Below are 57,671 nucleotides of genomic sequence, written 5' to 3'. Positions count from 1 at the left end.
GACCATCCTGTATGTAGACCTGCATAAGTATCACCACTACCGAGAACAATGCACCGACCGCCGCCAATCGTTTCATCGTATCCCCGCCTCCGCCGTAGTCTATTTGCCTCTTCGTCGGTTTGCTTGGTTAATACCCGTCAGGACAGGGCATAAAACGGAAAAACCCGCATTCGGCGCATGCCAAATTGCGGGTTTTTGTTGGGGTGATTAGAGTTATGCAATGTTGCTGAGCAGCCCATCCTTTGCTCTGTTAGTAAGCATTCTTGAAGCCGTTACGGATCGTGCGCAGAATAATCTTGATATCAAACAGAATGGACCAGTTTTCAATGTAAAAAATATCATGCTTGATCCGTTCCTCAATCGACGTGTCGCCGCGCAGCCCATTGCTCTGCGCCCAACCGGTAATGCCAGGCCGAACATGATGCTTCACCATGTATTTCGGAATTTCCTCTTTGAACTGCTCCACATAGTACGGACGCTCCGGTCTTGGACCGACGACGCTCATATGGCCAAACAGCACGTTAAAAAACTGCGGCAATTCGTCGAGACTGGTCTTGCGCAAGAACGAACCGAATTTGGTACGACGCGGATCATTTTCCACGGTCCATCCGGTGTCGACTACGCCTGGCGGCAGCGGCTTCATGGAACGGAATTTATACATGTTAAACGTGCGGCGGTTAAGCCCTACCCGCTCCTGCTTGAAGATCGCCGGCCCGGGCGAGGTCAGCTTGATGCCAATGAAAATACCGACCATGACCGGCAGCGTCAGGATAATCGCCACCAGCGAGAAAATGATATCGAACGCCCGCTTGAATAACCGGTTCGCCGCCAGATCCAGGGGAATATCCCGCACATTGATCATCGGCATGCCCGCAAAGTTGTCGAATACCGGCCGGGCCGGAAGATAATCGAAAAAGTCCGGGATGATGAGCGTACGCACGCCCGCCTTCTCGCAAGCTGCGATGATCTCGGGATATTTGTGATGGGCATTGAGCGGCAAAGCCAGCACAACTTCATCAATAAGCTTTTCGTTCAACACGTTGTCCAGGTCGCTGACCGATCCAAGGATCGGCTTGAAGCGCCTTTCCTCCAGCTCGCTCCATTGCTGGTAATCGTCCAGAAATCCGATCACCTCGTAACCGAGTTCAGGGTACTGCTGCAGATTTTTATAAAACCGCTTGCCTAGCGTTCCAGCACCCACGATGAGGACGAACTGGCGATTGTAGCCTTTTTCCCGGAAATGCTTCAGCGTCTTCTTCAGAAAATAGCGGTACAAGATGATCGACGCTACGTTCAGGATCATGTAGATGGCGAGATACCAGCGGGAGATATTGACCTCCTTCACGAAGAACATCAAGCTGAGCAGGATGAACATCCCAATAAAATGCATTTGGAAGATCTTCATGAACTCGTCGGCAAAACGCTTCTTTCGCTTAGGTGAGTACAACGAAATCATGATGCCCACGGCAACAGCAACCCCGCCGTACACCATACTCCACATCCCGTACGATTCGATGGGAAGCGGCTTTTCATATGGGAACCAGCCGCTTTCGAATTTGATCCACCATGCGAGCAGGAACGACATCTGGATGAACGCAAAGTCGGTCAGCATATAGACTCGGGTCAAGAAGCCCTGATTCTTGCGGATCATGATTTCACCTCCACTCCGCCGGAAGATGAGGGCATCGATGCCGGCCGAATCGGCTTCAGCCGGTTCGTGAGAAGGGCCAGGAGCATTTTCAAACCGACGCCTGCATATACCGCTCCGTTAACCAATATGTTGTACTTCTTCCGGTAATGCTTCCGATGGAACAAAATCATCGCCCGATGGAATTCGTAAATAATTTTGAATGGACGGCGCCGGGCGCTTCCGCCTTTGTAATGCACAATCGTCGTTCGAGGATAGTAGTGGATCCCCCACCCGGCCTGCTTGATCCGGTAGCACCAATCGATATCTTCTCCATACATGAAAAATGTCTCGTCCAACCCGCCTACCTGCTCAATCGTCTCCCGTCGTACCAGCATGAACGCGCCGACCAGGCAATCCACGGGATACTCCTGATCGGGATCGAGATACCCTAGCTGATACTGGTTGAAACGCGGCTCATTAGGAAACAGCTTGCTCAGGCCGAAGGCATAGTAAAAGGAGGCGGAAGGCGTTGGAAAGCCTCTCTTGCACGCCTTGTCCAGGGAACCGTCCGGCAGAATGATTTTGCAGCCCGAGGCGCCCGTTATCGGATTACGGTCCATAAAGGCCACCATCGTTTGTAGCGTATCCCGCTGGATCACGGTGTCGGAATTTAAAAGCAGCACATAACGTCCCTGTGCCGCTGCCATCCCCTGGTTGTTGGCTATGGCAAAGCCGGTGTTTTCTGTATTTTCAATCAACCTAACGAGTGGGAATTCCTGACGAATCGCCTGCACGGAATCGTCCTTCGAATCGTTATCAATGACGATGACTTCATATGTAAATTCGGTCTCCGATGCGTATACCGATTGCAAGCAATCCAACGTCAGCTGACGGGTATTATAGTTCACGATTAAAATGCTAACATCCATTGCTGCATGGCTCCTGACAAATATAGTAATCTATCGACATTATAGCATAGAGTTTGTTGGGAATGTCGGAATTACAAGGAAATCCTGCATGCTTCATATAAAACCTATCAGGATAAAAAATTTAAACAGAAGGCTTTCGGCACGGGATTGACGGTGCAGCTTGCTGCGTCTGATATATCGGATTCGCTCGGCCATACTGCGGCGTGGCGAGAGAAACAGGTCCAGCTGCTCTTTTTGTTCATTGTTTAACCGAGCACCGTAAATTTCCCGAAACTCCTCTGCCTGCCTCCGGAGCAATTCCCTTCCGGTATGTCTCTTAAAGCTCGCCCACTTGCTCTTCAATTTACCAAACCATGTATTGCTTCCGCCTACTACATTATGGTTGTGCTGGCGGTATAGCATTGAAGGCGAGTGGTCATATATCACCGTTCCAAACGCGGATACCAGTAGATAGAACCACCAATCATGCATGAGGATGCTGCCACTGTCAGCCTTCCTACTGTTCACAAACAAATTCCGAGCCGATGCATTCATCGTAATGGTCGCGCCAATCGCGATGTTCTCATATAAGGCATTATAGAAGGATGGTTCCCTAGCCGGAGGCTTGGGCCATACGCCTTGACGATTCAAATGTTCATCCGTTAGATAAGCAGGCGTAAAGATCATCGCAGGCACTTCCGTATGGATCGCTGAATGTAAACGAGCTACAGCCGACTCTACTTTATGCTCCAGCCACACATCATCTTGGTCACAGAAGCAAAAGTAATCCGCAGTCGGATCCGAGCTCCGCAGCAATTCGAAAAAGCTTGCCACGACGCCGATATTATTGCCATGCATTACGGTAATCCGATCGGGATATTCTGCCTCCATTCTCTTCAGAAGGTCGGGCGTTTCATCCGAAGAACCATCATCCCGTATGAGCAATGAAATGGAAGGATATCGCTGCTGAAGAATACTATGAATCTGTTCCTCGACATAAGCGGCTCCATTATATGTAGATAGTAATACTTGTACTTTTTCCATATCCCCCCGTACCTCCGATAAAACACCTGTACTGGCTAAACGAAAGACCCGATCTACAGATCAGGTCTTGTCAGTCGCTGTATTTATCTTAAGTATAAATCAGGGTCCTTCTTCATATCTACCATAAACTGCTTCAGCCCATCTCTCCAATGCGGTAAATCCTGCAGTTGGTTGATCCGAATCGCAAGATGATCCATCACCGAAAAGGCTGGCCGGGGAGCAGGTCGTGGAAATTGTGCTGTGGTGCATGGTTCCAGTTTCGCGGTTATGGTCAGTCCTATTTGCTCACGTGCTGCTTCAAAAATAGCCTCCGTAAACTCATACCATGTGCAAGATCCGCTATTGGAAGCATGGTAGATGCCGTATTTCTCAGTTGGTAGTAGTTGCAACAGGAAGCGGGCTAAATCCACCGTATAGGTTGGAGATCCCTTCTGGTCATGGACAACCTGCAGCACAGGTTTTTCCTGTCCGAGCCGCAGCATCGTTTTAACGAAATTGCTACCATTCAGGCCAAAAACCCAGGAAGTTCTCACGATAAACCATTTGGAGCAGAAATCGCGCACCATCTGTTCGCCGGCAAGCTTGGATTGACCATATACCGTCTTCGGATCCGTCGGATCATATTCCGAGTACGGCCGGTCGCCATTACCGTTGAATACATAATCCGTGCTAATATAAATCAGTTTGGCGCCTACCTTCTCTGCGGCAAGCGCAATATTTCGTGTTCCGATCGCATTCACGAGATAAGCACCTTCGGCATCCGATTCAGCAGCATCCACAGCTGTATAAGCAGCACAGTGGATAACAGCCTCGGGGCGACACTTCGACATGACATCGAAGCATTGATCCAAATCCGTGATATCCAGCTTGGCACGGCCAAGCCCCTCTACCTCATGTCCCGATCCACGAAAACACTGCACAACGTCCTGCCCGAGCTGACCGTTTGCTCCGGTTACCAGGACTCTCATGCTTTATCACCTAACCGACCACTGTACTGCTTCGTCATATAATCCCGATAGGCTCCAGACTGGATCCGGGTCCACCATTCCTTATGGTTTAAGTACCATTGGATCGTTTCCTTAATACCTGTCTCAAAATTATGCTTCGGCTTCCAGCCAAGCTCCTCCGTAATCTTCGTCGGGTCTATGCCATAGCGCCGGTCGTGACCAGGTCTGTCCTCCACATAGCGGATAAGGGATTCCGGCTTCCCAAGCTCCTTCAAAATGGTTTGGACGATATGAATGTTCGTCCGCTCGTTGTTGCCGCCGATGTTATAAACCTCGCCGATGCGTCCTTGTCGAATGACCAGATCAATGGCACTGCAATGGTCCTCGACATACAGCCAGTCCCGAATATTCAACCCGTCGCCATAGATCGGCAGCGACTCATCATGTAATGCGCGGGATATCATGAGCGGAATGAGCTTTTCGGGGAATTGATACGGCCCGTAGTTGTTGGAGCAACGGGTAATATTTACCGGCAATCCGAACGTCTCGTGATAAGCTCTTACGAGCAGATCGCCCCCCGCCTTGCTGGCCGAATACGGACTGTTTGGAGCCAGCGGCGTCGTCTCGCTGAATAGTCCTGTCTCCCCCAGAGATCCGTAAACTTCGTCCGTAGAAACCTGCACAAACTTCGTTACCCCGTATTTCTTCGCGGCATCAAGCAGAACTTGCGTACCCAGGACATTGGCATTAACAAATGCCTCCGGCTCCAAGATGCTGCGATCCACGTGGGATTCAGCCGCAAAGTTTACGACAACATCGATACCACTCTTGAAGACTTCATCCACTTTCCCTTTATCAGCGATATCTCCGTGAACAAAGGTATAGTTCGGTTCATTCTCCACCGATTTCAGATTTTCTAAATTTCCTGCATACGTAAGAGCATCCAGATTAATGATCTCATCCTGTGGATGCTGCCGCATCAAATATAAAATGAAATTACTGCCGATAAAACCGGCACCGCCGGTAACCAAGATTTTCATAAGTATCTCCCTTACTCAAAGTTCATCTCTGCGTCTTTCAACAGCGGATGCCGCTGGTCCTTATCCGATAAAATCGGCTGGGATGTCGGCCAATCGATGCCAAGTGCCGGATCATTCCATAATATGCCGCGGTCATGTTCAGGGGAATAATATTCGTCCACTTTATAGAGGACTTGGGTATTGGGAACGAGCGTGCAAAAGCCGTGCGCGAACCCCTTCGGCACAAGCAGCTGCCGCTTGTTGTGCTCGCTCAATATCACTCCACCCCATTGACCAAAGGTAGGGGAGTTCTTCCGAATATCTACGATTACATCATATATTGCTCCGGTCAGCACTCGAACAAGTTTCGTCTGGGCTTTCGGGTTTAATTGGTAATGCAGCCCCCGAAGAACACCAGGTTCTGCAGACAAAGAATGATTATCTTGAATAAAGTTGTAGTTGATGCCATTTTGCTTAAAAAGGGAATCGCTGTAGCTTTCCATAAAAAAACCCCGGTGATCGCCGTGGACCACCGGTTCAATGATAAGAGCATCTGTGAGTTTTAAAGGAGTGACGTTCATGGGTATTCCTCCCTAACTACAGTTTAAGTTTACCAAAGTCGTCTCCAAACTGAACGTCTTTGGCCAATTCATTGGCACGGGCGAGCGAGGCGTGGGTCCCTGCGTCGGTCCACCAGCCTTGGAGTATATCAAAAGTAAGCTCTCCTCGTTCAATATATGCATTATTTACATCGGTGATCTCCAATTCACCTCGAGGGGAGGGTTTCAATGTCTTAATGATATCAAAAACGGAGGAATCATACATATAAATTCCCGTAACTGCATACTGCGACTTCGGGTACGATGGCTTCTCTTCAATGGAGACGATCCGATCACCCTCAAGCTCCGGTACTCCAAAACGCTGGGGATCTGAAACTTCTTTAATCAGGATCTTGGCACCTGACTTCTGTTGCTTGAATTTGGACACATAGGAAGAAATATCGTCTTCAAAAACGTTATCGCCGAGAATGACAGCAATCTGCTCTTCTCCGGCAAATTGTTTTGCGAGATATAGAGCCTGTGCAATGCCCCCAGCTTCGTCCTGCACTTTGTAGGTAAAGGAGACACCCATATCACGACCACTACCGAGAAGATTTACGACATCCCCCATATGATCCTTACCTGTGACAATGAGGATATCCGTCAGGCCAGCCTGACGGAGCTTATATACCGGATAGAATATCATTGGGTACTTTCCAACCGGGAGTAAGTGTTTGTTTGTAACTTTAGTTAAGGGATGCAGGCGTGAACCAGTGCCTCCGGATAGGATGATGGCTTTCATTTCAATCTCCTTTTTTGTGTAGAAGTCACAATACCATAACAACTGTACCACAAATAATTAGAGCTATCCCTATCAATTGATAAGTAGTTGTTTTTTCCTTGAGGTAATACTTTGAAATTAAAAATGTCCATATGTAAGTAATGGAAGTTAACGGGTATACCAATGTGTATGGAGCAAACTTTAATACTACTATATTTATAATAGCCCCAATAAAATACAAAGAGGCTCCGAAAGTCAACAATCCTAAAAATAATTTGATCTTTTTTGAACCTAGGTGGTTTGTTGATTTCTTAAAAAACAATCCACCTAGTGAACCCATTATTGTCATAAGCAAAATTAATAAAATAGTCTTAATCATGTTGATTGACACCTATTGTAATGGCACCTAATGAGATTATGAGTATTCCCAAGCATTTTTGTAAGGTAATTTCTTCATTCAAGAAAAAAAATCCAATAAATACTGAAAAAATATAGCCCACACATAATAGTGGCTGTAAAACAGATAAATTTCCATATTTATAAGCTATTATCATAAATGCAGCGCCGAAGATATACAGTATCAATCCTAACAAGACTAACAGCAGATTTGTTCCTTCTGATACTTTCCATAGAGCTTGCCCTATAGAAGTGATCAACGCTGAACAAAGAATAAATCCTATTCCAATCTTGTGGTTTATAAATAGAATTTGATCATCGCTTCGTTTACTAATTAGTGCCACCTCTTAAATTAGAGTTTTTACCTACAAAGACAGTTAAGAAAGCTAAGAACATCACCAACACATTCCCGTACGAGTAACGAAAATCCTGGGCAGGAATTGCTGCTAACAACATCCCTGTATTCAGCATCACAGGTAACGAAATTAATGAATACTTCCAATTCCCCCTCAAAATATTAACAAAAGAAAAGAGAATGATTAAAAAAGTATAGATTGCAGGTCTCCAGATTATATTTAGAGGATACAACCATGTGGAGTTTAATATTTGATTTATAACACTTGTTAATTTTTCATTTATTACTATGCTTGTCAAACCCATTTTTTCCCCAATCTCTTTTGGGTAAATATCCGTTAAATATAGTGTCGAGACCCCATCATTAAATTGCTTTATCTGCCATACTACAGAGACTTGCTTAAGATATGCCTTAATAACTAGCTTAGGGTTATTAAATGAAACAACTAACCATTGCTTGAGGAACTCATTTTTATTTTCCAATAAGAAGCTTCTATTGAATTGTTCATTAAATTTTATAGGATCAACCGAGTAGGGATTATATAATTTCCTCCACATATCAAGAGGTAAAACCTCATTAAAAAAATCTTTCTGCTCCTGGGCCAAATTTCCATCTTGTGCAATAACGCTTGCAATAAGTTGCGTAGGAATTGCAAGTGCTTCATTCGGATCTGAAGATTTTACATTGAAAAAATTATAGAGCGGACCAGTGATTATTAATTGAACAACTACCACAATAATTGAAATAAAATAGACTTTTTTTAGATCTGATTTAAATATTATAGCTAATATAACCAATGTAACAACGAATACTAACAGACCATTATGCCTGAACATAATAAAGCCAAGACTAGAAATAAAGTATAAAAAGATATTTAAATTAGAATCTAGCCAATTGCCTCTAGTTTTTATTAAGTTAAAGATAAAAATGGAGAACAATAACATACATGCACTATACAAGATATCTTTCCACATAGTTATTGAATATATTCCGTTTATAGGGATTAAAGACATGCATAGCACGATCATCCATATCAGAAATTTCCTTACTCCATACTTCTCAAAGGTATATCCCAAATATCCAATTATAAATGCGAGAATAAGAATTTGAACTACAGAATAGGCCGCAGGGCTTTTCCATATTATTGTGGTTAGCATAATAAACCATGTATGTGCTACAGGATGCCAATCATTAAACTCATGACTAATTGTTTGAGACCATTGATCTAAGGAATCTGGTGACATTGCTCCAGGAAAATATGATATAAGATAAAAACTATAAATGACTATACTCGGTAGAGAATAAATAAGTATTCTATATTTACCTATCAGAGATGTCCCAGTAGCATTTGAATCATAACTCAATAAATTATAAGTAGTGTACAATACTAAGCACATCAAAGAAATTACTGCAAGGACACTTATTATTAAATTACCTAATAGTGATTTAGACGCATCAAATCTTGAACCTATAAGACTCAAAAATAGCAAAAAAGAAAAAATGAAGTAGAAAATATAAATCCATATTTTGGTTTTATAATTGAATGACTTATACGGTTTAAATACTTCCCCCTTTATACTAGCCTGAATTGATTTCACACAAAAAATTAGTAGAAATGAGAATAACAACAATATTACAAACATTTGATTTGGTATAAGAACATAAATAAGGCAGGTGGAAAAAATCACTGCAACAATCCACATTAATGCTGTTTTTTCTTTTAGTTCAATATTCATTTCCTGCCTTCACCAACTTCATTGTTTTATGTAGTTCAAGTTCATACTGCTTCCGAGAATTTGAAACTACTGTATCAAGAATAAGTCCACACGATAGGGAAATAATCGCCAATAACATAAATCCTGTCGCAAGAACTGCTGATGGTAATCTCGGTACCAAACTTGTTTTAAGATACTCAAAAATCACGGGAAGTCCAATTATTAAACCTATCAATACAAAGATGGTAGACCAACAAACAAAAAAGATTAACGGTTTATAGTCTTTGAATAAAGTGAATATTGTCTTCAATACCTTGAACCCGTCAGTTAGAGTACTGAGTTTTGAAAAACTCCCTTCCGGACGATCTCGATAATTAATAGGTACTTCCTTAATTAAAAACCTCTTATCCAAAGTATGAATTGTCAGTTCAGTTTCTATTTCAAATCCAGGACTCATAGCTGGAAACGACTTCACATAGAGTTTATTAAATGAACGATAACCTGTCATAATATCATTTATGTTACTTTTATAAAGCTTATTAATTAAATTTTTGACTAAATTGTTACCTAAATCATGTAATGGTCTTTTGTTTTCATTAAAATATGAACCATTTGATAATCTATCCCCTATCACCATATCTGCTTCTTGGTTAATTAGTGGCTCCAATAGTTGGTGAACGTACTCAGCAGGATATGTATCATCTCCATCAACCATAACATAATAATCTGCATCAATATTTAAAAACATAGATCGTACAACATTACCTTTCCCTTGCCTAAATTCCTTCTTCACGATAGCTCCATGCTCAGTTGCAATTTTCGCGGTATTGTCACTTGAGTTATTATCATACACATATATTTTTGCATTAGGTAGCTCTTTTTTAAAGTCATCTATGACTTTACCAATCGTTTGTTCCTCATTGTAACAAGGTATAAGAATCGCTACTTCCATAAACAAATATCTCCCTTATTATGTGTTTTCCTTTTCTTTATTAGGCTAATGATGAAGTTGCGTGTCCAAAGCTCTTTTTTTCGCAAATTTTCGTTTATAGCTTCATCCACTTAATTTTTTAGAGACTGGTTATGGCAACAACCTCATAGTCTCCCCTTTATTGTTAAAGTAGCTGTACCAATCATTCAGATTTTGATTTGTTAATTTTCTTCAATTGGATCACATTTAAAACTAGAAAAGAAAGACTAGAAATAAAGATTAAAGAAAATAAGCAACTAATCCACCGTTGAATGTTAGTTGTAGGTACTAAATTGGTTTTTACTGTATAGCTGTAATCACCACTATCAGGAGAATACAAATCATGTGTCTCTTTGTGATTACCTTCGTTTATAGAGATATTCCCAGACCAAGCATGTTTTAAAAATTTGATCCTTATATCCTGGGCTTTTGGTAAATCAAAAACAATTTTGTCAGGTTGGCTGCCAGAATTCACTATTGCTCCTTCTTTTTCAGTCCAAACATTTTTGTTTCTTATCATAGGAACGTCTTTCAGTTCTACTTTTCTATCATCTATATATATACCTGTAATCCATACCTCAGAGCCATTTGATTTTGGATTCTTAGTTATACTGGGTACTATCTCCACTGAAGTCGGCTTATAGTTTTTCACAATCAAACTATCGTTAAACACCAGAACACATATTATTGAAACACACAAAGAAACTAAAACCAGGCCTATTCTTCCCCCTACATTTTTAGAAATAACGTATTTATTTATTAAGTAAAACACCAAAGTATTCAATATAAATAGGTAGCAAAAAACAAATATGAGCTGTAAAACTGTCTGAATTGTATACTGACTTATTACTTCTGTTAAATATATCGAATTTATCACAATAACAATTAAAACCGGGATGATTTTTTTCATAGATTAATTCTTCCTTTTAGTTATTGCTCGAATCTTCCTTAGAGGTGCAGTTATCCTCCATGAAATAGTGTTTTCGTAAGTTCTGATTAGCTCCTGATAAAATGCCATATCGGACGAAGTTATCTGCGATTCGTTGCTTATAAAAAAATCTCTAAGGACTACATTTTTATAGGATACTTCATCCTTCACATCCCACCAAGAAGCATCATAGTGATGTACAGCCAAATTTTTTCCATCGTACACATCAATCGTTAGCACATTCGGCGGATAAATTCTAATGTTTTCTTTTAATATTTGATATCTTCCATTCATGTCAATCTCATATTTTTCTTCTAAGATATCAGTTAGCCGTTTTACAATCGTATGGGCTGTATTATAAGAACCATTACTTTGTTTAAAACGATCCTCCCTGTATGTATCCAACCATTGTTTTATTAGAGGATGACCTGCTACCGCCCCAAATATTCCCGCGTGTACTGCATCTCTTGTTTCAAATGCAAAAAAAGCATCACTAATCCGCAAAGAATCAATTCGATTCATTAATTCCATATCGGTATCCATGTAAATTCCACCTTGTTCATAGATAACCTTGATTCTGAAGTAGTCCGCTACAAATGCCCATTTCTTTGCTTCATAGGCTTCCTTCACATACTCATTTTCTTCAATATTGCAATTAGTTTCATTCCACTCTATGATCTCATAGTCCCCTGCGAAAGTTTCCCACGATTTAATGCATTTTTTTACTAACTCACTCTTCTCTCCCTTGCCAAACCAAAAATAATGTATCTTTTTGGGAATGAGCTTTGCTCTTAAAATGTCTATAATGGATTTGTTCTTTACTGCTTCCTGGTAAAAAGAATTTGTGCTTATGATATCGCGTCTTGAATTTGCATATTCAAGAAACTCGTCGGCAAAATCAGGTTTGAATTCTAAAAATGAAGCTATACTTTTGCTTACTGCCATAATTGCTTCAGCTTGATACTCGCTATTGACATTTGTAATAACCCTTTCCCATGAGTTAATTACTCCTAATGTCCTTCTGTCTGAACTATAAGTTATCGAACCTCCTCGTTGCCTGTAATAATACATTGGAAAATCCAAGTAGCCGATACTATTGGCATAGGATAGCAATATTGGTGTTGTTCCAATATCCTCGTACCAGTCTTTTGTAAATCTTGTTAGATCAAAAAACTTTCGATGATATAATTTATTACAGGCTGTCGCCGGATCAATAGAGTTAATGACACACTCTCTATGAGTAAAATTGCTTCCTCTAAAGCCTTTTGACCTGTATCCTGTTGTCCATCCATCCTTAACAATCATAAAGTCACATATTACAATGTCATGACCATACTTTGTCATATTATGCATAGCCTCGAACATCTTAATGTCTACCCAATCATCTGAATCTACGAAGCCTATATATTCTCCCCGAGCATATTCCAGCCCAAAGTTCCTGGCTTCTCCCAGTCCCCCATTCTCCTTACTGAGGGAGATTATTTTATATGGATGTTTTTCTGCGTACTCATCTATTATTTTCTGTGATCCATCCGTGGAACCATCATTCACGACTATTATTTCTATATCGCTTAATGTTTGATCTACCAATGAATCCAAGCACTTTCTTATATACTTTTCGACATTATATACAGGAACAATCACCGAGACTGCTATCTTCTTCTCCATTCGATCCTTCCATTCTTCAAAGTAAATTTTTATGTTTGAAAATATAAAAATCAGATGTGGATGTAGTCATTTCTCGCCCTAATTGAAAAGGATACTTGTTGGGTATAAAATCGATTAAAACCCATTCAGCACAATTTTCTTGTACATATCTCATAAATTTTCGATGTCTGAATTCAGGCCAAACAGTAAATTCTTCATGATTACTTGAGTATACAATGATATATTTTTTTGAGGATGAAAATAAATCGTGCATATATTGTTCATAGACATCTTCTTCAGTTAAATGAAAAATAACATCTAATGATAAAGCTAAATCATAATCTTGACTAATATACTTGTCTTTTTCCTCAGTAGTATAAAACAATTTATTTTTATCACCACAGTATTTTTCTTTGTTTTTATTGATAACCGACTGGGAAACATCTACCCCCACATATTTTTTATATTTCATAAATGATAATTGATTGCCATCTCCGCATCCAAATTCAATAACAGTATTTATCTTTTTTTGATCTAAAAAAGAATTTATAATCATTGCCTTGAATTCTGCTAAGTGAGCATAAGAACCCGTGCCTGAGCTATTCCCGTTTATATAATGAGTCTCCCAAAAGTCTTTAGAATCTATAGGGTTGCCTAAGCCTTTAAAATTAGAAAGCTCCTTCTTCAACTGTTGTATTTCTTGATTCAATAATTTTAACTCACTATCTTTGTGAATTAACTGTGCCTTATGTTTACTATTGATACTTTCAATAGTGTTATTTAAATGCTCTATAGCTTCTCGTTTTTTTGCAATCTCATTTTCATATTGTTTTTTCAATCTTTTGTAATTTTCTTCAAGTTGTTGATTAACCTCTTTCAAACCATTTAGTAGTTCTTTTATTTCAATTTCATTCTGTTCTCTTTCCTTCAGTATTTTGTTCAGAGAAATGATGTGATTATAGTAAGCTTGTCGCTCTTCAATTACTTTCTTAATTCTTGGTATTTTTTTTATAGATTTTCTCAGCATCTAACTCCCCCCTCTCTAATCATTTAAAAATCCTTCTATATAATTTATACGCAGGATCTAAAAAAAGCTTGATTATTCTTGCCTTAAGGCCCCTTTCATTATCTGAAATCCATCGTAATCTTCTATATAAATGTTTAAGTGTGTGAATTGCATTTCTTTCATTAAGTAAGACGTAATCTTTTAGGACTACATTTTTATAGGATACTTCATCCTTCACATCCCACCAAGAAGCATCATAGTGATGTACAGCCAAATTTTTTCCATCGTACACATCAATCGTCAGTATATTCGAGGGATAAATTTTAATGTTTTCATTTAATATTTGATATCTTCCATTCATCTTTATACCATAATTTTTCAACAAGATATCAGTTAGTCGTTTTACAATCGTATGGGCTGTATTATAAGAACCATTACTTTGTTTAAAACGATCCTCCCTGTATGTATCCAACCATTGTTTTATTAGAGGATGACCTGCTACCGCCCCAAATATTCCCGCGTGTACTGCATCTCTTGTTTCAAATGCAAAAAAAGCATCACTAATCCGCAAAGAATCAATTCGATTCATTAATTCCATATCGGTATCCATGTAAATTCCACCTTGTTCATAGATAACCTTGATTCTGAAGTAGTCCGCTACAAATGCCCATTTCTTTGCTTCATAGGCTTCCTTCACATACTCATTTTCTTCAATATTGCAATTAGTTTCATTCCACTCTATGATCTCATAGTCCCCTGCGAAAGTTTCCCACGATTTAATGCATTTTTTTACTAACTCACTCTTCTCTCCCTTGCCAAACCAAAAATAATGTATCTTTTTGGGAATGAGCTTTGCTCTTAAAATGTCTATAATGGATTTGTTCTTTACTGCTTCCTGGTAAAAAGAATTTGTGCTTATGATATCGCGTCTTGAATTTGCATATTCAAGAAACTCGTCGGCAAAATCAGGTTTGAATTCTAAAAATGAAGCTATACTTTTGCTTACTGCCATAATTGCTTCAGCTTGATACTCGCTATTGACATTTGTAATAACCCTTTCCCATGAGTTAATTACTCCTAATGTCCTTCTGTCTGAACTATAAGTTATCGAACCTCCTCGTTGCCTGTAATAATACATTGGAAAATCCAAGTAGCCGATACTATTGGCATAGGATAGCAATATTGGTGTTGTTCCAATATCCTCGTACCAGTCTTTTGTAAATCTTGTTAGATCAAAAAACTTTCGATGATATAATTTATTACAGGCTGTCGCCGGATCAATAGAGTTAATGACACACTCTCTATGAGTAAAATTGCTTCCTCTAAAGCCTTTTGACCTGTATCCTGTTGTCCATCCATCCTTAACAATCATAAAGTCACATATTACAATGTCATGACCATACTTTGTCATATTATGCATAGCCTCGAACATCTTAATGTCTACCCAATCATCTGAATCTACGAAGCCTATATATTCTCCCCGAGCATATTCCAGCCCAAAGTTCCTGGCTTCTCCCAGTCCCCCATTCTCCTTACTGAGGGAGATTATTTTATATGGATGTTTTTCTGCGTACTCATCTATTATTTTCTGTGATCCATCCGTGGAACCATCATTCACGACTATTATTTCTATATCGCTTAATGTTTGATCTACCAATGAATCCAAGCACTTTCTTATATACTTTTCGACATTATATACAGGAACAATCACCGAGACTGCTATCTTCTTCTCCATTCGATCCTTCCATTCGAATTCATTTTCTTATGAATCATTTTTTTAGCTAACCGAGTTAAATTATTGAAATAACCATAGATCAAAATCCTACTCCCTCTTATAATTGCTCCCTCATTAAAACTACGTCTACAGAATTCATATCTTATCAATTTATCGTATTTCAAATGCAACTCTAGATCGGTATTACTGTAATTTTCATTAGTATTTTTCTGCCTTTTATGGTAAAATGCAAGGGCTTGTGGTAAAACAACAATTTTTTTACTAAGTGCAAATCTCAAATTAAACTCCCAATCCCCTAAAACAGGCAAGTCTTCCCTATAGTATCCGATTTCAGTCAAAACATTTTTTCTATAAACAAAAGAGTTTGTTGTAAATAAATTTCTCCTCAGCAAGGAGTACTTTCCTATCCTTTTTAGGCGAGGATTTAAACTCTCTTTACATAGCTCTTGTATTGTTTGTCCTTCAATTTCCTCATGAACGATTGTTGATTTTGTTACTACACCATCAATTAAATTATTATTTACTAATATTTCAACACATTTTTCTAAAAAGGTTTCATCCCAAGTGTCATCATCATCTAATAAAGTGACAAATTTAGCATCCGTGTTTTTAAGCCCGACATTTGTAGCCACTTCCATAAAACTATTCCTTTGAAGATTGATTAAGCGAATATTATTACTAGTTCTGCATATAAATTCTGAGTGAATGGCAGAGATAGTACCTTCATCTCCGCCATTGTTTATTAAAACTATCTCCCAATTCTTATATGTCTGATTCAGTATGCTTTCCATTGCTCTTCTCAATAACAAAGGACGGTCCTTGGTTCGAACCATCACAGCAACAACGGGATTCAAAATAACACCTCTCCTGTCATGTCAAGCCATTTCATATGCATTAATTACAGTATCAGCTCTACCAACCATTTTGGTTTTTCCCTTCTCAATCCAAATTGCATTATTACACATTTCCTTTACCTGTGCAGAAGAATGCGAAACAAACAAAACAGTAGTACCATCATCAAGTAGTTCATTCATCTTTTTTTTACATTTTTCTTGAAATTTATAATCACCGACTGCTAGAACTTCATCTACAATCAGTATTTCAGGTTTAATTGTAGTCGCAACTGAAAATGCTAATCTCGCAACCATACCCGAAGAATAATTTTTAATAGGTACATCAATAAAATCTTTTAATTCTGAAAATTCTACGATACTGTGATAATGTTCTTCCATAAACGCTCTAGAGTGCCCTAGCACCGCGCCATTTAAGAATATATTCTCTTTAGCAGATAGATCAAAATTAAAACCTGCACCTAACTCTATAAGAGGAGCTAAATTCCCATTAACAACAACACTCCCTTTAGTAGGCTTCAATACTCCCGCAATGATCTTTAAAAGAGTGCTTTTACCGGCCCCATTTAATCCTACTAAACCAAACGTGTCCCCTTTTTTCACAGTGAACGAAATGTTCTGGAGAGCTTGGAACTCTTTAAAATAAAGTTCTTTTTTTAGAAGCTTTAAAACATATTCTTTTAAACTATCGATTTTTTCAGTTGATAAATTGAACAGCATGGAAACATCGTTAACCTCTACTGCATATTCTGACATATGTCCTCCCATACTAGACGTGAAGAATAAATTTATCTTGTTTTCTATAGAATGTATAAAAACCAATCAGAAACGCAACCAAACCGATTCCGAAACAAAGCAAGTTATGTCTCATACTTGGAAAAGTTGCAAACATAACAATCTCCCTAAAATAATCTACCATATAATAAAGTGGATTAATCTGAAAAATGAATTGAAATTTCTCAGGTAACACCGTTGGAGGATAAAAAATAGGCGTAAAATACATCCAAGCAGTGGTAAAAACCTCATATAAATAATTAAGGTCTCTAAAAAACACCGTATAGGATGAAAGAAAGAGAGCTATCCCTGTGGTAAATAAAAAGATATAGAATATAGCTAATGGCAACAATAACATGACTGGTGTTATCTTAACATCAACAACTATCATAACAAGAAATAACGCAACTAAAGAAAATAAAGTATTAACAAGAGATGATAAGCATCTAGCTAATGGAAAGATATACTTAGGTATATATACTTTTTTAATTAATGAGGCATTTGCCGTTATTGAGGACATAGAGGAAATTGTTGATTGGTAAAACAAATCCCATACCAAACGACCTGTGAACACATATACCGGAAAATTTTCAATATCACTTTTGAATAAATTAGAAAACACTAGGGTTAGCACAACCATCATTAACAATGGATGAAGTACACTCCATATTACTCCCAATACCGATCTTCTATATCTCAACTTTATGTCATTAATAACTAACTCTCTTAACAAAAAACGATACTTTTTAAAATTTTCCCAATATCGAATCATCTATAAAGCCCCTTTAACTAAACTGACTGCAACTTCTTCTCAATGTAATAATGTAGTGTATCTTTAAGACTCTGTTCAAAATCGTGTGAAGGAGCCCATTTTAGTTTTGATTTAGCCTTGTTGTTATCCAGACAACTATGCATTATGTCTCCTTCACGCCCAGTTTCAAACATAGCCTGAACATTCTGACCGTGTATATTAGATAGTAGGTCCAGCAGCCCTACTACACTTATAGATTCATTTGTTCCAATGTTAAAGGTATCATTCTCTTCATGTTCTATTGCTGCTAGATTTGCGTTGACAACATCTTTTACAAATATAAAATCCCTAGTTTGAAGTCCACTCCCATAAATAACCGGCCTATCTTTGTTAATTAACTTATTTATGAATATAGAAACCACGCCACCTTCTCCTTCATGGTTTTGTCGTGGTCCAAAGACATTCGAATACCTTAGAATTACGTAACTAATATTGTATAAAGAAGAGAACACTTTTATATAATACTCAGGAGTTAACTTTGATACCCCATAATATGAAATAGGTTCAGTAATATGATCTTCGGTAATTGGATTGAACTGTGGCTTACCGTATACTGCGGCAGAGGAAGAGTATACAATTTTTTTCACTCCAAAATTCCTACAGCAATTTAATAAGTTTAATGTCCCTCTTATGTTAATCTCTTCATCTAATAAAGGGCACTCTATTGATTTACCAACGTTAACCTGTGCAGCAAGGTGGAACACGATATCAGGTTTCGTATTTTCAAATACATCCTCAATACTCTTCGAGTTTAAGTCCATTTGATAAAGACAAGCCTCTGGATTAATATTCCTTTTATCACCAGTTGATAAATTATCAATTACAGTGACCTTATGACCAATATTAATTAACGCATCTACCAAGTTAGAACCTATAAATCCTGCCCCTCCAGTTACCAGAACCTTCAAATCAAATCACTCCATATCTATATCTCAACATTTATTAAACCAACTTCCTACTTTGTTGCCATGTCATACTATGCTAAAATATTGTCGTATCTACAAGAAAAGGAGCTAATTACGTTGTCGAAACCAGTATACGGCAAAAAAGCCGCGGAGTCGAGGAAGCGAGAGACAAGATCGGCTTTATTTTGGGTGTTAATAGTAGGAATCATTCTTTTTCTAGCATGGACGCCGTTCCAGACGGCATTATTTAACGGACAAGAATTAAATTTTGAAAAACCTATATTTTGGGCAGCCATCCTATCCTGCCTACTATTGTTCCTATGGATTGCTCAATCCTTCAAGAACATTCAATTAAAAGATCAACGTGACTGGTTAGCAGTAGGCGTACTTTTACTTCCCCTGACATACCTAATATCGTTACTCAGCGCAGCATCCCAGGTTCTTGCTATGAATATGGTGATCATCAACTGTATTTACGCGACGATGTTTGTCATTGGGTTATATACGCTTCGTGACAAGTTGGGAAATCGAATCATCCAGAATACGATAATGGCTGTCGCTTACCTTATTGTTGGTTTTGGCCTCCTGAATTGGTTCGGGCAAGGCAAGACAGCCGGTGCAATCGCAAAATGGTTCTCCAACACAGTGCTCAACGGCACATACACTCATGCCGTCATGACAGATTCCAACGGTTTGCGTCTTACTTCCGTATTCCAGTATGCCAATACATACGCTGCCTTTTTGATGGCATTCCTATTTGCAGCTGTATTCTGCATTACGGCTTCACGAAAATGGTACGGCAAAGCGTTCCACAGCTTCATGCTGGTACCGATCATTGTGTCGCTGCTCTTGACGCTATCCCGTGGCGGTCTGGTCATGCTGCCGGTTGTATTTGTTCTACTGCTCTTGTTCCTAAAGCCTGCTCAACAGCTGCTGTGGATCCTTTATTGCGGAATTGCCGGCGTAGCATCTCTGTTAATCTCTAAATCCGTGACCGAACTGGGACTTCAGCTTAATGAAACGTTTAGCGGCAGCGGAGCGTTAAAGGGATGGGGAATCCTGATCAGCACATCGGCGGTCGTAGGACTGATCGGGTGGGCGATCCAGAGCTTTGTCGCTCCGAAACTGGATAAGGTTTTGGGGAAATGGTCCTCTAAAAAAGGCTCAAGCTTATGGATTCCGATCGGCTCTACGGTGATCGGTGGCCTGTTGATCTTCCTGTTTATTGGGACGGGCCTCAAAAATATTTTGCCGCAAAACATTAGCGTCCGCTTGGAGAACATCAACTTTAATCAGCATAGTGTTCTCGAGCGTTTCACTTTCTATAAAGATGCAATGAAGGTTCTTGCGGATTATCCGATTATCGGTGCAGGCGGTGGTGCATGGGCCTCGCTTTATGAGCAGTACCAGAACAACCCGTATACGAGCCGCCAGGCTCACAACTTCTTCCTGCAGTATCTCGTTGAGGTTGGTATTCTCGGCTTTGTGATTTTCATGGCATTTATCTTGTATATCTTCTATAAATATATTCGCGGCTACATGAAGGGAACCGAGGAAGATCGAAACAGCCACTTCCTGTATCTCATTATCGTGCTTTCCATTCTGATGCACAGTATTTTGGACTTTAACATGAGTTACGTATTCATGGGAATTCTCGTATTCCTGGGGCTCGGTGGTATGGCCGCAGCCATGGAACATAAACCGCTCGCCAAGTGGAAGGTGAAAGATTCAACGGCCAGAGGCGTATATAGTGCAGTTGTCGGTCTCGGTGCTATTTTTGTCTTTATTACATCGATTCGTTATGTGCAAGCCGCCGATGCCGCAATGGAAGCTCGTAGAGTTGTCCAGGTTAGCACATCATATGAGGAGATTAAAGCACCGATCGACAAGGACCTAAGCATTCGTCCAAGCCATTCAGATTCCGTACTGTTGTTAGCATCGCTTTACCAGGCGGTATATCAACAGAATCAGAACGAAGACTTCTATAACGCATCTGTTAGTTTATTGAATAAAGCACTGAAAGATGAGCCTCACAACAAAGCAATGCTTCGCAGCTTGATAAAGACATATGAAATGAAACAACAGCCGGAGCAAGCATATGATGTCTTGATTCAGAACGCGCCTAAATTTAATTGGGACATTGAATGGTACCAGGACATCATCCTGCAAGGTTACGAGCTTGGTATGAAGGCTCTCGGAACAGGCGACCACGCTAAAAAAGATGAGTACTTTAAACACGCAACCGATGCTTTCGCCAAAGTACAGGAAGGTATTCAGCATCTGAAGACGCTGCCGGAAGGTCAGCTCCAGGGGAATCCTTTTGAAAACACTCCGGAAATGATCCTCCATGCAGGCAAGATGCATTACATGATGAATCAGCCAGAGCAGGCAGTTAATGCGCTCAAAATCGGAATTCAGGAAGATCTGTCTCAGTCATCTGCTCAAGAGATTGTTAGATGGTACCTCGCTGCACTTCAGAAGCAAGGTCAGAGCGACGAAGCTCTGCTTGAGAAGTTAAAACAAGTTGATCCGAATGCGGAGCAAAACATCAAGCAATTGGCGGATCTTCAATTCTAATCAAATAGCGGGTACGATCCCGGTAGAACCAATTCATCTACCGTAACGTACCCGCTATTTCTTTTTCGTGTAGAGACTATCTTACTTTCTCCATTATTTTATTCATGTAAGCTAGCAAATCTTCTCGTAAATCCTCACGCTGCAGTGCATAGTGAATACTTGTTTGAATAAAACCCATTTTTTCTCCTACATCATGACGAATCCCTTCGAAGTTATGGGCTAAGATGGGGCTTCGATGAGCTAGTACCGACAGCGCATCGGTTAGCTGAATTTCCCCGTTCTTCCCAGCTTCTTGATCCTCCAGTATATCAAAAATAACCGAAGGCAAAATATAGCGTCCCATGATTGCTAGATTGGACGGGGCTTCATCTCGAGAAGGCTTCTCAACAAGTCTTGTCGTTTCATAAATCCTTTCGGATTTTCTAATGCCATCTACAATGCCGTATCGGTTAACTTCATCCCAGTCAACGGTTTGAACTCCTACAACAGCAGAGTGGTATGTATCATAGACTTTCATCATCTGCTTCAGGCAAGGCACTTCTGACTCTACGATATCATCGCCGAGCAGTACCGCAAACGGCTCATCTCCAATGAATTTCCGCGCACACCAGATCGCATGCCCCAGGCCTTTGGGCTCTTTCTGCCGGATATAATGGATGTCGGCTAAGTTCGAAGGCTTCTGGACTTCCTCCAGCAGCTCCCATTTTCCTTTCCCCGCCAAGTTATGCTCGAGCTCAAAGGACGAGTCGAAATGGTCTTCAATTGCCCGTTTACCCTTACCAGTAACGATAATAATATCTTCAATACCGGATGCAACCGCTTCTTCAATAATATATTGAATCGTTGGCTTATCCACAATGGGAAGCATTTCTTTCGGCATCGCTTTCGTAGCCGGCAGGAATCGTGTGCCTAATCCTGCGGCGGGTATGATCGCTTTACGAATATTCATTTCTAACTATCGTCTCCATTTCCGCATTTTCCCGAATGAATTAATTGTAACATGTCCGGACCGGTCGTTCGACAATAAAATCGGTTTTTATCAAATATGGGAAGCTCAATTTATTGGTCTGAACTGCATCCTTTTAGGCAGAGCAAAACAGTCTTATAGGAATATCCTTCTTTCTATCTCCCTAACTTGGGCCACATTCGATCTCACCGTTTACAACAACCAACAAATTGGTTATTAAGACGGTAACACGAAACGCATGCAAACAAGTCGCAACCGACGAAGCATCTGTCTAGAAGACGATGAGTCTTAAATGGTGAACCCGTTGTAGGATACCTTCTCAAGGGTGGGCCACTCTTCACCAAACTCTGATGAGCCGTCACGAAATTGTTTACCTATCTTTTAATGGATATCTTTGCATATTCGTACATTACAGCTTAGAACACAACCCAAGATCAATACCGTAATCCAATCCACCCTTCCAACTTCAACCATGGAAAGCCCCACTGCCATCCGATATACTAATACGAAACTTCATTGGAACGTCAAACCCAAAGGAGCTGGTTGCCAGATGAAAGAGAGAGACATCTATTTCGATAACCTCAAATTCATACTGATCCTGTTGGTGGTCGTGGGGCACCTCATCGAGCCATTTAACAGCGAGCGCTGGATGGGAACGGTCTATCAGTTCATTTACTCGTTTCACATGCCGCTGTTTATTTTCACGGCCGGTTATTTCTCCAAACGTATCCAATACCCCAAATACTACATTAGCCTGCTGTCGGGATTGGTCGTGCCGTACTTCATTTTCGAGACGCTGTACACCTTGTTTGATTATTACATGCAGGGACTGGACTTGCTCGACTTCACCTATTTTTACCCCTACTGGATTCTGTGGTTTCTATTCAGCATGATGCTGTGGAAAATGCTTCTGCCATACCTGCTGATGCTCAAATATCCGCTGATCATCTGCATCGCGTTATCGGTCCTGCTCGGATACTCGATCGATGTGGATTATTACGCGAGCATTTCGCGCACGCTGTATTTCCTGCCTTTTTTTCTCATCGGATATTATTTCAAAAGGGAGTGGCTCAGCGCCTTCAAAACCCGATCATTTCGGCTGATGTCCATTGCCATCCTCACCGGCGGATTTGCCTTGCTGTATAGCCTGTCACCCATTCTGCAAACCAACGCCAGCTGGTTCTACGGCGCGATGCCATATCTGGAATTCGGCTTGGAATCTTGGAACGCGGGACTTTACCGAATACTCACCTATGCCTTCACGGCCCTGATGGGTCTATGCTTCCTTTCCATCATTCCGGAGACGAGGCAGCCCTATACGGAACGGGGACTCTATACAATGTACGTTTTTCTGCTGCACGGATTTATCGTCAAAACAATGCAGTATAACAGGTGGCTCGAGACCACCTTCCAGTCGACGGGAGGTAAACTGCTGCTGATTCTTCTCGGCGTCATCTTGACCTGGATGCTGTCTTCGCCCTGGATCAAACGCGGTTTCGGGTGGATCGTCGAACCGAACGTCGAGCCGCTGTTCAAGGAACAAATCCGCCGCCGGCCGAAGAATGTCCTTAAACAAGAGGAATATTAGCATGAGGCATGCTTCTGGTGCTCTCATGGATATGGCTTGTCGTCCGAGCGTCGACGCTGGGCATCCTGCAGCAGTCATTATTACACCGCCAGTGGGAGTGGTGCGTCGAGAGGCAGAGGTAAGAACCCCCTCACTACACGCCCCCCGCCATTGAAAAGTGTTCCTTAACTCCAAGGGCTCTCAACACTGTCATGTGATGCGAACCATTGTCATGTGACGCTTACTACTGTCATGTAACATGCTAATCATTATTACTTGATGCGAACCACTGTCATGTGACGCCGACCACCATACGCCGGGAGCTCCGCCAATGTCCTACAATCCTGGTCTCGTGTTACACCGATCCAGTAGTGGCTGCAAAGCCTCTACCAGCCCACGCAAAAAAGCCTTCCTGCAGCTGCTTTTACGCAAGCTTTGCGGGAAGGCCTCGCCCATGGAGGTGTAGAGTCAAGCAGATCATCGCCCCGAGAGCCATGCAATACGTGGGTGATCCCCTTCATGCATCGTCTACAACGATGACAAGCTGGTAAGAGCAATGCATATTGGAAGGCTTCTTCGGATTTATTAAAAAGTTTCTATAATAGCCGCGCTGTTGAGCCGCGGACCACCAGCTCCGGGGGAAGCACCATCCGCCGGGCGGGATCGCTCTGTCCGGCCAGATCCTGCACCACCAGGTCAACCGCCAAGCGGCCCATCTCCTCGATCGGCTGGGCGATCACGGTGAGCGGCGGATCGGTGACACGCGCCAGGATCGTATCGTCAAAGCTGACGACCGAGCAATCCTCCGGCACGCGCAGCCCGAGCTCGCGAATCGCCTGAAGTGCCCCGATCGCCAGCAGGTCGTTACAGCAGAACAGCCCCGTCGGTTGCTCCGCCAGCTGCAGCATAGTCTTGGCTCTCCGGTATCCATCCTCGATCTTATGGTCGCAGACTGCAATATGATCCGGAGGCAGTTCCACGCCGAACGAGGCTGCAGTCTCGACAAACCCTCTTACCCGCTCACCGCTGCTCGTCACCCGCTCATTCTCCGCAAGCACCGCCAGCCTGCGGTGGCCGAGGCGAAGCAAATGCTCGGCAGCCAGACGCCCGCCGTCGAGATCATGAACCCGAACGCAGCTCGCCCCAAGCTCCGGATGGTCCCGGGCGATGAGCGTGATCGCCAGCGAATGCTCCTGCAGCGGCTTAAGCAGCTCGCCGTGGGATACACCCGTGCCGATAATGACGCCATCCACTTGCTTTTGCTTCAGCAGACTGACATAACGTTTTACCTTTTCTTCATTGTTGTCCGTGCTGCAGATGATGACGCTGTACCCAAGCTGATGTCCGCGGTCCTCAACGGCGCGCGCAATCTCGGCAAAAAACGGGTTGGAGATATCGGGAACGAGCAGGCCGAGGGTATAGGTTCTTTTGCTGGCGAGGGCGGAGGCAATCGCGTTTGGCCGGTAATTCAAGCGCTTCATGATATTCAAAATCTCTTCACGCCGTTGGCGGCTGATCTTGCCCTTGCCGTTAATGACATGAGAGACGGTCGCAATGGAGACGCCGGCTTCGCGCGCAACGTCATAAATAGTCGCTTTGATCATCCCTTGTGCTCCATTTGTTTAATTTTGGCATTTAAATCATTATGCGCTCCCGGCCCGCTTCGCGCAAGGCCATTTTAGCCTCGATCCCATTGATGCGGACCAGTCTCTTAAAACAATAAGTTAAAATGTATTTCACGAGGCTTATCGTACAAGCATGGACTCCACTATCCTCGTTGCAGCAGCCATCCTTTTGACAACACATAACCGAGGAGCAGCTGACGGGAAAAATAGACCAGCTTGCCCCTTATTTCATTAGCCAGTCATGATCCGGATCGTTGCGGAACTTCCAGACCCGCTTCGGCCCTGCCATGACGTTCAGGTAGTACACGTCATATCCGGGAGGCGCCGAAACTGGATGGTAGCCCTCGGGCACCATAACCGCCTGGCCGTCCTTGACCGCCATCGTCTCGTCCAGCGAACGATCGTCGGTGTAGAGCCGCTGTACGGCAAAGCCCTGTTCCGGCTGCACCCGGAAGTAGTAGGTTTCCTCCAGCCGGGATTCCTCCGGCAGCTCATCGCGGTCATGTTTGTGCGGCGGATAGCTGGACCAGTTTCCTCCATCCGTAAACACCTCGACCACCAGCAGGCTGTCCGCCGGCTTTTGCTCCGGTAGAATGTTATGCACCAGGCGCGACATGCTTCCACTGCCGCGGTTTTCGACGCCGACATCCTCCGGCGCGATCAGCCGGGCCTGATGGTTGCCTTGCCCCGGAGCAAGACAGACCGCCAGCTCCAGCTCGGTAAGCGCCGTGACTTCGTACTGTTCCTGCGAAGGAACATATACCGTATAGGGCGGCGTCTTTTCAAACACGCTCATCCGCTGGCCAATGTTGTTCCAGCGCTCTCCACCAGCCTTCACATCGGCACGGCCGGACAGCAGTACAAGAGCCGCTTCCTTATCTTCCGTCCCCCGGCTCAGCGTCTGTCCTTCGCTTAAACGGTATACCTCAAAGCCTACATATTCCCAGCCTGCGCTTTCAGGCGTTATGGACAGCACACATCCGTCCCGGTCCGGAGCCGTAGAAGGCACAATTAGGTTCAGCATGATTCTTTCCCTCCTCTAAAATATCTTTTTTGCAATTGATGAATGGAGCGAGCCTGAGCGGACACTCATGTCATAGGATCGGTGTTCATCCCGCAGGCGCAGGCCTAGTGCCGCTCCGATACATCCTCTTCAGGCTTAGCTTACCGTGGAAATGCCGGTGAGCTCAGCCAGCTTCACAGGACGGCCTTGCTCCAGCGAGCGCTTGGCCGCCAAGGCAATCAGCTCCGCCTGCAGGCCGTCATGGCCGCTGACCGGCACGGGCGTGCCGTTTTGCAGGCTCTCGATAAATTGACGCGTTTCGTTGATGTACGCTTCTTTATACCGCTCCAGGAAGAAGTACAACGGTTTGTCGCGGGTGACGCCCTCCGGGCCGCTGACGACAGCGGTACTCGGATAATCGTTGTCGGCGGAAACGCTGCCCCCGGAGCCGAATACCTCGACCCGCTGATCATAGCCGTAAACCGCCTTGCGGCTGTTGTCGATGACGCCGAGCGCCCCGCTTGCAAACCGCAGCGTCGTAACGGCCGTGTCAATATCACCCTGTTCGCCGATCGCAGGATCTACCAGCACCGCTCCCTGGGCGTACACTTCGACCACCTCACTGCCCGAAAGAAAACGGGCGATGTCAAAATCATGAATCGCCATATCCATAAACAGCCCGCCCGACACCTTAATATAATCCGGATGCGGCGGATTCGGATCGCGGGAGGTAATCCTGATCAAATGCGGCTCCCCGATTTTCCCATCGGACACAATCTCGCGGACCCGGCTGAAATTATGGTCGAACCGGCGGTTGAAGCCGATCTGCAGACTCACGCCGGCTGCCTCCACGGCCGCGAGCGCCTCGCGGGTCTGCTCTACGCTCATGCTAACCGGCTTCTCGCAAAAGATATGCTTGCCGTTCGCCGCGGCCTGCTTGATCAGCGGGACATGCGTATCCGTCGAGGAGCAGATGAATACGGCATCGATATCCGGATGCTCCATGATCTCGGTACTGTTGTTCGTAACTACGGCTATGCCCCGCTCCATGGCCCAAGCACGCAGCTCGTCTGCAGCGTATAGATCGCTGATGGCCGCAATTTCCGCGCCCGGCATGTGCAGCAGATGATCCGCATGGATTTTGCCGATTCGTCCGGCACCGATAATGCCGATTTTAATGGTTTTCATATGAATGTCTCCTCCGCTTATGAGCTTACCAGCGTGCCGTTACCATTTTCTTTCGGGTATAGAATTCCACGCCGTCGGTGCCGTTCGCATGCAGGTCCCCATAGAAGGAGTTTTTCCAGCCGGAGAACGGGAAGAATGCCATCGGCGCAGGAACGCCGAGGTTGACGCCCAGCATGCCGGCATCGATATGCTCGCGGAACTGGCGCACGTCGCTGCCGTCCTGTGTGAACAGGCAGGCACCATTGGCGAAGTCCGAGCGGTTGGAAATTTCAATGGCTTCCTCCAGCGTTTCTGCACGCATGACGGATAGCACCGGCGCAAAAATCTCGTCCCTCCAGATCTTCATCTCGCAGGTCACTTCATCAAAAATCGTCGGTCCGACAAAATACCCCTCACCGTTCGCGGCGTCATCCCTCCGTCCGTCACGGACCAGTTTGGCTCCTTCCTGCTCGCCTGCCTCAATGTAAGAGAGCGTCCGCTCCTTGTGGGCTTGCCGGATGACTGGCCCCAAGAAGACGCCTTCATCCGCCCCGTTGCCGATGGAGACTTCATCGGCCGCCTGCTTCAGCTTCCCGATGAGCGGCTCCGCTACGTCCCCAACCGCTACCACCACGGAGCAGGCCATACAGCGCTCACCGGCTGAACCGAAGGCCGCGCTGACGATTTGGGTGACGGCTGCGTCCAAGTCGGCTGATGGCATCACGATGCTGTGGTTTTTGGCTCCGGCCAAGGCCTGGACGCGCTTGCCGTAGGAGGAAGCGGTTTTGTACACATACTCCGCCACCGGCTGAGAGCCTACAAAGGATATGGCAGCAATGCCCGGATGCTCCAAAATGCCGTTGACCACGTCATGCGCGCCATGAACAATGTTGAGCACGCCGTCCGGAAGGCCGGCTTCCGCGAACAGCTCCGCCAGGCGCTGGGCCAAGAGCGGCGTGCGCTCCGACGGCTTCAGCACGAACGCATTGCCGCAGGCGATGGCGAGCGGGAACATCCAGCACGGCACCATCATCGGGAAGTTGAACGGCGTGATGCCGGCTACAACACCGATCGGATAACGGTACATCCCGGACTCCAGATTGGTGGCGATGTCGGGAAGCTGTTTGCCCATCATCAGCGTGGGCGCACCGGCTGCAAATTCCACGCACTCGATGCCGCGCTGCACCTCGCCGTAGGCTTCGGCATAGCTTTTGCCGTTCTCCGCCGTAATGAGGCGGGCCAGCTCCTCCCAGTGCTCCACAAGCAGTTGCTGATACTTGAACAGAATGCGCGCGCGGCGAGGCACGGCGGTCTTCGCCCAGGAGCGCCCCGCTTTGGCTGCTGCCTGCACCGCCAGGTCTACCTCCTCCTTGGTCGAAAGCGGCACGTAAGCGAGAATCTCCTCCGTCGCCGGATTGTAGACGGGATCGGTTTTTTCGGATCGGGATGGCACAAAATGTCCGCCGATATAATTGCTCAGGGTTTGCGTCATGGCTGGTTGGCCCCTTTCGATTGAATCAGTTAGCGTATTTGATAGGATCCGTTAGGATATTGGTTAAGATCAGTCAGGATAGTTATTGAGATTAGTCAGGCTTGTTGTTGAGATCACTAAAGATAGTTATTGAGATCACTACAGATATATTGAGATCACTGCAGATATATTGAGAGCACTCAGGATAATTTGTTGAGATCACTCAGGATATTCAGCAGAATCCGTCAGGACCTTCGATAAAATCAGGAAATTCGATTGGAGAGCCTTCGCGAAGCGATGATACAAGTCAGCGTAAAAGAAGGGTCAGATGCTCGGTGCCTAAGTATTAGCCGTGATTTCCCCGCGTTTACAGCGCTCCATATAATCGTGAACCGCTTCGCTTGTCGGCATGGCATCGGAGCAGCTGTGGCTGGAGATGACAATGCTCGCCGCCGCGCTGCCGAATTCCATGGACCGCTCAATGGTCCAGCCCTGCATTAGACCGTACAGAAAGCCTGCGGCGTAAGAATCCCCTGCCCCGAACGTCTTGATGACCTTTGCCGGAAAGCTTTGAGCCGTATGGCTGGTGCCGTCCGGTGTATATGCGATGGAGCCCTCCTTGCCGTGCTTGATAATGACGATCCTGGCGCTGTAGTCAAACCACTTGTGCGCCGTGATGCGGTCGCTCCGCTCCGGGTTGCCTCCAAACTGCTCCATCATGTCGAACTCCTCGCGCGTGCCGAGGATGATGTCGCATTTTTCAGCCGCTAGGTTATAATAAGTCGCCGTTTCCTGAGGGGATTTCCAAGTGTACGGACGGTAATCCAGATCAAATGCAATTACGGCGCCGTGTTGCTTGGCATATTCCAGAGCCAGAAACACGGCTTCCCGGGAAGGGCTGGCCGCAAGCGCGGTTCCGGAGATCAGCACCATTTTGGCGGAGGCGATCAATTCCTCGTTCACGTCCCCCGTCTCCAGCAGCAAATCCGCAGCGTTATCGCGGTACATCAGGATGCTGCAGTCAGTCGGACTTTTAATTTCGGTAAAAGCCAGCCCCGTCACGGCTCCGGTACGGTCGGTCGTTACGCCCTGCGTCGCGATTCCGTTATCCTTCAGGTATTGGGTAATAAAACGCCCCATCTGATCGTCCGCCACCTTGCCGATGAAGCCCGTATTCAGGCCCAGGCGGGCCATCCCGATACAGATATTGGCCGGGGACCCGCCCACATACTTGGTAAACGTGCTCGTCTCTTCCATCGGCCGGTTAATCTCATTCGCATTCAAGTCGATGCATAATCTCCCCACGGCGACAAAATCCACCGGTTTTTGGTCGTTGAACGTGATTTCACTCATGGCTGAACCTCCTTGATCAGATCGGCCCACGCTGAGCACTCATAGAAATGTATGGCTCGGCTTTTTAATGGCCCGAATCACTTGTAAGTTGAACAAATGAATGTACGTTAGGCAAGTACGTAAAATATTCCTACAATCGCTGTTGGTTTCTCAGAAACCAAAGGCGACCCCAGCGGATGCTTCCGATGCAGCTTTCCTTCAGAAAGCTTTCGACTTCTTCGGAATCATTTCACTCCCTTGCCTGCATCGTTCTCTTAAGTCCAACTTATTTTGATAGTTAAAATCAGGATTTGCCTGGTGTCCGATAAGCAAGCTGGTATCCTGCACTGCATTTTGAACCTTCCGAATTTGCCATCAGCCTGGTTTCGGCCCGCGAGCCGAGCAGTGTCAGACCTGCGACTTGAGATGGCCCTCCAGACGATCCAGATATTCGATCGCCCGCTCAGCATACGCCTTGGCCGGATGCAGCGCAGGGTCCTGCTCGCCCTCCAGCATCGCCCAGCCGTTATAACCGCGCTCTACGAGCTCTCCGATAATCGGCGTAAAATCGATGCAGCCATCGCCGGGAACGGTGAACACGCCCCTGCGGATGCAGCTCACGAAATCGCAGCCATCCAGACGTGCCTGCTCCAAGATTTCATGCCGGATATCCTTCAGGTGGATATACGCGATTCGGTCATAATGCTTGCGGAGCAGCTCGAGCGGATCGCTTCCCCCGTAGTAGGCATGGCCGGTATCGTAGAGGAGAAACACGAGCGAAGGGTCGGTCATTGCCATCAGCCGGTCGATTTCGGCCGGCTGCTCCACGACCGTGCCGCCGTGGTGATGATACGTCAGCTTCATGCCGTAGCTCGCCGCAATTTCGCCGGCCTGGTTGAGTCCCTCCGCCAGGCTTTCCCATCCGGCGTCATCCAGTCGTAGAACGACACTCTCGTTCGGCGTCCGCCGGGGATCGAAGTGCAGCGAGCCTCCAACCTCCGCCGTGCTGATGACCTTGCTGCCGAAGCCGGCCAGAAACTCCGCATGCTGGCGGTAGTCCTCCAGCTCCTGCTTCCGGTAAGCGGGATCGGAGAACAGCACGGACTTCCACTGCGAGACCAATTGAATGCCGCGGGATTCCAGCTCCCGCTTCAGCACCGCCGGATCCTTCGGGAATTTCCTGCCCATCTCCGTGCCTGTCAAACCCAAAGCCGCAATATCATCCACAATCGTTTCAAACGTTGTGTCATCTCCATGCTCTCTGACATCCTCGCCGACCCAGTTGATGGGGTGAATCCCCAGCTTGAACAGCCTGTTGCCCATATCCAGCGCTCCTTTGCTTTGTTTGGTAGAGTAGTATGCTTCCTTACTCCAGATCCCATAGTCGGACCAACTTCATCGCCCGAGGCAGCTATGCTACCTCCTTGGTTTGAGACAATGAACAACTCCTTTTCCAACTTAGTAAGGCCTTGCTTCCTTGCTCCGGGCGGCCATCTCGCGCTGGGCCTCCGTCACCTTGCTCGATACGGACACCTCCGGCACCTCCACGCGCCACCAGGACTCGTAACCGTCGGTGTTCGTTCCCGGAACGACCGGAATCTCGATCAGGGTCGTGACGGTTTCCTGCCGGGCCTGAAGCAGCGCTGCCCGCAGCTCCTCCGGCGTGCCGGCCTTGTAGGCTTTGGCGCCGAGCGCCCGCGCGTGCGCGGCGAAATCAATCGGAAGGTATTCACCGGTCAGGCGGCCCGTGCCCTCCTCGCGGCGGCGGAATTCGTTGCCGAAGCCGTCGCTGCCGTTGCTCCGCTGCAGGTTGTGAATGCACTGGAAGCCGTGGTTGTCGAACAGTACAATCGTGATCTTGCAGCCTTCCTGCAAGCTGGTGACCAGCTCCGAGTGCATCATCAGATAACTGCCGTCGCCGACCAGCGCATAGACCTCGCGGTCCGGTTCTGCCATGGCCACACCAAGCGCGCCGCTAACCTCATACCCCATACAGGAGAACCCATACTCCATGTGATACGTCTTCGCTTCGGGGGCTCGCCATAACCGATGCAGATCCCCTGGAAGACTGCCTGCCGCACAGACGATGACCGAGGTCGGGGGGATGACCTCATTGATGACGCCAAGCGCCCTCGTCTGCGACAAGCCATCCGGATGCTCGGCCGCGTACAGCCGATCCACCTCGCGGTCCCACTCCCCTTTCAGCCCGGCGAGCTCGCCTTCTTCATATGCGGCTTGATAGCCGTCCTGCGACAGCTTAGCATGCAGCGCCTTCAGCCCTTCCTTCGCATCGGCCACCAGCGCTTCGCCGCCAAGCTTAACGCTGTCCGCACCGTTGACGTTCAGGTTCAGGAACGAAACATCATCCCGCTGAAATGCCCATTTGGAAGACGTCGTAAAGTCCGTATACCGGGTACCGATGCCGATGATCAAATCTGCTTCTGCCGCGGTACGGTTCGCCGCCAGCGAGCCGGTTACGCCGATCGCCCCCAGGTTCAAGGGGTGATTCCAGGGAAGCGCGCTTTTGCCGGCCTGCGTTTCGGCGACCGGAATCCCGAAGGCCTCTGCAAAAGCAGCCAGGTCGCCGGTTGCATCGCTGTAATGCACGCCGCCTCCGGCGATGATCAGCGGGCGCTTGCTCGCGGCAATCCATGCGGCTGCCCGCTGCAGCCCTTCCGCCGACGGCGGGCGGCGATCGATGACATGCACGGTTTTCTCGAACAGCGAATCCGGATAGTCATACGCCTCAGCCTGAACATCCTGCGGCAGCGCCAGCGTCACCGCTCCCGTCTCCGCCGGATCAGTCAGCACGCGGATCGCCTGCCGTGCCGCTGCGATCAGCTGCTCCGGCCGGGATATCCGATCCCAGTACCGGCTCACCGGCTTGAATGCATCGGCGGCCGAAACGGTATAATCCGACGGGGCCTCGATCTGCTGAAGCACCGGATCAGGCTGACGGCAGGCGAAATTGTCGCCTGGGAGCAGCAGCACCGGAATGCGGTTCACCGTTGCCGTAGCTGCCGCGGTAACCATATTCAAGGCACCGGGACCGATGGATGAGGTGCAGGCCCAAATCTGCCGGCGATTCTTCTGCTTGGCATAGGCCGCAGCCGCATGCACCATGCCCTGTTCGTTTTTGCCCTGCACATAAACCAGGTCCCCCGCGCTTCGTTCCAACGCCTCGCCAAGACCGGTCACATTGCCGTGCCCGAAAATCCCCATCACCCCGTGCACAAATTTCGTCTCCACTCCGTCGACAGAAACATACTGTGCATCCAGGAACCTCAGCAGCGCCTGCGCCATTGTTAATCGTGTCGTTGTCAACCGGTTCATCTCCTTTTCGCTTATCTTCTCTTGAATCCTAACGGGCAAGCCATCTATGAATTAAGCGCTTAACCTAGTACACCGAAGCGCTTATATCCTTTGGCGGATTAAGCGCTTTAACGAAAGTGTATGCCTTACTGGAGGCCCTGCATGCCTTTCAATTTCATAATTTCCACGCACGACAGCATCATGATGCCGATCCCGTGGTTGTCGTTCAGCACCGTAAGCAGATCATGCTTGTAATAGTCCCCCGTAAAGGAATAACGGGACCCGCTGCACACCCCATGCACGCTGCCGCTGCGATCGATGGCATGCTCGGTCAGCCCTTGCCATGCCCGAATGGCAGCCTCGGCAAACCGTCCGGGATTCTCCAGCCAGCCAAACCTCACGCCTCTGGCAAAGGCGTAAGCGAACATCGCCGTGCAGGAAGCCTCCTCATAAGCCTCCGGATCGGTAATGACCTGTCTCCAGAGCCCTGACTCGCCCTGATAGGAAGCGATCCCGGCGCACAGCTCGCGGAAAAATCCAAGCAGTGCCGGGCGGTCCTTATGATCGTCCGGCAGGCGCTCCAGCAGCTCGGATAGGGAGAACAGGCTCCAGCCGTTTCCGCGTCCCCACGGTATCCGTGTCGCTTTCCCGTATTTGAAATCAAATACGTGGCTTATCACGCCCTCCTCCGGCATGAACAGATACTCCCGGTATCTCAGAAACTGCCTTGCCGCTTCGTCCAGATAGGAGGAATCGCCTGTAATCCCGGCGTACCGCGACAAGAACGGCGTGCTCATGTACAGATCGTCCGCCCACATCGTATCCGCGGAATACTCGGAAACGCACAGCCGGTAAAAAGCCCCGTCCTCCCGGCGTTCCAAGCGGTTCGCCATAAAATCCGCAATGACCTCCGCGACCTTCAAATCCTCCGGACTGCCGCCGCTTTCCGCATAGGCTTCCAGCATCGCGGAGCCGAAAGAACCGCAGTTGTCCAGCATTTTAATCAGCACCAGCTGATGGTTAATGGACGGAAAGCCGTACGTATCCCGGTCCCAGACCGCGTATTCGTACCATGACGTGCAGATGCCGATATGTGCCCGGGCATATTCCGCAACATCCGGCCGCCTCAAGATTCGAGCGGTCTGCAGCAGACCGTACATCGTCACGCCGAGCGGATAGTCCCAACGCCCGAAGTTGCTGGCCGAGCCGGAGGTCCATTTGTTGCTCAGCATGGCGTTCTCATAGAACGGCCTGACCCGGCAGCCCGGCGCATCCAGGGACCATCCGGTCAAGCCGCGGCCGTCCGCGAGCCGGAACAGCCTTTTGACCGTGCACACCTCCTCCGGCGTTTCCTCCTTCGCTGCCGCCAGCGGGCCGGCATACAACCAAGGAGACGGCGCCCCCTGTACCGGAACCGGGAGCACGAATTCCAGCTCTTCCCCCGCATGATAGGCCTGAAGCTGAAATCCCCATCCGGACGGCCCGCTGCTGCAGCGGACCAGCAAATCCCCTCGGCAGCTCGCGGCAGGCAGCTCACAGCGGAAGCCTCCTCCCTCTTGAAGGTCAAGGACCGGTACAGGATGTCCGCCGATCCAGACCTGCAGCCTGCCCCAAGCACGGCCCCTAAGCTCAATCGGATCGGCGGCGGCAGGCACCTTCAATCGGCTCCAGGCATACCCCGATACCGCTGCCCCAGGCAAGCCGAACATTCGCTCAAAATTCGGCTTCACCGCTTCCTGCTCGCTCCAGCCTGTAACCGGGAGCCAGCTCACACCCGTTTCGTCTTCGCTTCCGTGAGCGTTCGGAAAGCGGCCGCTTTCGCCGAATAGGCCGGCCGTCAGCGGCCCGGCATACGCCCAGCCGGCAGCCCCCTTCCGGTCCGCAAACGGGGACAGCACCTGCAGGATTCGGACCTTGCCCTCCTGGGCGCCAAAGCGGCAGCCGAATCCGGCCTCAGTCCTGCGTGCCTCAATCAACAACGTGTTCCAGCCCGGATTCAATACCAGCGGAATGACAATCTTCGCATCGGGCTTCATCTCGTCCTCGGCTCCTGAACGGTACATCAGCTGCTCGTTCAGATAGAAGCGGACCGGGCTGAACGGCATGATCGCGGCATCCAGCGACCGTTCATCGTCGCTCCACACCAGACCAAGCGCAAAGGCAGCGTCTCCCTGCTTCGCATCCCGAAACCGGTCGCCGAAGTTAAAGTCGTAGAACCCTTCTCCGGTCTGAAGAATCCCCGTACCGGCGAACGACCGCAGCGCGAACGGAATTTCCGGGTTCGCCCCGATGTAGCGCCCGGCAATCGTCTTCAGAATGCCGGCATCATCATCGCCGAGCCAATACCGGATGCTCTCGCGGGCCTCGATATAGCTTGTCATGAAGATTCGCCTCCTTCCGTTCGGCCGTGCGCTGCCATCGGAGAAAGCTTGATGTCAATCTCCTTCACGAACGGAGTCACCACGTTCAGCAGCAGCGTACGGAACCCGAGCGGATACGCCGCTTCCCGGACGCCTGCCGCCGTATGCTCAAATCCGGCGCCGCTGATCTCCATCCAGTCGCCGCCCGCTTCATAACGGATGCTCCCTCCCATCCAGAACTGGGTATCCACGCCCGCAGGAGCAAGCTCACCGCCGCTAAGGGCTCCGGCAGCAGGAAAAATAAGCGAGATTTGCGACACGACATCCTCCGGCTCTGTCGAGGAAATGACCAGCTTCCAGCCTTCGCTCGTCTCCACCACATCCACCTCCACCTTGTGCCGCTGGAGATGCGTCTGTGGGCGGCAGTGATGCGGCAGCAAGTACCAAGGGCTGACGTCTTCGCCTGCGCTTGCAGGCAGATCGGCTTCCGGCACCGGGCCGTTGTAGCCCTTTTCCTGTTCGCCGGATAGCCGGTATCCCTGCTCAAGCGGTGCCATCCGGCTCATCTTGACGAAGCCGGGCTCGAAATACGAGGCAAACTGCACGCCGAGCAGGCGGGCCGCACCATGTCGGAGCGAAAAGAAGGAAGACATCTCCGTGCTTACCGTCACACTGGTATGGCCCTCGCGGATTCGCGCCACCGGGGCGCCAAAATCCGTGTGCATCCGGCTGTAGCGGATAACGCCGTGATGGCCGGCGTCTGCAAAGCCGGACAGATAGCGCTCCCTGGGAAAATCACCGTTCAGCACGATTCGGTAGTTCTCCGGCATCGGCTTCGTCTCCGCACCTTCACGCAGAAGCCCTGGATCCAGCAGCAGCCGCACGGCGGCATTCGTCGGCGCTCCGCCGGGATGCTTCAGCAAAGCCAGCGACTGTTCGGCCATGCCTTGGAATACCGGGTCCCCGTCCAGTGAAGCCATCATCAGACACGGCAGAAAATACCCCGACATATCGAAGCTTTGGCCGAAATCCTGCCGGCCGGAATATTCGGTGACGATCTCTCCGTCCGGGTGGACCAGATAGGACATCATCTTCAGGTTGGCCCGGACCGGCACCAGAAGATCCGGACGCTTCAGCAGCCTGGCCGCATGAATCAGCATGACATCGCTGACGACGTTGTAAATCCCGTTGCTGCGCTCGGTCCACTCCCCGTCCGCCGTGGCATCCATGCCTTCCGCGAGCCACTCCCGGGCCCGCTTCAAGGCGTCCGGCGAATCAAAGAGCTCATTCAAGAAGCCCAGCGCCGCGCAGATGACCCACCGATGATTCGGCGTATGGCAGCCTCCGGTAATCAGCGCGGGCAAGGTCCGTTCCAGGAACAGGAGCATATCCGCAACCGCATCCTTCAAGTCCTCCCAGCCGTCAGCCATAAGCAGCTGCGCGGTTTGCGCGTAACCAACCACCACGAAGGCGGTATCCGGCGGGGAATGGAAATTCGTCCAGCCGGGCGATATCGTGCCGTCGCTATGCTGAGCCGCAAGCATGTAACGCGCGGCAAGCGCAAATCGACGGGCCAGCTCGTGATTGCGGTAATATTCGGATGCCGGATTGCAAAGCGCGGCGGCCCAGATGGCCATGGCGGTCGGCGTCCCGCTGTTATGGTTGGGCGAAGGCAGCCCGTTCTCGATCGTGCGGACCCCGCCGTACCAGCGGTACTCCGGCTCCATGATCTGACGGTCCATCGCCTCCCGCACCCAGCTGTCGTTCACTTCAAAAACCCTGTTATACATCATAAGCTCCCCCTGATCTCCGTCATCCCTAACCTTTTACCGCTCCCAGCATAACACCGCTGACAAAGTAACGCTGCAGCCAAGGGTACACGATCAGAATCGGTACCGTGGCAAACACGACGCTCGCCGCTTTCAGGCTTTCCGTGGCTGCTCTGATACCTGCGGAAGGTCCCTCGTTGCGGGTCAAATCCGTAATCATGTTGTTCTGCACCAGCTGGTAAAGCTTCAGCTGCAGCGGATAGAGCTCTTCCTTCGTGATATACAGGAGCGTGTCCTGGAATCCGTTCCAGCGCCCCACGGCATAGAACAGGCTGAGCGTCGCGATCACCGGCAAGGATAGCGGCAAGATAATCCGCAGCATCGTCCCGATCTGGCTCGTGCCGTCAATCTCGGCCGCTTCCTCGAGGCTTTCCGGAATACCGTTGAAGAAGGAGATCAGGATGATGAGATAGAACGGACTGATCAATCCCGGCAGAACCAATGACCAGATCGTATTCAACAAGTTCAAGTCTTTTACGAGGATGTACTCCGGAATGATCCCCCCGCTGAAGAACATGGTCACGATGATAATGAACATGAAAAATTTGCGGCCCTTCAGCTTCTTTTTCGTCAGCGGATAAGCGGCAATAATCGTCATGATCATGCACATCACCGTCGTCAGCAGCGTCAGCATCACCGTAAAGCCCAGAGACCGGATCATGCTGGAATCGGAGAATACGGATTGATAAGCCTGAAGGCTGAATTCCACCGGAAACAACGTCACGTCCCCCGACGTTACCGCCCGGTTGGAGCTGAAGGATATCGCGATAATATGGAAGAAGGGTGCCAGGCAAATAAGAACGAACACCGCAAGCAGGATGATGTTTACGGTATCAAAAACACGGTTCGACACACGCTCGCTCATGAGTGAAGCTCCTTTCTGTACAACGTTAAATGATGGATTCGTCCGTCAGCTTTTTCGATGCATAGTTCGCGCCCAGCAGGAAGATCAAACCGACCACCGCCTGGAACAAGCCGACCACCGTCGCCAGCGTATACTGTCCGGATTCAAGACCTGTCCGGTACACATAGGTGCTGAGCACGTCGGAATAATCCATGACCGCTTTATTGCCGATGACGAACGGACGGTCGAAGCCGATCGCGATCATATTGCCGAGATTGATGATGAGCAGCGTGACGACCGTCGTCTTCAGGCCCGGCAGCGTGATATGCCGTATCCGCTTGAACCGGCCCGCTCCGTCCACCTCCGCCGCTTCATACAGCTCCTTATTGATGCCGGTCAATGCCGCCAGATAGAGAATGGTTCCCCAGCCTGCGCTCTGCCACACGCCCGTCGCCAGGTAAGTAATGAGCCACGTGTCTTTGTCTGTCAGGAAAGGCACCGATTCAAAGCCAAGCGCCATCAGCACGTTGTTGATCATGCCGGATTGCGTGCCGAACACCTGATACACAATGCCGCCTATAATAACCCATGAAATGAAATGGGGAATATACAAAATCGTTTGGGATAACCGTTTAAACCATCGGATCCGGAGCTCGTGCAGCATAATCGCCAGAATCAAAGGCGCCGGAAATGAAACCAGGAGGTCCAGCAGGTTAAGCATCAGCGTGTTGCGTAATGTTTTATAAAAATCCTGGGTTTGGAAAACTTCACGGAAGGCATCCAGCCCGATCCATTCGCTTCCGGTAATGCCTTGAAAGAAATTGAAATCCTTAAACGCGATCTGAACGCCCCACATCGGGCCGTATTTGAAAATGATGAAATAAACCAGCGGCAGAACAAGCAGTGCATATAATTGCCAGTACCGGCGCAGATAAACGGTTCCACTCATCTGAATCATCCTCTCCTTGCTCATGACGCCGGGAACGAAGGAACGGCCTCAACGTTGACAGCCGTCCTTCCCCATATCCCGCTGCGGATTATCTTGTTATTTAGACTGCATTTCCTGATAAACCTTGGTCCGCTCGTCGAGGATCGCCTGGCCGCCGCTGACCATATAATCCTTCATCGTGGTTTCGAAGGTTTTCTCGAAGTCTTCCGGTTTGGCCATGGCCGTCTTGACGATCATCTCTTCGTATTTCGCCTGCAGGTTCGTGCCGTACTTCGCTTCCGATTCGATCGGACGGTCAAAGTTGATCGGCTTGAACGTATCCGTCGCCGCGATTTCCACCGCCTTGCGGTGCAGATCCTGGAATCGCTCCGGGAAGTTGGTGGTCAGCTTCTCCCGGTTTTGCGCATCGTCGCCGACAAAGTTGCCGTTGGCAATAATGGCAATATCGCCGGAGTTATACAGACGGTCAATCACATCCTGAGGGGCGTCCGGCTTGATGACGGGAATGCCGTCGACCATTTCGTAGTTTTCGCCTTCCACGCCGTTTTGCAGAGCCAGCAGATTCTCAGGGTCCGCCATCCAGTTCAGGTATTTGATCGCTTCGACCGCATGCTTGCTAGTTTTCGGAATCATGATGTACATGCCGTTTGGCGCGTACTCAGGCTTTGCGTGCTTGCCTTCGGAGTTGGTGAACGGGTCCACCGGCTCCAGCTTGGCATCCGGCTGGTTTTTCAGCAGCGTATCATAGGTGCCGTCCGCGTAATACAGGTTCGGATAGTCCTCCGTCAAAAAGCCTACGAGACCGTTTGTCACGTCCTGGGTCAGCTGCTTCTTGTCCTCGTCCAAGCTGAAATCGCGGCTGATCAGCCCTTCATTGTACAGCTTGTTCATGAATTGGAGCGCATCCTTGAAGCCCGGCAGCAGAGTCGGGTAGTCGTTGGCCCCGAGCTTTTGAATCAATGTGTACTTCTGCTCCTCCGTGGTCGGCTGGATAAAGGACCAGATCAGCGGATCATATTGCGCCGGTTCGATCGTCATGCCGAAAGGAATAACCTTGCCGCCAGTTTCCCCGGGATCCTTTTCTTTAAAAGCCTTCAGCACCTCGTACAGCTCCTCCGTCGTTTGAGGAACATCCATGCCGAGCTTATCCAGCCAGTCCGTGCGGATAAAGGAAGAATACTTGCCCAGGAATGCCCGTTTTCCGGGAACGGCGAACTGCTTGCCCATGTACTGGCCGTAGCTCATCGCGTCCTCATCGAGAAACGCCTTCAAATTCGGGCCATGCTCGTTGATCAGATCGGTCAGCTCCGTCAAACCGCCCTGCTCGGCATAACGGTTGAAGGTGGGCGTGTCATACGTAAACACGATATCCGGCACATCGCCGCCGCTGGCCATGAGAACATTCAGCTTCTTGATTTCTTCCGAACGGGGTACCGGTACGAATTCCATCTTAATGTTGTTAGGGGTTCCAAAGTTGTCCTGGATATATCGCGTAAGGTAACTGTCGGTAATGGTGTAAGGCTCCGGCGTATTGCCGCGATCGAAGATTTCGACCTTCAGCGTGACCTGCTTACCATCATTGGATCCGGTGCTTCCACCTGAGGCATCGGTGCTGCCGCCCGATTTTGACGAGCATCCGGATAATACGACCGTTCCGGCCATCAGCATCACGAGCGAGAGCTTAGCGAGCTTGCCCCACGTTTTCTTGCTTGCCGCCATAGTTACATCCCCTTTTCGTTTTAGATATGTCCCTGTCGATTCGCGCCGATCTTTTTTTAATGAAAATGTCCTGCGGGGACAGCCGGGAATCCAGCTTCGCCCGCCATCAGTGTAAGCGCTTAACCTTTCGGGTGTCCTCAGTATGCCTTAGCGGCCGGCGAATGACAATAAACCAAATTCCAAACCTATAAACCCGCACGGTTATAAGGTTTTCCGGATTCCGCATGACTATTTTCGTATAATAAACCGATTTCAAATGTTGGCTGAATGCCCTGCTGCACCGGCGTTTGCTGCCAAGCTGCGACTCCTGATCCGGCGTGATTGACAGGCTACGGTATGCCCGATATTCGTAAAATACGAAACGGGTGCAGCTTCCGCTTTGGAATGTTCTGCACCCGTTGCTTGATCCATATAAACGATAAACCGTTTTCGTAATCCAAACCGCTTTCCTAGGAATCCGAACCCCTTCGTCATCCAAACCGCCTTCTAGGATTCCAGACCGTTTTTTCTTCATCCAACCGCCTTCTAGGATTCCAGCTCCGTACCCGGGGAGGCCTTCATCTTGAGCTTGCGGTAATCCCCCGGGGTCATCCCCACCGTCCGTTTGAACACCCGGCCGAACGTTATCGCGTTGGCATACCCGATTTTCTCCGCGATTTCCTGGGTCGAAAGCTCGGTATTCACCAGCAGCTCTTCCGCCCGCTTCATCCGCAGTTGAACCAGGAAATCGACGAACTTCATATCGTATTCCATTTTAAACAGATAGCTGGCATACTTTCCGGAGATCTGGAAGCGGTCGCTGAGATGCTTGAGGGATAAATCCGGATCCTCAAAATGCTCCTCGATATAATGCTTCATCTCGCTGATCATGGCACGATAGCTTTTCGTTTCGCTGAGCGCTACGTAAGTACGGTATATTTCCGTTAAGTGGTCACTGATGCTGCTCTGCAGCTCATCCAGCGTCGCTGCACCGGCAAGGACTGGCTCCAGGCCCTCCGACAGCTGGCTGCGCAGCTCGTCGGATAACGCGCCGACCTCCCGGGAGAGCAGCTGAAGCATGCTTTTGACCAGAGACCGGATGATATCATCCTTCAGCCGCTCTTCCTTGAACGATACGAACATATCCTTCAGCCGGGTTCTCCACCCTTCGTTATTTAAGCGGAAGTCCTTCACCAGCTCCGAAATCTCCGTCAGATAAGGAAGCAGATGGCTTAAATCGCCTTTGGACAGCTCGTCGCCGACCAGCACAGTATGCTCGCCCATCGCCAGCCTGTGGCCAAGCGCCTCCGAGGCGGAGCGGTACGATGTCCCGATCTCATGGAGGCCGGCAACCCTGCCGCCCAGTCCGAAGCTCACCGACATGCGGAGCTTGTCCTCGACCCAGCCCCTGCATTCCTCGGCAGCGTGGATCAGACCCTCGCGATAACCGGCCTCACCTTCGGGCAATGCAATCAGAATACCGACGCGGCTTCCGGTAATCCATTCAAGCCAGCTGTGGAAGCCGGCGTTGCGTGAGATTTCCTGGAACACGTTCATCAGCGCAAACTTCAGCACGTTCTGGTCACGGACGGTATGAACGTCCCGAAAACCGCTGTAATCATTGATTTCGCCAAGCATCATGGCATAACCGGCCGTCTTTGCCGGCAGCTGCATCGGAGCCAGCTCGGCCATGCGGAATTGCAGCTCCTCCTCGGGCTTCTGCCCGCTGATCAGGTCCATAAACAGCTGGCTGCGCTGAAGCTGAAGATTCTCGTGCTGCTTTTTGTCATAATCCATGGATCGGCTGATCAGGCTTTCAAGCGCACTGTCGATCATGGACAGCTCATCCTTGGCCGCCTGCGGCATGCTGAGCTGAATGGACTCCACACGGTTCATCAGCGCTTTGATCGGCTGATAGTTCCGTCTGGTAATATAAACGATGTAGATAATGGCGAGCACCACGGTCACAAAGCCGATCACGATCCAGATGTAGGACACGACCGACACCCAGGCATAGAGCTGGCCCGCCCGGAGGCCGCTTTCAAACGTCCACCCCAGCTGATCCGATTGCAGCGTCGTCAGCACCTTGCCTTCTTTGGCCCGGTTATCCCCTCCCATTCGGGACGCTTCGAAGATCAGCTCTCCGCCGGAGTCCAGAATATTCAAAAAGGAAACGCTGTCATTTATCATCGGATTGATCATCTGCTCCACCCGGTAGATGCCGACGTTGATCACAAGCAGACCCTGGGTGCCGAAGGGGAGCGGCAAATTTTTATGCATGGAGATGACCTGCTTCGGCTTGTTCTCGCCCAGGCCCGTCATGGAGCGCACGGCCGACCAGCCCCGGTAATCGGGCTCCTTCAGAGCTTGCTCGATGAACGATCGGTCCGGAAACGATTGGAGCGGACTCTGGCCGCTTGTGGTTAGCACCGACTGATCCGAGTGACGGTACAAATAGACCGATTCAATCAGGCCGCTTCCCGTCTGCAACCCGCGCAGGCGCTTCACCAGCGAGTGCATCAGGTTCTGATCGGAAGAAGGGTCGCTGAACAGATAGCTTGAGTAGAGGGAGCTGGTCTCCACTTCGTTCAGCACGTCCATTTCGATGGCATTGATGGACCGGTCCAGGTCTTCCATAATAAACCGCGTGGAAATCCCGTTCGCCTTGGCCGCCTCTTCACGCGAGGCTTCGTTGAACATAATGAAAGAAAGAAACACAATGATCGTAATCGTAATGAGGAAAATGGGAAAATAGGAGAGAAGCAGCTTGCGATACCAGTTGTGCTGCAAAGGGGTCAGTCCTTTCTCTTCCAGGTTAAGCGTTTTACTTATGCTTGTGCTATATTGTAGCACGTTCTTGTCTCTCTCTGAAAGAGGGGCGTCCCTGGTGAAAGGACCGATGGATGAAGCTGCTGCATTAGGACGACAATCTGGGCGCTAAAAAAAGGAGCGATGCCTGCACCGGCATCACTCCTCCTTATTCACACGCTTGGGGTCGCTTGGTTCGAACGTTATGCGTCCTCGCGCTTTATTTCCTTTATGGGATCGGTATGCTGCAAACGCTGTGCGTCCTCTTATTATCGTTCAGGGGATCGCTCACTCGCTAGCTACATACACAATCCTTCCGGGCTCCCTTTATTTCACCAGCTGCCCCCGCGTAACGCCAAGCTGATTGGTCGCCTTCAGCGTTTTCCACACCTGGGTTCCGCTGATCTCTCCGCGAAGAGCACGGTTGTACAGATCGATGACCTGATGAACCTGCTCCGGCGTTTCTTCCAGGAATTCCACCCGGTAGCGAGGCACGCCGAGCTCCATGAAGTTCGAGAGGTATTCCGCGCCGGACTGCTCAATGGCGTTGTATACCGTGTTGCGGCAGCCTTCGTCCACGCGCACCGGATGGGACATGCCGATCCGGTCCTGCAGGGATGCCCGATGCTCCTCGCATGGGCGGCCGCAGTTCGTGTAGTCCGTTCCTTCGCTAAGGAAGGTACAGTACACGCAGTGCTCGGTATGGAACATCGGCAGATGCTGATGGATGACGATCTCCAGCTTCGACGTGTCCGCCTTGCGGAGAAGATCCACCATCTGCTGGATGTTCAGGTCATACGAAGGCGTGACGACGTCGCAGCCGACTTCGGTGAACAAGTCAACCGTTTTGTGGTTGGCAATGTTCAGGGAGAAGTCGCCGATCAGCCGGGGATGCTTCGCCCCCGGGTTCTCCATCCGGTGGCGCAGGTAGAAATACAGCGCCCCGGTGTTGCGCACCAGCACGGCGTCCGGCTGGAGGCGCAGGATGTTGTTATGGTAGCCGTTCTCGCCCGGCATGTGGATGCGCGGCGTGGCCAGCGCAATCTGCTTGCCGGCTGCCCGGACGGCTTCCACCGCTGCCGGGAACTGCTTGATGAACTCGAAGTCGGCGTAGATCATCTCGACGCCGGCTTCGAGCGCAGCCTGCACCTGCGGCAGGCTGCGGCACAGCGCGGTCAGCTGCGCTTCCCCGCGCTTCACCGGCGCTGAAGGCGCTGCTGCATCGCCGTACACCTCCACCGCCCGCTTCACATATACGGGCGGCTTCGGCCGCTCGCCGGCAAGAAGCTCCACCGCACGGCGGCGGATGCTGTTCAGCTCGCGAATCGGCACGATGACGTCGCCGTACAGCTCGACGTCCAGCTCCTCGAGCTGGAACACTGTTCCGCCCAGGCGGCCCAGCTGCTCCTCGAGAATCTCCCGATTCAGGGGCCGCTTCTGGGCGATTTCCAGCTCCAGCTCCGAATCCACCTGGACCGTCGTGCCCTTCTGCACATCGGTCCACCAGGTCGACAGCGGCTGTCCAGGACGTCCGCTCACCCGTACATGAACCGGAAACACCCGGTACGGCTTGTCCGTCTCGAACGTCTGGCGAAGGCGCTTGTCCAGCGCCGGATCGCTCGTCTTCCAGATCCGGTCGCCGACGTGGACCTTGCGGAGATCCACATCGCTGCGGCCCGGCACGATGTCGATGATCCAGCCCTCCTGGGCTTCGCCCTCCAGCTTGACGCCTTTGCGGCGCACGTCATAGACGCGTCCGCCTTCTTCCTTCTTCGTCGGGTCGCCTGCATCGAATACGATGCCGTCGCCGCGCTTCAGCGGCGCTTCCAGCTTGCAGACGACGCCGTCGCGCAGGATCTGCTCCACCCGGCCGAGATACACGCCGCGGCTTTTCGGGAATGTGCCCTCAACCAGCTTTTTATTATTCGTGCCTTCCAGGAAACCATGCGTGAAGCCGCGCGAGAAGCTCTGCTGCAGCTCGCGGACCTCCTCCTTGCTCGGACGCGCATCCTCGCCGTCGAAATAACGGTCGATGGCTTTCCGGTACTTGCTCACGACATTCGCCACATATTCAGGGCTCTTCAGACGGCCTTCAATCTTGAAGGAAGTCACGCCCGCTTCAATCAGCTCCGGCATCAGGTCAATCGCCGCCAGATCCTTCGGAGACAGCAGGTATGCCACATCGCCCATCGGCTTCTGCTCCCCGTCCACGATCAGATCATACGGCAGGCGGCATGCCTGCGCGCACTCGCCGCGGTTTGCCGAACGGCCGCCCCACATTTCGGAGGTCAGGCACTGTCCCGAGTATGACACGCACAGCGCGCCGTGCACGAATACTTCCATCGGCAGCTTCGCTTGCTCGCCAATCTTCTGAATTTGCTTCAGATTGTTCTCTCGTCCCAGCACGACCCGCTCCATATTGAACGGCTTCGTGAACTCGACCGCCTCCGGCGATGTAATCGTCATCTGGGTCGATCCATGGATCGGGAAATCCGGCGAGATTTCGCGGATCAGCTTCACAAGTCCCAAATCCTGCACGATCACGGCGTCCACGCCGGCGTCCACGCATGCATCGATCAGCTCCTTGGCATCCTCCAGCTCGTTCTCAAACACCAGAATATTAAAGGTCAGGAACCCCTTTACCCCGTAGCTGTGAAGGAATGCCATAATCTCCGGCAGCTCGTCCATCCGGAAATTGTTCGCCCTCGCCCGGGCGTTAAACTTCTCGACGCCGAAAAAGATCGCATCCGCGCCGTTCGCCACGGCAGCCCGCATGCAGTCCCAATCGCCTGCCGGCGCCAGCAGCTCCACGTCTTCTCTTCGCAACGCTTTTATGTCCATCGATATCCTCCATCAACCGGCGCCAGGCCGGCATGCTATATATACTTTCTTCTTGTGCTCTACGAAAAAGCGACAGCAGTTAAGCAAGACTGTTCTCCTGTCCCTTCCCTGCATCTGCCCCTCATCAAACACCGTTCATTTTCATAGAATATACGACGATTCGTTATACCATCTATTGTAAAGCGATTGAAAGCTTTTCAACTTATCTAGTGTACCAGAAGTCGGGCCTTGCTTCTACCTGCTTGCTTGATTTCCACCGTTTTAATAGTGTTGCCAGAATCCGCACGCAGCTTTCCCTTACTCCGCTCCCTCCAGCACAAAATCCATACTCGCCAGCCGCTTGCCGTTGACGATAATATGGAGCCGATGGTCGCCGGAATAGAATCGCCGCGTGGAAATCAGCTTAAACGACTGCTTCTTCTCCACCGTCCAGCTTCCCGGCGCATACCGCTTGTCTGAGCATTTGTAGCGCTTCGGAGCCAGCTTGCCGCTCGCCTTCATATAATCGATCTCGTAATCGATCCGCAAGGATACCGGACTTCCCGTATCGTTCACAACCTGAAAGCTGAATTCCAGCTCCTCCCCTACCGCGATCAACGGACGTTTGATTTTGAGCTCGCGCACTTCGATGCCCTCCAGCTCCTCAAGCTCCTGATAGCCAAAAATCGCAAGCGCCCGGATATCCCCCTTGCGCAGCAAGCTCCGGAGAGCATGCCGGACGATCCAGTCCGTCAGCGGATGTTTGCCGTACCAACTCGTTGCCAGCTCCAGCACCAGCTCCGGGTGATCCTTCGATATATCGTTCAGATGGTTCGCCACGCTTTTTCTGACATACAGGGACGGATCCTCTTTAAGCCGCTCCAGGATCGGCAGCGCCGGCCGCGGGTCGCGGATCAGGCTTGGCAGCTGGGGAGCCCACGGCAGACGGGGTCTGATGCCTTCGCTCGCAAGCCGCCGCAGATGCTCGTCATCCGACTCCGCCCACGCCGCCATCTGCGCCAGCATTCGCTCCTGGTCCCGGATAACGAAGGGGCGAACCGCAAATTCGGCAGTCGAATAATGCGTGAATACCGCCAGCGCCTCCATCGACGTCTCCCACTGATCCATGCCGTTCAACTCCACGTAATCCGGGAAGAAAATATACTCCACGCCCCGGAAAAAAGGAGCAGCCTGCGTCAATATCGCAGCCGCCTTCGGATACGAGCCAGGCAGCACTTCGGTTAGCGCCATCGTGATATGGCGGACACGCTGCTTGAACTCCTCCTGCTCCCAGGCTTCATTATGAATCAGCCCCAGAAACCGGCCTTCATCGAACCCGGCATATACCTCCCCGATCCGTCCCGCCACCGTTTGCAGCAATTCTGTCGTATATAAATCCTTTAAGGTTTCTCGCATGTCGATCTCCTTATGAAAAAAATTTTCGCTCTCATTTCCTGCCCATTTTCGCTCCATCCAAAGGGCGATAATCGCGCCAGCCATGCGGCTTCCCGCCCGTATTACCTCACGCCCTGCGACCGGAAGCGCCGTGCTCGGTGCCCTTCCCATTCCATATCATGTGGTGTAGGATGAAATTATTAGACGCCTGTCGCTGAGGAAGGTACCTGGAAGCTTGGGATGATTCCAGTTTACCAAATTTGGGGGGCGTTTTGCTGTACGGGTCTTGTTCGGGGCAAAATTCGCTTGCCATTTTCATTGCATCTTTTTCATCAGGAGTTCTAGAATTCTTTTTCATACATACCGCATTTTGCATAGGAGACAGGGGGGATTCAGCATCCGCAGAGGAAAATGAACGAATCATGCACATCAGGAGATGAAGAAGACATGGAAAGTTGGAAGAAAAATTTATGGATTTTATGGTTCGGTTCTTTTATCGTTTCATCAAGCTTCTCGATGGTCATTCCCTTTCTCCCGCTGTTTCTGATTGAGCTCGGCGTTACCAAGCATACGGAAATGTGGTCGGGCCTGCTGTTCAGCTCGGCTTTTTTTGCCGGCGCGCTCTCCTCGCCGTTCTGGGGAGCGGTCGGCGATAAATACGGCCGTAAACCGATGATTATTCGGGCGGGCATGGTGCTCTTTGTCATCTATGTGCTGATGGCGTTCGTCACGAACGAGTATCAGGTGCTGATCCTGCGCCTGCTTCAGGGGCTGCTGTCCGGGTTTATCCCCGGGGCCATTGCCATTGTCGGCACGAATACTCCTGAGAAAAAAGTCGGCTACGCGCTCTCCATGATGTCGACGGCAACCGCGACCGGCGGCATTATGGGACCGATGATCGGCGGTACCCTCGCCTCCCTCTTTAGCAACCGGATGGCGTTCGGACTAGCCGGGGGGCTCTGCTTTATCGCTACGCTGCTCGTCATTTTCTGGGTCAAGGAAGAGAAATTCGTGCCGAGCAAGGAGCGGGTGTCGGTAATGAATACATTTAAAGTCGCCGGTCATAACAAAGCGCTGCTGACCGTGCTGGCGCTTACCCTGCTCACGCAGTTTTCCGTCATGACGATTGAGCCTGTATTGCCGCTGTATATCGCGCAGATCGGCGGCTCGTCGAGCCATACCTCCATGATTGCCGGCTTCGTCTTTTCGATCGTAGGGATTGCCAGCATTCTGTTTGCCGCACGCTGGGGGCGCCTGGCCGACAAAATCGGCTTTCACAAAGTGCTGCTGATCGGTCTTCTGGCCAGCGGCATCGGGTCTCTGGCCCAGATGCTGTTCAGCAATATTTGGGCGTTCTCCGCCATCCGATTTGTCTATGGCGCCTTCTTCTGTGCCGTATTCCCGGCGCTGAACGGCCTGGTTGTCCGCAACACGCCAAGCGAGTTCAGAGGCCGGGCGTTCAGCCTGAGCCAGACGGCAAACCAAATCGGCGGCATGGCCGGCCCCCTCTTCGGCGGTCTGGTCAGCGGCATCTTTAACATTCATTCCGTATTCATGATGACCGGCCTATTGATGCTGATTACGACGGTGATCACGTACTGGACGATGCGCAATTCTGGGCAGTCTCCCCTGCCCGCCAAGAACAAAACTTCCGCATCTTCCTAAGGTGAAAACTTATTATACAGAGAAGGAGCGAGGCGTCTTTATGCGCCCCGCTCCTTTCTTTTTACAATGATCCAATCCGTGACTTTCGCATGCGAATGCCCGACACTTCCAACACTTATTACACATGCATAAGCTTGTCCGCCTCATCCCACGGGACCGCATAGCCCGCTCCCTTCGCGCAGAAGATGGAGGATGAGGTGTACTCGGGGTCGGCATTTTTGTCATACCCGATCCGGCGGATCACCTCTTCTTCGTTGTGGCAGCGGTCATAACCGCCGTACGTCAGGGTAATCGCTCCCCTCCCCTTCGTGTAGGCCGCAAGCTCCATCGCATAATTCATCAAGGTAGAGACCGGGGCGGTGCCAGTTACCGTCACCTTGTCTCCCGTCGTGTCCGGCGGCTCGAACGTCGCCTTGGCCTGTGTCAGATCTGACAGCAGCCGGCCGATGTGCTCGAGCTCCACTTTGATTTTGAACTGATAGTACGGTTCCAGCAGCAAACTCGTCGTTTTCTCCAGCCCCTGTCTGAGCGCGCGGAAGGTCGCTTCGCGAAAATCCCCGCCATGGGTATGCTTGTTATGCGCCCGTCCCTTTAACAGCGTGATCTTCATGTCGGTCAGCGGAGATCCCGTGAGCAGCCCATGATGCTCCCGCTCGCCGATGTGCTGGGCAACGAGATGCTGGTAGTTCACCGGCAGCATGTCGGGATGGCATGCGTTCGCAAACACGATGCCGCCGTTCCGCTCCCCCGGCTCCAGCTTCAGATGAACCTCCGCATAGTGCTTGAGCGGCTCGAAATGCCCGCTGCCGATGCTCGGACGGGCGATCGTTTCTTTATATAAAATCTCCGGCTCGGCGAATCCGATCCGGTGTCCAAACCGTTCGTCCACGATCCGCTGCAGCACCTCCAGCTGAATGGTCCCCATGACATGGAGATGGATGCCCTGGGAAGCCTCATCCCACTGGACGGACAGGGAGGGATCTTCGGCATCCAGCAGCCGGAAGATCCGCAGCATATCCTTCGGATGGACCGAGGAATCGAACTGCACCTTCGATTTCAGCGTCGGCACGAGTTCATAGACCGTTCTGCCGCCAAGCGCCCCCAAGCCGTCCCCGGCCGCTGCCGATGACAGCCCGGTCACCACGAACAAGTCCCCGGCGCCGACCTCATCGACCATGGTAAATTTCTTGCCGTGAACCAAGCGAATTCCGGTGATCTTCTCCCGCATGGCGGCAGGGCCGCCGTGGTAGGTCACTTCATCCCGTACTCGCAGCTTGCCGCTCAAAGCTTTTATATAGGTCAGCCTGGTTCCCTGATCGTCATGGCGGATTTTGTACACCCGGCCGGAGAACTCCGCCCCCCTGTCATAATCGGTATGAAGGAGGCTGTCCAGCTGCAGCAGGAAGTGGGACACGCCGATACTTTGCAGAGCCGAGCCGCTAAAGCATGGGAAGATTCGTCCATCCTGAATCATCTCTCTCATTGCACTAAGCCATGTGCCCGCATCGAACCCTTGGTCGATATACTGCTCCAAAAGCCCCTCGTCCCGCTCGGCAACGACCTCTGCCAGAGAGGGTGATATCCCGCCTTCATGCAGCTTGTCTTCCTCGGAAATCAAACAGACATCTTCAGTAAGCTCCCGTCTGATCTCTTCGAGCACCCTTTCGGAATCTGCACCCGTTCGATCGATTTTGTTCAGGAAAAAGAAGGTCGGCACCCCATACTTGCGCAGCAGCTGCCATACCGTCTCCGTATGGCCTTCCACGCCTTCCACCGCACTGATCACGACGACGGCCGCATCCATAACCTGAATGGCCCGCTCCATCTCCGGCGAGAAGTCGACATGGCCGGGCGTGTCGATCAGGTAATAGGTCGAGCCTTGAAACGGCATGATCGCCTGATCCGCAAATACGGTGATGCCCCGCTCTTTTTCAATATCGTGGTTATCCATATAAGCGTTCCGGTGATCCACCCTTCCGCGCTCCTGAATGGTATGTGTTAAATATAGAAGCTGCTCCGCCAGCGTGGTTTTGCCTGCATCCACATGGGCGAACAGACCGATCGTTTTGTTCAATGCGATCCCCTCATTCCTCTACCCGGTATTCGTGCCTAGCAAGTCGGTGTTATTGTATCACAGCGGGCCGCCGGCAGGAACTGCCTTACACGCGGTCAACATAGCTATATCAGCAGCCGTCCAGGCATCTTTCACTTAGAAAGCATTTCGTCTGACGGCTTCGATCGGTTCGATTGGATTCTTCCGAATTCATTCCCTTTCTCCCCCTACCCTCATCCTCCCGGTTCATCCAACACAAGCTCCGTAGCAAAAAAAATCGCCGTCCCTGCACAAAAAAAAATCGCCGTCCCTGCACAAAAAAAAATCGCCGTCCCTGCACCAAATGGTGCTCTTGGGGACGGCGATTCGGCCCGGGCCGAGATCGCCCTTATTTCCATCCAACTCCTCATCATCTTGGAACCTCATAAGGTTAACTCATTATCTCGGCACTCCACGCCATAGCCCTGCGTGGACATTACTTAACGAACTCAAAGGAGGACAGCGTCCGTTCGAGTGCAGACTGCTGGGCTTCCGTTGCATTGGCATCATTCAGCGTGGTGATGATCGTGTAGGTAATGCCGCCATTCTCGAATACCAGCTCCCGGGTCGTATATTCAATGCCATTCTTGACCTGATGCACGTTGAAGGACACCGCCGGAACACCGGCAACCGTCGTCTGCTCGATCCCCAGCAGCTTAAGCGATGCGCCCGGCACAGACGCGGCTTCATTGTAGTAACGCTTCAGCTGGCTAACCACGTATTCCGCGGTTGTGTCCTGCTGAACCGCAAGCTCGAACCGGCCTCCGGCAAATGCATATTCGATATTCTCCTGCTCGAACTGGTCGCGCACCGGCTCCCAATATCTTGGAATATCGATATGATAACGGTATGCCCGTGAGCTCTTCGCGCTCATCCGCGTCTTGTCCGTGAGGAAGCCTTCTTCACCGATTCGTCCGAAGTTCTCCGGTACCGCCTCATAATCGATTTCCACCGATTCCAGCACCTTCTTCCAGCTCGCGGCCGTGGCCTCCTGCCCTTCCGGCACCGCATATTCCAAATAGTAGCGGTAGCCGTTCTTCTGGACCATCACTTCATATTCCGTGATCCACTTGTCCCCGTACGTATACCGCACTTCCTGAACCTGTCCCCGGACCCCTGAAATTTCGACAGGCGTTACGCCGATGATCTGGTACGCATCCTTCACGAACGACTCCGCGAACCAATCCTGAAGCCGCTGCGCCCAGGCTGCCAGCGTGCCGTTCGCTCCGGTAGGCGCCGATGTGACCGATACGGACAAGTATCCCTGTCTCTCGGCCCCGTACAGCATCTCCCGATTATCAATCTGCCAGCCGGCCGGCACCATCAGACGGATGCCGTATTCTGCATTGCCGGCCTCGCGCAGCCCGTTCACGACGGTCGAGATATCTTTAAGCGACTTATCCGATCCGTTATAGGAGGTACGGAACGAACCGAGCAGCCCTGCATGCTTATCCATATCACGATAGTGGACCGCCTCCGCATCCGCAAAATACAGCTCGTACAACTTCTTGTTGTCATAATACTGCCGGCTTTCCCACAGCACGCCGTCCACGTCGCGGGAAACAATGCGGGCATAAGGCAGCGCTCCGGCTTCGATCTTCTCCTCGTGCAGCACGATGTCACCGGATGCCTCGACCTCCTTCACCAGCTGTTCGAGGAGATCATCCGTGTCCAGCTCCACCTCTTGCGGGGTTACATGCACCTCCAGGTAATAGCGGCCCGTGGTGTCATTGAATGCAGTCCCGCTCTCATCATCCGAGCCTCGCCCGACCATCATCCAGGACGGATAATTGATGCTCCAGCCGTAATAGCTGTTGCCGATTCGGGTCTTGCCGTTGCTCGTGTTGATCGCATCCTCGTCGCGCTTCTCTTCCTTATCGGTAACGGTCAGGCTGATCGACAGCTTTCCTTGAGCCGAGGTTACCTTAGCTCCGATCCCTGAGGCCACGTTCCGCAGTGGTACCATGAGCGTTCCGGAGACCATCGTCGGGGCAGCCGGAAGCTGCACCTTCTTGCCGTCGATCCAGGCCGTCTTGTTATCCATCACAAGCACGACCGTATGCGGCCCCTGCAGTAGCCGAACCCGGTTCTCTCCTTCGAGCCGAATCTCGGTGCCAAACGCTTTCTTGAATACGCTTAGCGGCACCATCAGCACGCCTTGCTGCACAACCGGCTTCGCGATTTCGTACGCATTGCCGTTGACCGAAGCCGTGCTGCTGCCGCTCTGAATCGTCAGCACCCGCTTCTCCGATGCCGCATCGCCCCATGCCGGAATCGATAATCCTGCCAGCAGTACCGCCGATGACAAAGCTCCGACAGCCATCTTTCTCAGCCCGCGCGATATTCCGGTTCTCTCTCCCATGATCATGCGCTTTCGCCTCCCTCATCGTCAGCCGATACAGCGGAAGCGCCGTCCCGGCTGAGCTTCAGGCTGACGTTTACAATATCCCCGTCCCGCTGCATCAGCAGGCGAACCCGCTGTCCCGGCGTGTAGGACTTCAGCCGCTCGTTAATATCCACCACGGAGTAGACACGCTTTCCATTGATGCCATACAGCACGTCCCCCTCCGCTATTCCAGCCTTCTGGGCCTCGGCGGACAGCACCTTGGTGACCGTCAGCGGGTCATCCGAAGGCAGCCCGACAATGGCGGACCAGCTTTCCTCCAGCTCCAGCCCAAGCGTGGCTCTCCGGACCTCGCCGTACTTCAGCAGATGATCGACAACATACCGGACGGTTTCGGCCGGAATGGAGAAGCCCATGTTTTCGATGCCGACAGCGGCGAATTTCTTGCTATTAATGCCGATGACCTCGCCCTTCAAATTGACAAGCGGTCCTCCGCTATTTCCCGGATTGATTGCGGTATCCGTCTGAATCAATCGGTAGGAGCCGTCAACGCTCCGGTTCAGCCCGCTGACCACCCCGACCGAAGCGGAGTTCCGAAGCGAGAACGAGATCGGCGTGCCGATCGCAACGACCGTCTCGCCAACCACTGCCTCCTGGGCGGTTACCGCGAACACGGCGGGCTTGAGGGACTTGGCATTGATTTTGACGAGTGCGATATCGCTCTTCGGATCGCTAAAAACGGCCTTCGCCTTATAGGACTTGCCATCGGACGTAACGACGGTAATGCCGCTTAGCCCGTCCACCACATGGGCGTTCGTTACGATCCAGCCGTCCGCTTTCCAGATGACGCCCGTTCCGTGCGCCAGATTATATCGATCATCCACTTCGCCCGGCGTTCCCTGGGCCACTTTACCGATAATGCCCACTACCGACGGCGACAATCGGCTAATCACGCTTGGTACCGTTCCTTGCTCGTATGTACTCTTGACTATAAAACTACTTGCTGCCGCAGCAGCCTCCCCTTCCAAGATGGCCCCATGGCTTCCTAGCATGAGCGCAGTGCTCAGCAGCAGCGCCGTTGACACTTTGTATCCGCGTCTCTTCATTTGTTCACCTGTTCCTCCCCGGTCCCATCCTCGATCCCGTTTCACGTTCACTCCTATAATTTATCATATTTTTCCATATGCAACCATGACTTTAAGACCTATATCACGTGCACTATTGAACGGAATGCAAGACAGGTGCGTAATAATTCCTGCAAACATAATCGCATGGCTGCATTACACTGGGTTTCGGTACAACTAGCACCATGTAAACCGTTCAAGTCGCATTCGATCAGTCGCCGGATCCTTGTCCGGTACATGAACGAACAGAACACAAAAAGACGCTCTCCCTGCTCCATGCAGGCGGCGTCTTGTTTGTATGTATTATCCCTTCGTCATGACCATTCATTACGATCGTCCGTACGGTTTAACTATTTGAACCAACCGGTAACCATCGCGTAGTCCGAGTACAGGAACACGAGCAAGCTGACGATACCGAAAGCGATTGCGAATTTATTTTTTTGGCGGGCCGTCAGCAAGCGAACCACACCAACAAAAATGAGAATGGTGAACAGGATCATAAAGATATCGAAATACTTGAACTTGGCAGTTGCATCCGATACAGCTGCAAGGAACATGAGACGTACCTCCTCGTGAGTTTCTTTCTCGGGCAAATTTGCATATCTTCTTCTATGTTATCCGTGTGTCCGCCAAGATGCAAGTCCCAGTGGTCACAAAATGAAAAAAAGTCATAGAAATTTCTCATATTTAACCAGTCACTTCGTTTTTGGCGTGAAAATGATCATATTCTTTGGGCTTGGATCATCGCACAAAGGCCGCTGCAGCGGCGGATCGTCCTTCCCGATCGCTGTTATATCCTGGAGCTGGAATGATCCTATCCTGAAGGTAAGATCAGACTAAACTTCCATCCTTAGGATGGCCGCCTATGCTGGTCATTTATTCGTATGGCATCACGCCAACGTTCGGGTTTCTGAAGCCATTCCACTCCCCAAAAAAAAGAGCGCCCGATGATCCATTCATCGGGCGCTCCGCAAGGCTTCAGGAAGCGGCAGCTCTTAACGGGCAGCCTCTACCCGATTCAGCTCCGCCGTCCGCTTCGTGTCGCGTTCCAATATCGGCTTCAGATATTTGCCTGTGTAGGACTGAGGCACCTTCACGATGTCCTCCGGCGTTCCGGTAGCGATGATGGTGCCGCCGCCGCTTCCGCCCTCCGGACCCAGGTCAATGATATAATCCGCCGTCTTGATGACATCCAGATTATGCTCGATGACCAGCACCGATTCGCCGGAATCGACTAGCCGGTGAAGCACGGTAAGCAGGCGGTCGATATCGTCCACATGCAAGCCCGTGGTCGGCTCATCCAGAATATACATCGTCTTGCCCGTGCTGCGGCGATACAGCTCCGAAGCCAGCTTCACGCGCTGCGCCTCGCCGCCGGACAGCGTCGTGGCCGGCTGACCGAGCGTAATATATCCGAGACCGACATCCATCAGCGTTTGCATCTTTCGGTGGATCTTCGGAATGTTCTGGAAGAACTCGGTGGCATTCTCCACCGTCATCTCCAGCACTTCCGATATATTTTTGCCTTTGTATTTAACCTCCAGCGTCTCTCGGTTATACCGTTTGCCCTTGCATACTTCGCATGGCACATAAATATCCGGCAGGAAGTGCATCTCGATCTTGATGATGCCGTCGCCGCGGCAGGCCTCACAGCGGCCGCCCTTGACGTTGAAGCTGAAGCGGCCTTTCTTGTATCCGCGGATCTTCGCTTCGTTCGTCTGGGCGAAGATGTCCCGAATATCGTCGAACACGCCGGTATAC

The 57,671-nt window shown here is 49.9% G+C and carries 44 protein-coding genes (2 of these 44 only partly in view); 3 read left to right on the top strand and 41 right to left on the bottom strand.

Annotated elements, in window-relative coordinates; translation table 11 throughout:
• From BBD41_RS17165 to BBD41_RS17070, 20 genes are all read right to left on the bottom strand, one after another.
• Positions 1-76 carry the beginning of a phosphatidylinositol-specific phospholipase C/glycerophosphodiester phosphodiesterase family protein gene (locus BBD41_RS17165; protein WP_237086821.1) on the bottom strand. It extends 680 nt beyond the left edge of the window, so the window shows 76 of its 756 coding nt (coding positions 1-76); its start codon is at positions 74-76; the stop codon falls past the left edge of the window.
• A 174-nt stretch (positions 77-250) separates the two neighbouring features.
• Positions 251-1,651, bottom strand: a complete 1,401-nt coding sequence (locus tag BBD41_RS17160) for an undecaprenyl-phosphate glucose phosphotransferase (RefSeq protein WP_099478323.1) — start codon at positions 1,649-1,651, stop codon at positions 251-253.
• Positions 1,648-2,559, bottom strand: coding sequence for a glycosyltransferase family 2 protein (locus tag BBD41_RS17155; RefSeq protein WP_099478322.1), 912 nt, complete (start codon positions 2,557-2,559; stop codon positions 1,648-1,650). The genes BBD41_RS17160 and BBD41_RS17155 overlap by 4 nt, the downstream gene beginning before the upstream one ends.
• Before the next feature lie 93 nt (positions 2,560-2,652).
• Positions 2,653-3,582 (bottom strand): glycosyltransferase family 2 protein, encoded by a 930-nt coding sequence (locus BBD41_RS17150; protein WP_099478321.1) that lies wholly within the window; start codon positions 3,580-3,582, stop codon positions 2,653-2,655.
• A gap of 83 nt (positions 3,583-3,665) precedes the next feature.
• On the bottom strand, positions 3,666-4,550 hold the full coding sequence (gene rfbD / locus BBD41_RS17145) for a dTDP-4-dehydrorhamnose reductase (protein ID WP_099478320.1): 885 nt from the start codon (positions 4,548-4,550) through the stop codon (positions 3,666-3,668).
• The gene (gene rfbB, locus BBD41_RS17140; RefSeq protein ID WP_099478319.1) at positions 4,547-5,569 is read right to left on the bottom strand and encodes a dTDP-glucose 4,6-dehydratase; all 1,023 of its coding nucleotides are present in this window, start codon (positions 5,567-5,569) and stop codon (positions 4,547-4,549) included. Before rfbB ends, rfbD begins: the two co-directional genes overlap by 4 nt.
• An 11-nt stretch (positions 5,570-5,580) precedes the next feature.
• Positions 5,581-6,129: a dTDP-4-dehydrorhamnose 3,5-epimerase gene (gene rfbC / locus BBD41_RS17135; RefSeq protein WP_099478318.1), complete on the bottom strand. Its 549-nt coding sequence runs from the start codon at positions 6,127-6,129 to the stop codon at positions 5,581-5,583.
• Positions 6,130-6,145: 16 nt separating this feature from the next.
• Positions 6,146-6,889, bottom strand: coding sequence for a sugar phosphate nucleotidyltransferase (locus tag BBD41_RS17130; RefSeq protein ID WP_099478317.1), 744 nt, complete (start codon positions 6,887-6,889; stop codon positions 6,146-6,148).
• A 25-nt stretch (positions 6,890-6,914) separates the two neighbouring features.
• Positions 6,915-7,247, bottom strand: a complete 333-nt coding sequence (locus BBD41_RS17125; RefSeq protein WP_099478316.1) for a DMT family transporter — start codon at positions 7,245-7,247, stop codon at positions 6,915-6,917.
• The gene (locus BBD41_RS30665) at positions 7,240-7,608 is read right to left on the bottom strand and encodes an EamA family transporter (protein ID WP_206098251.1); all 369 of its coding nucleotides are present in this window, start codon (positions 7,606-7,608) and stop codon (positions 7,240-7,242) included. The genes BBD41_RS17125 and BBD41_RS30665 overlap by 8 nt, the downstream gene beginning before the upstream one ends.
• Positions 7,595-9,355: a DUF6020 family protein gene (locus tag BBD41_RS17115; protein ID WP_099478315.1), complete on the bottom strand. Its 1,761-nt coding sequence runs from the start codon at positions 9,353-9,355 to the stop codon at positions 7,595-7,597. Before BBD41_RS17115 ends, BBD41_RS30665 begins: the two co-directional genes overlap by 14 nt.
• On the bottom strand, positions 9,345-10,286 hold the full coding sequence (locus BBD41_RS17110) for a glycosyltransferase family 2 protein (protein WP_099478314.1): 942 nt from the start codon (positions 10,284-10,286) through the stop codon (positions 9,345-9,347). Before BBD41_RS17110 ends, BBD41_RS17115 begins: the two co-directional genes overlap by 11 nt.
• A gap of 181 nt (positions 10,287-10,467) precedes the next feature.
• A complete protein-coding gene (locus BBD41_RS17105) occupies positions 10,468-11,214 on the bottom strand; it encodes a hypothetical protein (protein WP_099478313.1) in 747 nt (248 codons plus the stop codon).
• Positions 11,215-11,217: 3 nt separating this feature from the next.
• Entirely contained in the window at positions 11,218-12,900 is a 1,683-nt protein-coding gene (locus tag BBD41_RS17100) for a glycosyltransferase (protein WP_099478312.1), read from the bottom strand.
• A gap of 16 nt (positions 12,901-12,916) precedes the next feature.
• The gene (locus BBD41_RS17095) at positions 12,917-13,906 is read right to left on the bottom strand and encodes a class I SAM-dependent methyltransferase (RefSeq protein ID WP_099478311.1); all 990 of its coding nucleotides are present in this window, start codon (positions 13,904-13,906) and stop codon (positions 12,917-12,919) included.
• 19 nt (positions 13,907-13,925) lie between these two features.
• On the bottom strand, positions 13,926-15,620 hold the full coding sequence (locus BBD41_RS17090; RefSeq protein ID WP_099478310.1) for a glycosyltransferase: 1,695 nt from the start codon (positions 15,618-15,620) through the stop codon (positions 13,926-13,928).
• Complete coding sequence (locus BBD41_RS17085; RefSeq protein WP_099478309.1) at positions 15,605-16,474, bottom strand: glycosyltransferase family 2 protein; 870 nt, start codon at positions 16,472-16,474, stop codon at positions 15,605-15,607. Before BBD41_RS17085 ends, BBD41_RS17090 begins: the two co-directional genes overlap by 16 nt.
• A gap of 21 nt (positions 16,475-16,495) precedes the next feature.
• Entirely contained in the window at positions 16,496-17,227 is a 732-nt protein-coding gene (locus BBD41_RS17080) for an ABC transporter ATP-binding protein (RefSeq protein WP_099478308.1), read from the bottom strand.
• 13 nt (positions 17,228-17,240) lie between these two features.
• Positions 17,241-18,017 carry an ABC transporter permease gene (locus tag BBD41_RS17075; RefSeq protein ID WP_099478307.1) on the bottom strand — a complete coding sequence of 259 codons (777 nt, stop codon included), beginning with the start codon at positions 18,015-18,017 and terminating at the stop codon, positions 17,241-17,243.
• Positions 18,018-18,034: 17 nt separating this feature from the next.
• Positions 18,035-18,964, bottom strand: coding sequence for an NAD-dependent epimerase/dehydratase family protein (locus BBD41_RS17070; RefSeq protein ID WP_099478306.1), 930 nt, complete (start codon positions 18,962-18,964; stop codon positions 18,035-18,037).
• Positions 18,965-19,078: 114 nt separating this feature from the next.
• Here BBD41_RS17070 and BBD41_RS17065 point away from each other — a divergent pair, with 114 nt between their 5' ends.
• The gene (locus BBD41_RS17065; protein ID WP_099478305.1) at positions 19,079-21,538 is read left to right on the top strand and encodes an O-antigen ligase family protein; all 2,460 of its coding nucleotides are present in this window, start codon (positions 19,079-19,081) and stop codon (positions 21,536-21,538) included.
• 76 nt (positions 21,539-21,614) lie between these two features.
• Here BBD41_RS17065 and galU read toward each other — a convergent pair whose 3' ends face one another.
• Positions 21,615-22,487, bottom strand: coding sequence for a UTP--glucose-1-phosphate uridylyltransferase GalU (gene galU, locus BBD41_RS17060; RefSeq protein WP_099478304.1), 873 nt, complete (start codon positions 22,485-22,487; stop codon positions 21,615-21,617).
• 568 nt (positions 22,488-23,055) lie between these two features.
• Between galU and BBD41_RS17055 the strand changes: the two genes are divergently transcribed.
• Positions 23,056-24,093, top strand: a complete 1,038-nt coding sequence (locus BBD41_RS17055; RefSeq protein WP_099478303.1) for an acyltransferase family protein — start codon at positions 23,056-23,058, stop codon at positions 24,091-24,093.
• A gap of 575 nt (positions 24,094-24,668) precedes the next feature.
• On the opposite strand, the gene BBD41_RS17050 is transcribed toward BBD41_RS17055, so the two are convergent.
• The 15 genes from BBD41_RS17050 to BBD41_RS16975 all read right to left on the bottom strand — a co-directional run bounded on the left by BBD41_RS17050 (position 24,669) and on the right by BBD41_RS16975 (position 48,706).
• Positions 24,669-25,676, bottom strand: coding sequence for a LacI family DNA-binding transcriptional regulator (locus BBD41_RS17050; protein ID WP_206098250.1), 1,008 nt, complete (start codon positions 25,674-25,676; stop codon positions 24,669-24,671).
• Positions 25,677-25,920: 244 nt separating this feature from the next.
• Positions 25,921-26,721, bottom strand: a complete 801-nt coding sequence (gene iolB / locus BBD41_RS17045; protein ID WP_099478302.1) for a 5-deoxy-glucuronate isomerase — start codon at positions 26,719-26,721, stop codon at positions 25,921-25,923.
• A 135-nt stretch (positions 26,722-26,856) separates the two neighbouring features.
• The gene (iolG, locus tag BBD41_RS17040; RefSeq protein WP_099478301.1) at positions 26,857-27,888 is read right to left on the bottom strand and encodes an inositol 2-dehydrogenase; all 1,032 of its coding nucleotides are present in this window, start codon (positions 27,886-27,888) and stop codon (positions 26,857-26,859) included.
• A gap of 25 nt (positions 27,889-27,913) precedes the next feature.
• Complete coding sequence (locus tag BBD41_RS17035; protein WP_099478300.1) at positions 27,914-29,359, bottom strand: CoA-acylating methylmalonate-semialdehyde dehydrogenase; 1,446 nt, start codon at positions 29,357-29,359, stop codon at positions 27,914-27,916.
• A 318-nt stretch (positions 29,360-29,677) separates the two neighbouring features.
• On the bottom strand, positions 29,678-30,691 hold the full coding sequence (gene iolC / locus BBD41_RS17030) for a 5-dehydro-2-deoxygluconokinase (RefSeq protein ID WP_099478299.1): 1,014 nt from the start codon (positions 30,689-30,691) through the stop codon (positions 29,678-29,680).
• Between the two features lie 387 nt (positions 30,692-31,078).
• Entirely contained in the window at positions 31,079-31,993 is a 915-nt protein-coding gene (gene iolE / locus BBD41_RS17025) for a myo-inosose-2 dehydratase (protein ID WP_099478298.1), read from the bottom strand.
• 135 nt (positions 31,994-32,128) lie between these two features.
• On the bottom strand, positions 32,129-33,994 hold the full coding sequence (gene iolD, locus BBD41_RS17020) for a 3D-(3,5/4)-trihydroxycyclohexane-1,2-dione acylhydrolase (decyclizing) (protein WP_099478297.1): 1,866 nt from the start codon (positions 33,992-33,994) through the stop codon (positions 32,129-32,131).
• A 134-nt stretch (positions 33,995-34,128) separates the two neighbouring features.
• Complete coding sequence (locus BBD41_RS17015; RefSeq protein ID WP_099478296.1) at positions 34,129-36,363, bottom strand: glycoside hydrolase family 88/105 protein; 2,235 nt, start codon at positions 36,361-36,363, stop codon at positions 34,129-34,131.
• Entirely contained in the window at positions 36,360-38,135 is a 1,776-nt protein-coding gene (locus tag BBD41_RS17010; RefSeq protein WP_099478295.1) for a hypothetical protein, read from the bottom strand. Before BBD41_RS17010 ends, BBD41_RS17015 begins: the two co-directional genes overlap by 4 nt.
• Positions 38,136-38,160: 25 nt before the next feature.
• Positions 38,161-39,036, bottom strand: a complete 876-nt coding sequence (locus tag BBD41_RS17005; protein WP_007132248.1) for a carbohydrate ABC transporter permease — start codon at positions 39,034-39,036, stop codon at positions 38,161-38,163.
• A 25-nt stretch (positions 39,037-39,061) separates the two neighbouring features.
• Positions 39,062-39,964 carry an ABC transporter permease gene (locus BBD41_RS17000; protein WP_007132249.1) on the bottom strand — a complete coding sequence of 301 codons (903 nt, stop codon included), beginning with the start codon at positions 39,962-39,964 and terminating at the stop codon, positions 39,062-39,064.
• A 96-nt stretch (positions 39,965-40,060) separates the two neighbouring features.
• Positions 40,061-41,683, bottom strand: coding sequence for an extracellular solute-binding protein (locus tag BBD41_RS16995; RefSeq protein WP_099478294.1), 1,623 nt, complete (start codon positions 41,681-41,683; stop codon positions 40,061-40,063).
• Between the two features lie 525 nt (positions 41,684-42,208).
• The gene (locus BBD41_RS16985; protein WP_237086820.1) at positions 42,209-44,515 is read right to left on the bottom strand and encodes a helix-turn-helix domain-containing protein; all 2,307 of its coding nucleotides are present in this window, start codon (positions 44,513-44,515) and stop codon (positions 42,209-42,211) included.
• A 282-nt stretch (positions 44,516-44,797) separates the two neighbouring features.
• Positions 44,798-47,311 carry a U32 family peptidase gene (locus tag BBD41_RS16980; protein ID WP_099478292.1) on the bottom strand — a complete coding sequence of 838 codons (2,514 nt, stop codon included), beginning with the start codon at positions 47,309-47,311 and terminating at the stop codon, positions 44,798-44,800.
• 297 nt (positions 47,312-47,608) lie between these two features.
• A complete protein-coding gene (locus BBD41_RS16975) occupies positions 47,609-48,706 on the bottom strand; it encodes a DNA alkylation repair protein (protein WP_099480670.1) in 1,098 nt (365 codons plus the stop codon).
• 426 nt (positions 48,707-49,132) lie between these two features.
• Here BBD41_RS16975 and BBD41_RS16970 point away from each other — a divergent pair, with 426 nt between their 5' ends.
• Positions 49,133-50,350 carry an MFS transporter gene (locus BBD41_RS16970; protein WP_077568370.1) on the top strand — a complete coding sequence of 406 codons (1,218 nt, stop codon included), beginning with the start codon at positions 49,133-49,135 and terminating at the stop codon, positions 50,348-50,350.
• A gap of 118 nt (positions 50,351-50,468) precedes the next feature.
• Here BBD41_RS16970 and BBD41_RS16965 read toward each other — a convergent pair whose 3' ends face one another.
• The 5 genes from BBD41_RS16965 to uvrA form a co-directional block, all read right to left on the bottom strand.
• A complete protein-coding gene (locus tag BBD41_RS16965) occupies positions 50,469-52,424 on the bottom strand; it encodes a GTP-binding protein (RefSeq protein WP_099478291.1) in 1,956 nt (651 codons plus the stop codon).
• A gap of 454 nt (positions 52,425-52,878) precedes the next feature.
• Positions 52,879-54,810: a copper amine oxidase N-terminal domain-containing protein gene (locus BBD41_RS16955; protein WP_099478289.1), complete on the bottom strand. Its 1,932-nt coding sequence runs from the start codon at positions 54,808-54,810 to the stop codon at positions 52,879-52,881.
• Complete coding sequence (locus BBD41_RS16950) at positions 54,807-55,892, bottom strand: S1C family serine protease (protein WP_077568373.1); 1,086 nt, start codon at positions 55,890-55,892, stop codon at positions 54,807-54,809. The genes BBD41_RS16955 and BBD41_RS16950 overlap by 4 nt, the downstream gene beginning before the upstream one ends.
• A gap of 368 nt (positions 55,893-56,260) precedes the next feature.
• Positions 56,261-56,467 carry a hypothetical protein gene (locus tag BBD41_RS16945; RefSeq protein WP_077568374.1) on the bottom strand — a complete coding sequence of 69 codons (207 nt, stop codon included), beginning with the start codon at positions 56,465-56,467 and terminating at the stop codon, positions 56,261-56,263.
• A gap of 438 nt (positions 56,468-56,905) precedes the next feature.
• Positions 56,906-57,671: the end of an excinuclease ABC subunit UvrA gene (uvrA, locus tag BBD41_RS16940; protein ID WP_099478288.1), read on the bottom strand. It continues 2,102 nt past the right edge of the window; 766 of the gene's 2,868 nt are visible here — the last part of the coding sequence; its start codon lies beyond the right edge, outside the window; it ends in the stop codon at positions 56,906-56,908.

Source organism: Paenibacillus ihbetae (genome assembly GCF_002741055.1).
Taxonomy (GTDB): Bacteria; Bacillota; Bacilli; order Paenibacillales; family Paenibacillaceae; genus Paenibacillus_AQ; species Paenibacillus_AQ ihbetae.
The sequence above is the reverse complement of the archived record's forward strand: the minus strand, read 5'-3'. Positions and strand labels throughout refer to the sequence as shown.

Coding starts and splice junctions, on each gene's coding strand:
- BBD41_RS17160 (WP_099478323.1), bottom strand. CDS start 1,651: ATGATCCGCAAGAATCAGGGCTTCTTGACCCGAGTCTATATGCTGACC.
- BBD41_RS17155 (WP_099478322.1), bottom strand. CDS start 2,559: ATGGATGTTAGCATTTTAATCGTGAACTATAATACCCGTCAGCTGACG.
- BBD41_RS17150 (WP_099478321.1), bottom strand. CDS start 3,582: ATGGAAAAAGTACAAGTATTACTATCTACATATAATGGAGCCGCTTAT.
- rfbD (WP_099478320.1), bottom strand. CDS start 4,550: ATGAGAGTCCTGGTAACCGGAGCAAACGGTCAGCTCGGGCAGGACGTT.
- rfbB (WP_099478319.1), bottom strand. CDS start 5,569: ATGAAAATCTTGGTTACCGGCGGTGCCGGTTTTATCGGCAGTAATTTC.
- rfbC (WP_099478318.1), bottom strand. CDS start 6,129: ATGAACGTCACTCCTTTAAAACTCACAGATGCTCTTATCATTGAACCG.
- BBD41_RS17130 (WP_099478317.1), bottom strand. CDS start 6,889: ATGAAAGCCATCATCCTATCCGGAGGCACTGGTTCACGCCTGCATCCC.
- BBD41_RS17125 (WP_099478316.1), bottom strand. CDS start 7,247: ATGATTAAGACTATTTTATTAATTTTGCTTATGACAATAATGGGTTCA.
- BBD41_RS17115 (WP_099478315.1), bottom strand. CDS start 9,355: ATGAATATTGAACTAAAAGAAAAAACAGCATTAATGTGGATTGTTGCA.
- BBD41_RS17110 (WP_099478314.1), bottom strand. CDS start 10,286: ATGGAAGTAGCGATTCTTATACCTTGTTACAATGAGGAACAAACGATT.
- BBD41_RS17105 (WP_099478313.1), bottom strand. CDS start 11,214: ATGAAAAAAATCATCCCGGTTTTAATTGTTATTGTGATAAATTCGATA.
- BBD41_RS17100 (WP_099478312.1), bottom strand. CDS start 12,900: ATGGAGAAGAAGATAGCAGTCTCGGTGATTGTTCCTGTATATAATGTC.
- BBD41_RS17095 (WP_099478311.1), bottom strand. CDS start 13,906: ATGCTGAGAAAATCTATAAAAAAAATACCAAGAATTAAGAAAGTAATT.
- BBD41_RS17090 (WP_099478310.1), bottom strand. CDS start 15,620: ATGGAGAAGAAGATAGCAGTCTCGGTGATTGTTCCTGTATATAATGTC.
- BBD41_RS17080 (WP_099478308.1), bottom strand. CDS start 17,227: ATGTCAGAATATGCAGTAGAGGTTAACGATGTTTCCATGCTGTTCAAT.
- BBD41_RS17075 (WP_099478307.1), bottom strand. CDS start 18,017: ATGATTCGATATTGGGAAAATTTTAAAAAGTATCGTTTTTTGTTAAGA.
- galU (WP_099478304.1), bottom strand. CDS start 22,487: ATGAATATTCGTAAAGCGATCATACCCGCCGCAGGATTAGGCACACGA.
- BBD41_RS17055 (WP_099478303.1), top strand. CDS start 23,056: ATGAAAGAGAGAGACATCTATTTCGATAACCTCAAATTCATACTGATC.
- BBD41_RS17050 (WP_206098250.1), bottom strand. CDS start 25,676: ATGATCAAAGCGACTATTTATGACGTTGCGCGCGAAGCCGGCGTCTCC.
- iolB (WP_099478302.1), bottom strand. CDS start 26,721: ATGCTGAACCTAATTGTGCCTTCTACGGCTCCGGACCGGGACGGATGT.
- iolG (WP_099478301.1), bottom strand. CDS start 27,888: ATGAAAACCATTAAAATCGGCATTATCGGTGCCGGACGAATCGGCAAA.
- BBD41_RS17035 (WP_099478300.1), bottom strand. CDS start 29,359: ATGACGCAAACCCTGAGCAATTATATCGGCGGACATTTTGTGCCATCC.
- iolC (WP_099478299.1), bottom strand. CDS start 30,691: ATGAGTGAAATCACGTTCAACGACCAAAAACCGGTGGATTTTGTCGCC.
- iolE (WP_099478298.1), bottom strand. CDS start 31,993: ATGGGCAACAGGCTGTTCAAGCTGGGGATTCACCCCATCAACTGGGTC.
- BBD41_RS17015 (WP_099478296.1), bottom strand. CDS start 36,363: ATGACAAGCTATATCGAGGCCCGCGAGAGCATCCGGTATTGGCTCGGC.
- BBD41_RS17010 (WP_099478295.1), bottom strand. CDS start 38,135: ATGATGTATAACAGGGTTTTTGAAGTGAACGACAGCTGGGTGCGGGAG.
- BBD41_RS17005 (WP_007132248.1), bottom strand. CDS start 39,036: ATGAGCGAGCGTGTGTCGAACCGTGTTTTTGATACCGTAAACATCATC.
- BBD41_RS17000 (WP_007132249.1), bottom strand. CDS start 39,964: ATGAGTGGAACCGTTTATCTGCGCCGGTACTGGCAATTATATGCACTG.
- BBD41_RS16995 (WP_099478294.1), bottom strand. CDS start 41,683: ATGGCGGCAAGCAAGAAAACGTGGGGCAAGCTCGCTAAGCTCTCGCTC.
- BBD41_RS16980 (WP_099478292.1), bottom strand. CDS start 47,311: ATGGACATAAAAGCGTTGCGAAGAGAAGACGTGGAGCTGCTGGCGCCG.
- BBD41_RS16975 (WP_099480670.1), bottom strand. CDS start 48,706: ATGCGAGAAACCTTAAAGGATTTATATACGACAGAATTGCTGCAAACG.
- BBD41_RS16970 (WP_077568370.1), top strand. CDS start 49,133: ATGGAAAGTTGGAAGAAAAATTTATGGATTTTATGGTTCGGTTCTTTT.
- BBD41_RS16955 (WP_099478289.1), bottom strand. CDS start 54,810: ATGATCATGGGAGAGAGAACCGGAATATCGCGCGGGCTGAGAAAGATG.
- BBD41_RS16950 (WP_077568373.1), bottom strand. CDS start 55,892: ATGAAGAGACGCGGATACAAAGTGTCAACGGCGCTGCTGCTGAGCACT.
- BBD41_RS16945 (WP_077568374.1), bottom strand. CDS start 56,467: ATGTTCCTTGCAGCTGTATCGGATGCAACTGCCAAGTTCAAGTATTTC.